52 protein-coding genes and 1 other RNA gene (1 of these 53 running past the window's edge) are annotated in these 56,029 nt (G+C 65.9%); 27 read left to right on the top strand and 26 right to left on the bottom strand.

Features of this window, described 5'->3' with window-relative positions:
* Positions 1-1,780, top strand: a 1,780-nt coding sequence (locus tag LDO54_RS00800) for a YadA family autotransporter adhesin (protein WP_224004683.1), incomplete at its 5' end; no start/stop codon positions are given.
* A 181-nt stretch (positions 1,781-1,961) separates the two neighbouring features.
* Here the strand turns inward: LDO54_RS00800 and LDO54_RS00805 are convergent.
* Positions 1,962-2,819 carry a MurR/RpiR family transcriptional regulator gene (locus tag LDO54_RS00805; RefSeq protein ID WP_065065146.1) on the bottom strand — a complete coding sequence of 286 codons (858 nt, stop codon included), beginning with the start codon at positions 2,817-2,819 and terminating at the stop codon, positions 1,962-1,964.
* Positions 2,820-3,096: 277 nt separating this feature from the next.
* On the opposite strand from LDO54_RS00805, the gene edd reads away from it, so the two are divergent.
* The 4 genes from edd to LDO54_RS00825 all read left to right on the top strand — a co-directional run bounded on the left by edd (position 3,097) and on the right by LDO54_RS00825 (position 8,143).
* Entirely contained in the window at positions 3,097-4,989 is a 1,893-nt protein-coding gene (gene edd, locus LDO54_RS00810) for a phosphogluconate dehydratase (RefSeq protein ID WP_224004686.1), read from the top strand.
* Positions 4,990-5,057: 68 nt separating this feature from the next.
* Positions 5,058-5,699, top strand: coding sequence for a bifunctional 4-hydroxy-2-oxoglutarate aldolase/2-dehydro-3-deoxy-phosphogluconate aldolase (gene eda / locus LDO54_RS00815; protein WP_224004689.1), 642 nt, complete (start codon positions 5,058-5,060; stop codon positions 5,697-5,699).
* Positions 5,700-6,210: 511 nt separating this feature from the next.
* Positions 6,211-7,572 (top strand): GntP family permease, encoded by a 1,362-nt coding sequence (locus LDO54_RS00820; RefSeq protein ID WP_224004692.1) that lies wholly within the window; start codon positions 6,211-6,213, stop codon positions 7,570-7,572.
* Between the two features lie 67 nt (positions 7,573-7,639).
* Positions 7,640-8,143: a gluconokinase gene (locus tag LDO54_RS00825; protein WP_224004694.1), complete on the top strand. Its 504-nt coding sequence runs from the start codon at positions 7,640-7,642 to the stop codon at positions 8,141-8,143.
* A 114-nt stretch (positions 8,144-8,257) separates the two neighbouring features.
* On the opposite strand, the gene purB is transcribed toward LDO54_RS00825, so the two are convergent.
* Entirely contained in the window at positions 8,258-9,646 is a 1,389-nt protein-coding gene (gene purB / locus LDO54_RS00830; RefSeq protein WP_224004697.1) for an adenylosuccinate lyase, read from the bottom strand.
* Between the two features lie 274 nt (positions 9,647-9,920).
* Here purB and LDO54_RS00835 point away from each other — a divergent pair, with 274 nt between their 5' ends.
* The 7 genes from LDO54_RS00835 to LDO54_RS00865 all read left to right on the top strand — a co-directional run bounded on the left by LDO54_RS00835 (position 9,921) and on the right by LDO54_RS00865 (position 17,801).
* Positions 9,921-11,720 (top strand): tetratricopeptide repeat protein, encoded by a 1,800-nt coding sequence (locus LDO54_RS00835; protein WP_224004700.1) that lies wholly within the window; start codon positions 9,921-9,923, stop codon positions 11,718-11,720.
* A gap of 55 nt (positions 11,721-11,775) precedes the next feature.
* A complete protein-coding gene (locus LDO54_RS00840) occupies positions 11,776-12,732 on the top strand; it encodes a LysR family transcriptional regulator (protein WP_224004703.1) in 957 nt (318 codons plus the stop codon).
* Between the two features lie 324 nt (positions 12,733-13,056).
* Positions 13,057-14,358, top strand: a complete 1,302-nt coding sequence (locus tag LDO54_RS00845) for a Glu/Leu/Phe/Val family dehydrogenase (protein ID WP_224004706.1) — start codon at positions 13,057-13,059, stop codon at positions 14,356-14,358.
* Positions 14,359-14,686: 328 nt separating this feature from the next.
* Positions 14,687-15,580: a glutamate/aspartate ABC transporter substrate-binding protein gene (locus tag LDO54_RS00850; RefSeq protein WP_224004709.1), complete on the top strand. Its 894-nt coding sequence runs from the start codon at positions 14,687-14,689 to the stop codon at positions 15,578-15,580.
* An 81-nt stretch (positions 15,581-15,661) separates the two neighbouring features.
* Positions 15,662-16,402, top strand: a complete 741-nt coding sequence (locus tag LDO54_RS00855) for an amino acid ABC transporter permease (RefSeq protein WP_224004712.1) — start codon at positions 15,662-15,664, stop codon at positions 16,400-16,402.
* The gene (gene gltK / locus LDO54_RS00860; RefSeq protein ID WP_224004715.1) at positions 16,402-17,079 is read left to right on the top strand and encodes a glutamate/aspartate ABC transporter permease GltK; all 678 of its coding nucleotides are present in this window, start codon (positions 16,402-16,404) and stop codon (positions 17,077-17,079) included. Before LDO54_RS00855 ends, gltK begins: the two co-directional genes overlap by 1 nt.
* A complete protein-coding gene (locus tag LDO54_RS00865) occupies positions 17,076-17,801 on the top strand; it encodes an amino acid ABC transporter ATP-binding protein (protein WP_224004718.1) in 726 nt (241 codons plus the stop codon). The genes gltK and LDO54_RS00865 overlap by 4 nt, the downstream gene beginning before the upstream one ends.
* A 152-nt stretch (positions 17,802-17,953) precedes the next feature.
* On the opposite strand, the gene LDO54_RS00870 is transcribed toward LDO54_RS00865, so the two are convergent.
* Positions 17,954-18,874, bottom strand: a complete 921-nt coding sequence (locus LDO54_RS00870) for a class II glutamine amidotransferase (protein ID WP_224004720.1) — start codon at positions 18,872-18,874, stop codon at positions 17,954-17,956.
* Positions 18,875-19,209: 335 nt separating this feature from the next.
* On the opposite strand from LDO54_RS00870, the gene pyrC reads away from it, so the two are divergent.
* The 3 genes from pyrC to rnpB all read left to right on the top strand — a co-directional run bounded on the left by pyrC (position 19,210) and on the right by rnpB (position 21,697).
* Complete coding sequence (gene pyrC / locus LDO54_RS00875) at positions 19,210-20,265, top strand: dihydroorotase (protein ID WP_224004723.1); 1,056 nt, start codon at positions 19,210-19,212, stop codon at positions 20,263-20,265.
* Positions 20,262-21,209 carry a DUF3025 domain-containing protein gene (locus LDO54_RS00880; RefSeq protein WP_436975459.1) on the top strand — a complete coding sequence of 316 codons (948 nt, stop codon included), beginning with the start codon at positions 20,262-20,264 and terminating at the stop codon, positions 21,207-21,209. The genes pyrC and LDO54_RS00880 overlap by 4 nt, the downstream gene beginning before the upstream one ends.
* A 77-nt stretch (positions 21,210-21,286) precedes the next feature.
* Positions 21,287-21,697: RNase P RNA component class A (gene rnpB, locus LDO54_RS00885), an RNA gene on the top strand.
* A 109-nt stretch (positions 21,698-21,806) separates the two neighbouring features.
* On the opposite strand, the gene LDO54_RS00890 is transcribed toward rnpB, so the two are convergent.
* Entirely contained in the window at positions 21,807-22,229 is a 423-nt protein-coding gene (locus LDO54_RS00890) for an OsmC family protein (RefSeq protein ID WP_224004726.1), read from the bottom strand.
* Positions 22,230-22,903: 674 nt separating this feature from the next.
* Here LDO54_RS00890 and rplM point away from each other — a divergent pair.
* The 3 genes from rplM (at position 22,904) to erpA (ending at position 24,315) form a co-directional block, all read left to right on the top strand.
* A complete protein-coding gene (rplM, locus tag LDO54_RS00895) occupies positions 22,904-23,332 on the top strand; it encodes a 50S ribosomal protein L13 (RefSeq protein WP_065065130.1) in 429 nt (142 codons plus the stop codon).
* 11 nt (positions 23,333-23,343) lie between these two features.
* A complete protein-coding gene (gene rpsI / locus LDO54_RS00900; protein WP_065065129.1) occupies positions 23,344-23,736 on the top strand; it encodes a 30S ribosomal protein S9 in 393 nt (130 codons plus the stop codon).
* A 213-nt stretch (positions 23,737-23,949) separates the two neighbouring features.
* Positions 23,950-24,315: an iron-sulfur cluster insertion protein ErpA gene (erpA, locus tag LDO54_RS00905; RefSeq protein ID WP_065065128.1), complete on the top strand. Its 366-nt coding sequence runs from the start codon at positions 23,950-23,952 to the stop codon at positions 24,313-24,315.
* Positions 24,316-24,416: 101 nt separating this feature from the next.
* Here erpA and LDO54_RS00910 read toward each other — a convergent pair whose 3' ends face one another.
* Positions 24,417-25,634, bottom strand: a complete 1,218-nt coding sequence (locus LDO54_RS00910) for an anhydro-N-acetylmuramic acid kinase (protein WP_436975460.1) — start codon at positions 25,632-25,634, stop codon at positions 24,417-24,419.
* 193 nt (positions 25,635-25,827) lie between these two features.
* Between LDO54_RS00910 and tyrS the strand changes: the two genes are divergently transcribed.
* The 4 genes from tyrS to LDO54_RS00930 all read left to right on the top strand — a co-directional run bounded on the left by tyrS (position 25,828) and on the right by LDO54_RS00930 (position 29,811).
* Positions 25,828-27,081, top strand: a complete 1,254-nt coding sequence (gene tyrS, locus LDO54_RS00915) for a tyrosine--tRNA ligase (RefSeq protein ID WP_224004732.1) — start codon at positions 25,828-25,830, stop codon at positions 27,079-27,081.
* A gap of 49 nt (positions 27,082-27,130) precedes the next feature.
* Positions 27,131-27,595, top strand: a complete 465-nt coding sequence (dtd, locus tag LDO54_RS00920) for a D-aminoacyl-tRNA deacylase (RefSeq protein WP_224004735.1) — start codon at positions 27,131-27,133, stop codon at positions 27,593-27,595.
* 64 nt (positions 27,596-27,659) lie between these two features.
* Entirely contained in the window at positions 27,660-28,331 is a 672-nt protein-coding gene (locus LDO54_RS00925) for a histidine phosphatase family protein (protein ID WP_224004751.1), read from the top strand.
* 334 nt (positions 28,332-28,665) lie between these two features.
* Positions 28,666-29,811, top strand: coding sequence for a branched-chain amino acid ABC transporter substrate-binding protein (locus tag LDO54_RS00930; protein ID WP_224004754.1), 1,146 nt, complete (start codon positions 28,666-28,668; stop codon positions 29,809-29,811).
* Positions 29,812-29,913: 102 nt separating this feature from the next.
* On the opposite strand, the gene LDO54_RS00935 is transcribed toward LDO54_RS00930, so the two are convergent.
* From LDO54_RS00935 to LDO54_RS00985, 11 genes are all read right to left on the bottom strand, one after another.
* A complete protein-coding gene (locus LDO54_RS00935) occupies positions 29,914-30,873 on the bottom strand; it encodes an oxygenase MpaB family protein (protein WP_436975462.1) in 960 nt (319 codons plus the stop codon).
* A 28-nt stretch (positions 30,874-30,901) separates the two neighbouring features.
* Positions 30,902-31,990 carry a Holliday junction branch migration DNA helicase RuvB gene (ruvB, locus tag LDO54_RS00940; RefSeq protein ID WP_224004757.1) on the bottom strand — a complete coding sequence of 363 codons (1,089 nt, stop codon included), beginning with the start codon at positions 31,988-31,990 and terminating at the stop codon, positions 30,902-30,904.
* A 327-nt stretch (positions 31,991-32,317) separates the two neighbouring features.
* Complete coding sequence (gene ruvA / locus LDO54_RS00945; RefSeq protein ID WP_224004760.1) at positions 32,318-32,899, bottom strand: Holliday junction branch migration protein RuvA; 582 nt, start codon at positions 32,897-32,899, stop codon at positions 32,318-32,320.
* Positions 32,900-33,040: 141 nt separating this feature from the next.
* Positions 33,041-33,583: a crossover junction endodeoxyribonuclease RuvC gene (gene ruvC / locus LDO54_RS00950; protein ID WP_224004763.1), complete on the bottom strand. Its 543-nt coding sequence runs from the start codon at positions 33,581-33,583 to the stop codon at positions 33,041-33,043.
* Between the two features lie 149 nt (positions 33,584-33,732).
* Positions 33,733-35,298 (bottom strand): bifunctional phosphoribosylaminoimidazolecarboxamide formyltransferase/IMP cyclohydrolase, encoded by a 1,566-nt coding sequence (purH, locus tag LDO54_RS00955; RefSeq protein ID WP_224004766.1) that lies wholly within the window; start codon positions 35,296-35,298, stop codon positions 33,733-33,735.
* 64 nt (positions 35,299-35,362) lie between these two features.
* Positions 35,363-35,596, bottom strand: coding sequence for a Fis family transcriptional regulator (locus tag LDO54_RS00960; RefSeq protein WP_065065118.1), 234 nt, complete (start codon positions 35,594-35,596; stop codon positions 35,363-35,365).
* A complete protein-coding gene (gene dusB / locus LDO54_RS00965; RefSeq protein ID WP_224005182.1) occupies positions 35,593-36,717 on the bottom strand; it encodes a tRNA dihydrouridine synthase DusB in 1,125 nt (374 codons plus the stop codon). The genes LDO54_RS00960 and dusB overlap by 4 nt, the downstream gene beginning before the upstream one ends.
* 242 nt (positions 36,718-36,959) lie before the next feature.
* The gene (locus LDO54_RS00970) at positions 36,960-37,376 is read right to left on the bottom strand and encodes a type II toxin-antitoxin system VapC family toxin (RefSeq protein WP_224004769.1); all 417 of its coding nucleotides are present in this window, start codon (positions 37,374-37,376) and stop codon (positions 36,960-36,962) included.
* The gene (locus LDO54_RS00975; RefSeq protein WP_224004772.1) at positions 37,373-37,615 is read right to left on the bottom strand and encodes an antitoxin; all 243 of its coding nucleotides are present in this window, start codon (positions 37,613-37,615) and stop codon (positions 37,373-37,375) included. The genes LDO54_RS00970 and LDO54_RS00975 overlap by 4 nt, the downstream gene beginning before the upstream one ends.
* 101 nt (positions 37,616-37,716) lie before the next feature.
* Positions 37,717-39,078, bottom strand: coding sequence for a UbiH/UbiF/VisC/COQ6 family ubiquinone biosynthesis hydroxylase (locus tag LDO54_RS00980; RefSeq protein WP_224004775.1), 1,362 nt, complete (start codon positions 39,076-39,078; stop codon positions 37,717-37,719).
* 26 nt (positions 39,079-39,104) lie between these two features.
* Positions 39,105-40,556 (bottom strand): aminopeptidase P N-terminal domain-containing protein, encoded by a 1,452-nt coding sequence (locus tag LDO54_RS00985; RefSeq protein WP_224004778.1) that lies wholly within the window; start codon positions 40,554-40,556, stop codon positions 39,105-39,107.
* A 181-nt stretch (positions 40,557-40,737) separates the two neighbouring features.
* Between LDO54_RS00985 and LDO54_RS00990 the strand changes: the two genes are divergently transcribed.
* Complete coding sequence (locus LDO54_RS00990) at positions 40,738-41,349, top strand: glutathione S-transferase C-terminal domain-containing protein (protein WP_224004781.1); 612 nt, start codon at positions 40,738-40,740, stop codon at positions 41,347-41,349.
* 136 nt (positions 41,350-41,485) lie between these two features.
* Here the strand turns inward: LDO54_RS00990 and LDO54_RS00995 are convergent, their stop codons facing one another.
* From LDO54_RS00995 to LDO54_RS01005, 3 genes are all read right to left on the bottom strand, one after another.
* Positions 41,486-43,093, bottom strand: coding sequence for an FMN-binding glutamate synthase family protein (locus LDO54_RS00995; RefSeq protein ID WP_224004784.1), 1,608 nt, complete (start codon positions 43,091-43,093; stop codon positions 41,486-41,488).
* 271 nt (positions 43,094-43,364) lie between these two features.
* Positions 43,365-44,591, bottom strand: coding sequence for a tRNA 2-thiouridine(34) synthase MnmA (gene mnmA / locus LDO54_RS01000; RefSeq protein WP_224004788.1), 1,227 nt, complete (start codon positions 44,589-44,591; stop codon positions 43,365-43,367).
* A 33-nt stretch (positions 44,592-44,624) separates the two neighbouring features.
* The gene (locus LDO54_RS01005; RefSeq protein WP_224004791.1) at positions 44,625-45,149 is read right to left on the bottom strand and encodes an NUDIX hydrolase; all 525 of its coding nucleotides are present in this window, start codon (positions 45,147-45,149) and stop codon (positions 44,625-44,627) included.
* 371 nt (positions 45,150-45,520) lie between these two features.
* Between LDO54_RS01005 and LDO54_RS01010 the strand changes: the two genes are divergently transcribed.
* Genes LDO54_RS01010 through LDO54_RS01020 form a run of 3 tightly spaced genes read left to right on the top strand, consistent with a single transcriptional unit; the run spans position 45,521 to position 48,461 of the window.
* A complete protein-coding gene (locus LDO54_RS01010) occupies positions 45,521-46,672 on the top strand; it encodes a Re/Si-specific NAD(P)(+) transhydrogenase subunit alpha (protein ID WP_224004794.1) in 1,152 nt (383 codons plus the stop codon).
* Positions 46,673-46,685: 13 nt separating this feature from the next.
* Positions 46,686-47,006 (top strand): proton-translocating transhydrogenase family protein, encoded by a 321-nt coding sequence (locus tag LDO54_RS01015; RefSeq protein WP_224004797.1) that lies wholly within the window; start codon positions 46,686-46,688, stop codon positions 47,004-47,006.
* On the top strand, positions 47,007-48,461 hold the full coding sequence (locus LDO54_RS01020) for an NAD(P)(+) transhydrogenase (Re/Si-specific) subunit beta (protein WP_224004800.1): 1,455 nt from the start codon (positions 47,007-47,009) through the stop codon (positions 48,459-48,461). It abuts the gene before it with no gap.
* A gap of 114 nt (positions 48,462-48,575) precedes the next feature.
* Here the strand turns inward: LDO54_RS01020 and LDO54_RS01025 are convergent, their stop codons facing one another.
* Positions 48,576-49,262: a helix-turn-helix transcriptional regulator gene (locus tag LDO54_RS01025; protein WP_224004813.1), complete on the bottom strand. Its 687-nt coding sequence runs from the start codon at positions 49,260-49,262 to the stop codon at positions 48,576-48,578.
* Between the two features lie 184 nt (positions 49,263-49,446).
* Entirely contained in the window at positions 49,447-49,839 is a 393-nt protein-coding gene (locus tag LDO54_RS01030; protein ID WP_065065108.1) for a VOC family protein, read from the bottom strand.
* Positions 49,840-50,172: 333 nt separating this feature from the next.
* Here LDO54_RS01030 and LDO54_RS01035 point away from each other — a divergent pair, with 333 nt between their 5' ends.
* A complete protein-coding gene (locus LDO54_RS01035) occupies positions 50,173-50,967 on the top strand; it encodes a glycosyltransferase family 2 protein (protein ID WP_224004815.1) in 795 nt (264 codons plus the stop codon).
* Positions 50,968-51,032: 65 nt separating this feature from the next.
* On the opposite strand, the gene LDO54_RS01040 is transcribed toward LDO54_RS01035, so the two are convergent.
* From LDO54_RS01040 to LDO54_RS01060, 5 genes are all read right to left on the bottom strand, one after another.
* On the bottom strand, positions 51,033-52,370 hold the full coding sequence (locus LDO54_RS01040; RefSeq protein ID WP_224004818.1) for a THUMP domain-containing class I SAM-dependent RNA methyltransferase: 1,338 nt from the start codon (positions 52,368-52,370) through the stop codon (positions 51,033-51,035).
* Between the two features lie 230 nt (positions 52,371-52,600).
* Positions 52,601-52,909, bottom strand: a complete 309-nt coding sequence (locus LDO54_RS01045) for a HigA family addiction module antitoxin (protein WP_224004821.1) — start codon at positions 52,907-52,909, stop codon at positions 52,601-52,603.
* Between the two features lie 10 nt (positions 52,910-52,919).
* Positions 52,920-53,198, bottom strand: a complete 279-nt coding sequence (locus tag LDO54_RS01050; protein WP_224004824.1) for a type II toxin-antitoxin system RelE/ParE family toxin — start codon at positions 53,196-53,198, stop codon at positions 52,920-52,922.
* Between the two features lie 228 nt (positions 53,199-53,426).
* On the bottom strand, positions 53,427-55,682 hold the full coding sequence (locus LDO54_RS01055) for a site-specific recombinase (protein WP_224004827.1): 2,256 nt from the start codon (positions 55,680-55,682) through the stop codon (positions 53,427-53,429).
* Between the two features lie 229 nt (positions 55,683-55,911).
* Positions 55,912-56,029 carry the 3' end of a PqiC family protein gene (locus tag LDO54_RS01060; protein ID WP_224004830.1) on the bottom strand. 653 nt of this gene lie beyond the right edge of the window, so 118 of the gene's 771 nt are visible here — the last part of the coding sequence; its start codon lies beyond the right edge, outside the window; the stop codon is at positions 55,912-55,914.

Here is a 56,029-nt window from a genome sequence, read left to right on the forward strand (position 1 = left end):
TGCGTTCGTGGCCTACGACAACGCTTCGAAGGGCGCGGTCACGCTCGGCGGCAAGGACGCCAGCACGGCGGTATCGATCCACAACGTGGCAAACGGCATTGCAGACGCCGACGCCATCAACGTCGCGCAGTTGAAGGCGGCGGGTCTGGGCTTCGATACGTCGGGTAACGTCACGAATGCGTTTGTGGCCTACGACGACAGCACGAAGGGTTCGGTCACGCTCGGCGGCTCCGGTTCGACTAAGCCAGTGGCGCTGCATAACGTGGCCAATGCCACTTCGGACAACGACGCCATCAACATGGCACAGTTGAAGGCGGCGGGTCTGAACTTCGATACGTCGGGCAACGTGGTCAACGGCTTCGTCGCTTACGACGACGGCACGAAGAGCTCGGTGACGTTCGGCGGCGTTGGGGCAACCTCCGCGGTCGTGCTGCACAACGTGGCGAACGGCAAGCTGGACAACGACGCGATCAACGTCGCGCAGTTGAAGGCAGCAGGCCTGAACTTCGACACGTCGGGCAACGTGGTCAACGGCTTCGTCGCTTACGACGACGGTACGAAGAGCTCGGTGACGCTCGGCGGTGTCGGTTCGACCACGCCGGTCGCGCTGCATAACGTCGCAAACGCCACGCAAGCCAACGATGCGGTGAACCTCACGCAGCTTCAGGCGATGGGTGCGATCGTCGACACGTCGGGTAACGTGACGAACGCGTTCGTGGCGTACGACGATGCGTCGAAGACCTCCGTCACGCTCGGCGGCGTCGGATCGACCAAGCCGGTCGTGATCCACAATGTTGCTGCGGGAGCGGTTTCCGTGAGCAGCACCGATGCGGTGAACGGCTCGCAGGTCTACGGGCTGGCTTCGAGTGTCGCTGACGCGCTGGGTGGCGGTTCGAGCGTTGATGGGGAAGGCAAGATTAAGCCGCCGACCTACAGCATTGGCGGCAATACCTACAACAACGTCGGCGGTGCACTGACGAACATCGATACCCGTGTTTCGACGCTGGAAGGGAATGTGACGCAAGTCATGGGCCAGGCCGCCAATGCGGTGCAGTACGACAGCTCGGCGCATGACAAGGTCACGCTCGGCGGCACCGGCACCTCCACGACGGTGAAGCTGACCAACCTTGCGGATGGCGACATTTCGTCCGCATCGAGCACCGACGCGGTTACGGGCGGTCAGTTGTACGCCACGAACAAGAGCATCGCGGACCTGAACCAGGCAGTCCAGAACATCGGCGATTCGACTTCGCCGTATGTCGCGGTCAACTCGACGAGCGGTCCGGCTGCGGCAACGGGCAGCAGCTCGATCGCGATGGGCGGCGGGGCGAACGCCTCGGGCCAGAACTCGACGGCGATCGGCGACAAGGCGTCGGCCACGGCTACTAACTCGGTCGCGCTGGGTGCGAACTCGGTGGCGAATCAGGAGAACACCGTGTCGGTCGGTTCGGCGGGCAGCGAGCGCCGGATCACGAACGTCGACGATGGCAAGGCAGGCACAGACGCCGTCAACATGCGCCAGTTCCAGGCGGGTATGACGGAGATGCAGCGCAACGCCTACGGCGGTATCGCGGCGGCCTCCGCGCTGACGATGATTCCGGACGTCGATCAGGGCAAGACCATTGCAGTGGGCATCGGTACCGCCAACTACAAGGGCTACCAGGCGACGGCGCTCGGTCTCTCGGCACGCGTGACCCAGAACCTCAAGGTCAAGATGGGTGCGGGTTACAGCGCGGGCGGCGACACCACGTGGGGCGGCGGTATGTCCTACCAGTGGTAAGCGTCTGACGGTGAGAGAGGAAGCGGGGCCGCAAGCTCGCTTCTTCTCGACCCCGGTTCAGTCGGAGCGTGGGGCAGCGGATCGCCCGGCACGCCAGGCTCAAAAGCAAAGCGGACTCCCTCGGGAGTCCGCTTTTTTTATTGCGCGACGTTTCTGGACGTGACGGACTTCTGCCCGCGTTTTATCCGTTCGCGTCGAGCCTGCGCCGATCGATGATGTCCTTCGCACCAGCGAGCTTTTCCGCGAGTTCCGGGCCGCGCTGCAGCGCGACGCCCACCGCCAGGATGTCGCCGATCGCGAGGTGCGAGGTGCGCGAGGTCATCGGCGAAAAGACATCGGTGTCTTCGTCCACGTTCGCGTGCAGGCCGACGCTCGCGAGGCGCGCAAGCGGCGAGGTGCCGTGGGTGATCGCGATCACCTTCGCGCCGCGGTCGAGCGCGGTGCGGGCGGCGTCCACCACGTCGCGCGTGCGTCCCGTATTCGAAATGGCGACAACCACGTCGCCGGGCCCGAGCAAGGCCGCCGACATCAGGAACGTATGCGGGTCCGAGTAGGCCACGCTCGGCATGCCCAGACGGAAAAACTTGTGCTGCATGTCCTGCGCCGCGATGCCCGAACCGCCCGCGCCGTAGAACTCGATGCGCGCTGCTTTCGCGAGCAGGTCGATCGCGGCGCCGAGCGCGTCGGTCGAGAGATTGTTGCGTACCTGTAGCAGTGCGCCGATGGTGCGTTCGAGCACCTTGGCCGCGACGCCGGGCACGGGCTCGTCCGGGCTCACGTCGCGGTAGACGGCGGGCAGGGCGCTCGGCAGATCGCCGGCCACGGCTTGCGCGAGCCGGATCTTGAACTCGCGGAAGCCCGAGAAGCCCAGCGCGTGACAGAAACGCGCGATGGTCGGCTGGCTCACGCCGGCACGCTGGGCAACTTCGGTCATCGAAAGGTCGAGCAATTCGCGCGGCGCGTCGACGATGTAATCGGCGAGCTTGCGCTCGGAGGGTCGCAATTGCTCGCGGATAGCCTTCACCTGGGACAGCAGCATCGGGAAACTCGCACTATGCTGAAAGATCTGTGGACTATAGCGGATCATGGGTCATGTACAAAAACTACAGAATCTTGATCGAGGGCGCAATCCGGGGTTGTCCCGGATCGGATGAAATCGAGCTAAATAGCGGTTTTTACAGCGCTTGCACCATTCGATCCCAGGGCAAAACCGGGATTGCGACCGTGTAGTTTTTCTACTAACATCGCGCCATCGCTGTTTGGACCGCGTGATGTGTCCCCGAGCGCCCGCGCGAGATAACAAGGAAGGAGATTCGATGGTTTCCCCGCATTCGCAGTTGATGAAGGTCACGCAACGCGTGATCGAGCGCAGCAAGCCGACGCGCGAGGCCTATCTCGCGCGCATCACGGCGGCGCAAGACCGTTTCCCGGCACGCGGCGCGCTGTCGTGCGCGAATCTCGCCCACGGTTTCGCCGGTCTCGAAGGGCGCGACAAGTTCGCCATCAAGGCGATCCGCGAACCGAACATCGGCATCGTCTCGTCCTACAACGAGATGCTCTCGGCCCACGCGCCCTACAAGGATTTCCCCGACATCATCAAGAAGGCGGCCCGCGAAGGCGGCGGCGTCGCGCAATTCGCGGGCGGCGTGCCGGCGATGTGCGACGGCGTCACGCAGGGCAATGCCGGCATGGAGCTGTCGCTGTTCTCGCGCGAAGTGATCGCGATGAGCACGGCGGTCGCGCTCACGCACAACATGTTCGACGCGGCGCTGTGCCTCGGCGTGTGCGACAAGATCGTGCCTGGCCTCTTGATTGGCGCGCTGCAATTCGGCCATCTGCCGACGATCTTCGTGCCCGCCGGTCCGATGACGAGCGGTATCTCGAACGACGACAAGGCCAAGGTCCGCCAGAAGTTCGCGACCGGCCAGTGCGATCGCGACGCGCTGCTCGAATCCGAAGCCGCCGCGTATCACGGCCACGGCACCTGCACGTTCTACGGCACGGCCAACAGCAATCAGATGCTGATGGAAGTGATGGGCCTGCATCTGCCGGGTTCGGCGTTCATCCATCCGCATACGCCGCTGCGCGACGAGCTGACTGCTGCCGCTGCGCGCCGCGTGCTCGAACTGACGGTCGAGCGCGGCAACTACACGCCGATCGGCCATGTGGTCGACGAAAAGTCCGTGATCAACGGCATCGTCGCGCTGATGGCGACGGGCGGTTCGACCAACCACACGCTGCACCTCGTGGCGATGGCCCGCGCGGCGGGCATCCTGATCGACTGGAACGATTTCGACGAGCTGTCGGCGGCCGTGCCGCTGCTCGCGCGCGTCTATCCGAACGGCAAGGCCGACGTGAACCACTTCCACGCGGCGGGCGGCATCGCCTTCCTCGTGCGCGAACTGCTCGACGGCGGTCTGCTGCATGAAGACGTGAAGACGGTGGCGGGCGAAGGTCTGCGTCACTACACCGAGGAGCCGAAGCTGCTCGACGGCAAGCTCACGTGGGTCCCGGCGGTGGAAAAGAGCGCCGATGACGCCGTGCTGCGTCCGCTCGCCACGCCGTTCCAGCCGGACGGCGGCCTGCGTCTCATGCAAGGCAAGCTGGGCCGCGGCGTCATCAAGGTCTCGGCGGTTGCGCCGCAGCATCGCAAGCTGAGCGCGCCCGCGATCGTGTTCGATTCGCAGGAAGCGGTGCAGGAAGCGTTCGACCGCGGCGAGCTGGAGCGCGATTTCGTGGCTGTCGTGCGCTTCCAGGGCGCGCGCGCCAACGGCATGCCGGAGCTGCACCGCCTCACGCCGCTGCTCGGCGTGCTGCAGGACAAGGGTTTCCACGTCGCACTGGTGACCGACGGGCGCATGTCGGGCGCGTCGGGCAAGGTGCCGGCCGTGATCCACGTGTCGCCGGAAACGCTGCTGCACGGCCCGATCGGCAAGGTGCGCGATGGCGATACGATCGTGATCGATGCGGAACGCGGCGTGCTCGACATCGAAGTCGATGCAGCCGAATGGGACGCGCGCCCGGTCGCGCAGCCCGCGCATCAGGAAAGCAATGAAGTGGGCTTCGGCCGCGAGCTGTTCGGCGTGTTCCGCGCCGCCGCGGCCCCGGCCGAGCTGGGCGCGACGGTGTTCGGCCCGCTCGTCGGCGAAGTGCCGGCCGGCGCGGCGGCCGCGCAGCCCGCGCACGCGTCGCAGACCGCGAACGCCTGAGTGGCCCACGCAACGTCACAGCGACGCTGCAACGCAACGAACTGAATTCATCATCAAGGAGCCTGAACATGGCACAAAGCACGGTGGCCGACATTGTCCGCCTCGGCCCGGTGATTCCGGTGCTGGCCTTCGAGACGCCCGAGCAGGGCGAGCACGTTTCGCGCGCGCTGCACGCGGGCGGCGTGAAGGTGCTGGAAATCACGCTGCGCACCAAGGCCGGTCTCGAAGCGATCGAACGCGCGTCGCAGATCGCGCCAGATATCGCCGTCGGTGTCGGCACGATCACCAAGCCCGAGCATTGCGCGCTGGCGAAGAAGGCGGGCGCGACGTTCGGCGTGTCGCCGGGCCTCACGCGCGAGATCCATCAGGCGTCGCTCGACGCGGGTCTGCCGCTGCTGCCGGGCGTCATGACGCCGACCGACATCATCGTCGCGATGGAACTCGGTTACGAGATCGTCAAGTTCTTCCCGGCGGTGCCGGCGGGCGGCCTGAACATGCTGCAGGCGTTCCACGGCCCGTTCCCGACGCTCAAGTTCTGCCCGACGGGTGGCATCAGTGCCGAAACCGCGCCGAACTTCCTCGCGCTGCCCAACGTGGTCTGCGTGGGCGGCTCGTGGCTCACGCCGAAGGCCGCGCTTGCCGCGCAGGACTGGGCCGAAGTCACGCGCCTCGCGCGCGCCGCGAGCGAGCTGTCGCGTCCGGTGGCTTGAGGCGTCCGCTCGATCGACGAGGAAAGGCAACTAACTGAGAATTGATGGCGAAGGATTGAGCGTCCACGGACGACGGATGCAGCCGCCCGCCGCGCGATGGGCGTCCTGATGTGGCACCTTATAGCGTTTCGGTGCGCTAAATAAGGTGTCGATCATCAGCGACGAGCGCGATGGGCCGGGTGCGCCGCACGGCTCATCGAGCCCGGCGGTTCGGCGGCGGTTTCGACCGCGGTTTCCACCGCTGTTCCCACCACGGCCTGCGCCGCCGTCCACGCCGCGCTTTCCGTGATTTCGCATCGTGTTTTCACGAGCCGCGCAGGCCGCGCCCGGAAGGGCGTACGCCTTGCGCGGCTCGCTCGTCTTTCGAGCAGACAACCCTGAAAGTCGTTATAACCTCTACAATCCCGGCCCGGCGACGGCCGACCCCCTGCGTGTTCCGCGCGCGCGTTTTTCAAGATGCGCCAGGCGCGGCGGCGCGGGGATACCGAACAACTACCTGGAGAGGAGCCTCATGGGAGTGGCCCACGGCAGTTCGCTGCTGATTTACGCGCTCGTCGCGATTGCCGCGCTGATCCTGATGATCACGCGTTTCAAGGTGTACCCGTTTCTGGTCCTGATCATCGTTTCGCTGCTGCTCGGCCTCGCCGTCGGCATGCCGATGGATCAGATCGTCAAGTCGTTCGAAACCGGCAACGGCAATACGCTCGGCCACATCGCGATCGTGGTCGGTCTTGGCACGATGCTCGGCAAGATGATGGCCGAGTCGGGCGGCGCCGAGCGCATCGCCACCACGCTGATACGCTGGTTCGGCGAGAAGAACATCCACTGGGCGATGATGTGCGTGGCCGTGATCGTCGGCCTGCCCGTGTTCTTCGAAGTCGGTTTCGTGCTGCTGATTCCGATCGCGTTCAACGTCGCCAAGCGCACCGGCAAGTCGCTGCTGCTGATCGGCCTGCCGATGGTCGCGGGCCTGTCGGTCGTGCACGGCCTGATTCCGCCGCACCCGGCCGCGCTGCTGGCCGTGCAGGCGTATCACGCCGACATCGGCAAGACCATCGCGTACGGTCTGATCGTCGGGATTCCGACCGCGATCGTCGCCGGTCCGCTGTTCGCGTTGTTCATCCATCGCTTCATCAAGCTGCCGGAAAACAATCCGCTTTCCGCGCAGTTCGTGAGCAAGGCCGATCCGAAGCCCGATAGCGAACTGCCGAGCTTCGGCATCACGCTGTTCACGATCCTGCTGCCGGTGATCCTGATGCTGATCGGCTCGTGGGCCGACCTCGTGTTCACGCCGAAGACGGTGCCGAACAATCTGTTGCATTTCGTCGGCACCTCCGATGTCGCGCTGCTGATCGCCGTGCTGGTAAGCTTCTGGACCTTCGGTGCGCAACGCGGCTTCAATCGCGAGCAGATCCAGAAGTTCTGCGGCGACTGCCTCGCGCCGATCGCCGGCATCACGCTGATCGTGGGCGCGGGCGGCGGTTTCGGCCGCGTGCTGATGGACAGCGGCGTCTCGAAGCAGATCGTCGAACTCGCGCAGACGGCGCATCTGTCACCGCTTCTGCTCGGCTGGCTGGTCGCCGCGCTGATCCGTCTCGCGACGGGCTCGGCCACGGTCGCGATGACCACCGCGTGCGGCATCGTCGCGCCGATCGCCTCGGCGGCCGGCGTCACGGTTCAGCCGGAACTGCTCGTGCTTGCCACGGGTTCGGGCTCGCTGATCTTCTCGCACGTCAACGACGGCGGATTCTGGCTGATCAAGGAATATTTCGGCATGACCGTGGGTCAGACGTTCAAGACCTGGTCGCTGCTGGAGACCATCATTTCGCTGCTGGGCCTCGGACTGACGTTCGCGCTCTCGGCAGTGGTGTAACAGGCAATTTTGCATGAGGCGGCACGCGGCGCTTACGCCGCGGCGGCCGCCGACTGAGGAGCAGTAGATGATTCTGATTGCAATGGGCGTGTCGGGCGCCGGCAAGACGCGCATCGGCGAGATGCTGGCCGAGCGCCTCCAGTGCACCTTCACCGACGGCGACGCTTTCCACAGCGAAGCCAACAAGAAGAAGATGCACGACGGCAATCCGCTCACCGACGACGACCGCTGGCCGTGGCTGCGCACGATCCGCGCCGCCATCGAGGAAAAGCAGCGCGCGCACGAGACGGCCGTGTTCACGTGCTCGTCGCTCAAGCGCTCGTACCGCGACATCCTGCGCGGCGGCGATCATGACGTCGTGTTCGTCTATCTGCACGGCTCGTACGAGGTGCTGCACGAGCGCCTCGCCACGCGCACCGGCCACTTCTTCGATCCGTCGCTGTTGCAAAGCCAGCTCGACACGCTCGAAGTGCCGGGCGCCGACGAAGCGATCCAGGTGAGCATCGAGCTCACGCCCGAACAGATCGTCGACGACGTGCTCAAGCAGCTGGAAACGCGCCGCGCGGGTTGATTCGCGCGGTTCGTCGCCGCATGCCGATCAAGGCGTGCGGATAAAAAAAGCCCCGGCTTCGAACCGGGGCTTTTTGTTGGGCGGCGCGCAAAACGCGCTGACCCACGAATGCGCTTACGAAATGCGCTTCGCCAGTTCGGCAGCCTTGCCGATGTACGACGCGGGCGTCATTTCCAGCAGACGCTTTTTCGCGTCTTCAGGAATCGCGAGGCCCGAAACGAACGTTTGCAGCGCTTCGCGCGTGATGCCCTTGCCGCGCGTGAGTTCCTTGAGCTGCTCGTACGGATTCTCGATGCCGTAGCGGCGCATCACGGTCTGCACCGGCTCGGCCAGCACTTCCCACGTGGCGTCGAGGTCGTCGTTCAGGCGCTGCGGGTTCACTTCGAGCTTGTCGATGCCGCGGATCAGCGCGTCATAGGCGAGCAGCGAGTAGCCGAACGCGACGCCGATGTTGCGCAGCACCGTCGAGTCGGTCAGGTCGCGCTGCCAGCGCGAAACCGGCAGCTTGTCGGCGAGGTGGCGCAGCGTCGCGTTCGCGAGGCCGAGGTTGCCTTCCGAGTTTTCGAAGTCGATCGGGTTGACCTTGTGCGGCATCGTCGACGAACCGATTTCGCCGGCCTTCAGCTTCTGCTTGAAGTAGCCGAGCGAGATGTAGCCCCACACGTCGCGGTCGAGGTCGAGCAGGATCGTGTTCGCGCGCGCGACGGCGTCGAACAGTTCGGCCATGTAGTCGTGCGGCTCGATCTGGATCGTGTACGGATTGAACGTGAGCTTCAGGCGCTGCTCGACGACGTTCTTCGAGAACGCTTCCCAGTCGAATTCCGGGTACGCCGACAGGTGCGCGTTGAAGTTGCCGACCGCGCCGTTCATCTTGCCGAGCAGTTCGACCTTCTCGATGCGCGTGATCGCGCGCGCGAGGCGGGCCGCGACGTTCGCGACTTCCTTGCCGAGCGTGGTCGGGCTGGCGGGCTGACCGTGCGTGCGCGAGAGCATCGGCTGGTCGGCCTGGGCGTGCGCGAGCGCCACGAGGCGCTGATGCACCGAGCGCAGCGCCGGCAGGATCACGTGTTCACGCGCACCGGCGAGCATCAGGCCGTGCGACGTGTTGTTGATGTCTTCCGAGGTGCAGGCGAAGTGGATGAACTCGCTTGCGCGCTCCAGTTCCGGCTGGCCCTTCACCGATTCCTTGAGCCAGTACTCGACCGCCTTCACGTCGTGGTTCGTCACGCGCTCGATGTCCTTGATGCGCGCGGCGTCGTGCGCCGTGAAGTTCTCGGCAAGCTTGAGCAGGAACTGCTCCGACGCTTCCGAGAAGCGCGGCACTTCCGCGAAGCCGGCTTGCGACAGCGCGATCAGCCAGTGGATTTCCACGGTCACGCGGTTGCGCATGAAGGCGGCTTCCGAGAGCCAGTCGCGCAGGGCTTCGGTTTTCGAGGCGTAGCGGCCGTCGAGCGGGGAGAGCGCGTTGAGCGCGAAGAGGGTATCGGGACGAGTGTCGGACATGATGGGGACGTAACGTGTGGCGTTACGATCAGAAAGGAACCGGGGGGAGCCTGGTATTTTATCACCACGCTGACAGCGTCCGGTCGGGGATTCTGGACGGGTGCGGCAGGGGGCGTGTGCGGCGCGTGTGTGGCGCGTGTGTCGCTCCTGCGTAGCCCGATGGTGCGATGGTGCGCGGCGTCAGAGTTTCGGAACTGTCTGACAGACATCGGCCGGGGCGGGGCATACGGTAAGTGGGTCGGCAGCCTTCGCTGCTTCTCGATTCCCGATCCGCATGAACCGCGATTCCTTCTCCGCCTTGCCCGACGATGCCGCCGCGCTCGTCGACTCCGCTCTCACCGAACACCGCGCCGGACGGCTCGACGCCGCGCAGGCGCAATACGAGCGCGCGCTCGCGTGCGATCCGCGCTGCGCGCGCGCCTTGCACTATCTCGGCGTGCTGGCGATGGGCCGCGGCGAACTCGCGCGCGCGGGCGGGTTCATGGACCGCGCGCTGGCGCTCGACCCCCTCGACGCGGAATGCCTGAGCAATCGCGGCGTGGTCGCGGCGCGCCTGAACGATCACGTGAGCGCGGCGGCGTTCCAGCGCCAGGCGCTCGCGTTGTCGTCCGATTTCGCCAATGCGCACAACAACCTCGGCAACGCGCTGATCGAACTCGGCGATCTCGCGGGCGCGGAGCGTCATTACGGGCGCGCGCGCGAGATCGAACCGCAATCGGCGCATTTCGCCTTCAATCTCGGGCGCGCGCTCGAAAAGGCGGGCCGCACCGACACCGCCATCGCGCACTATCGCGCGTCGCGCGCGCTGGCGCCGCACGACACGGCCACGCTCATGGCGCTGGGCAAATTGCTGCGCTCGTCGGGCCAGCACGCGGAGGCGGCCGCCTGTTTCGAGCCGGTCGTCGCGCGCGAGCCGGACAATGCGCACGCGCTGTTCGAACTCGGCTACGCCTACGACGCGATGCATCGCTACGACGAGGCGATTCCGCTCTATCGGCGCGCGGCGGCGCTCAAGCCCGAGGCCGCGGGCGTCGTCAACAATCTCGCGTTCGCCTACACGGCGCTGGCGCGCTACGACGAAGCCGAAACGTACTATCGGCGCGCTCTGGAACTGAACCCCGCGTTGCCGGAATCGCGCTTCCAGCTCGGCATGCTGTTGCTGCGCCGCCAGGATTACGACGAGGGCTGGCCGCTGTTCGAGGACCGCAAGACCACGACGCTCGGCAAGCCCAACTATCGCAAGCTGCCGCTGCCTGAATGGCAGGGCGGGCAGGGCGAGCCGCTCGCGGGCAAGCGTTTCCTGATCGCGCGCGAGCAGGGCGTCGGCGATCAGATGCAGTTCGTGCGTTACGCGCAGTGGCTCGCCGAGCAAGGCGCGCAGGTCGATGCGTGGGTCGCGCCCGAACTGGCCTCGCTGGCGGCGACGGTGCCCGGCGTCGCGCGCGTGCTCGACGCCGCGCCCAGCGACGCGGCCCTGGCGCGCGACTACGACTACTGGTGCGACGTGATGAGCTTGCCGCTGAAATTCCCCGGTCAGCCGATTTACGCGCCCCCATCCTATATGCGCGCCGATCCGGCCCTCGCTGAGATGTGGCGCATGCGCGTGGCGGCGCGCTCGGCGGGCGCGCGGCGGCGCATCGGGCTCGTCTGGGCGGGCAATCCGCGCCATCATTTCGACGCCTTCCGCTCGCTGTCGCTGACCGCGCTGCTGCCGCTGGCGGCGCTCAAGGGCAATGCGTGGTTCGCGATCCAGAAGGGCGAGGGCGTCAAGCAGTTGCCCGACGTGGCAGGGCGCTGGCCGCTGCACGCGGTCGGCGACGATCTGCCCGATTTCGCCGCCACGGCCGCGCTGATCGAGGCGCTCGATCTCGTGATTACCGTCGATACCTCGGTCGCGCATCTCGCGGGGGCGCTCGGCAAGCCGGTCTGGGTGCTGCTCGCCGCGCAGCCCGACTGGCGCTGGGGCATGGGCCGCCGCGACTCGGTCTGGTATCCGTCCGCGCGGCTGTTCCGGCAGACCACGCTCGGCGACTGGCGCGGCGTGGTGGCGGAGCTGGAGGCCGCGCTGCGCTGACAGCGCCCGCGCGCGGGCCTAGAATGCGGACTTCTCATTCGCTCGCCGGTCCCGCATGGAACTCAAATGGCTCGAAGACTTCGTTTCGCTCGCGGAAACGCATAGTTTCAGCCGCTCGGCCGAGCTGCGGCACGTCACGCAGCCGGCGTTCTCGCGCCGCATCCAGGCGCTCGAAGCGTGGCTCGGCACGGAACTGATCGACCGTTCGGTTTACCCGACGCGTCTCACACCGGCGGGCCAGGTGTTCTACGAGCAGGCGCTCGCGATGCTCTCGCAGTTCCACGAGGCGCGCACCTTGTTGCGCGGGCACACGGCCACGCCCGAGGCGACCATCGAATTCGCGGTGCCGCACACGCTGTCGCTCACGTATTTCCCGCGCTGGCTGCAACGCGTCGAGGCCAAGCTCGGACGCATCCACACGCGGCTGCGCGCGCTCAACGTGCACGATGCCGTGCTCTCGCTCGTGGAAGGCGGCTGCGACCTCGTGATGGGCTACCACCATCCGAGCCACCCGGTCACGCTCGATCCGGCGCGCTACGACACGCTCACGCTCGGCATCGAATCGATCAGCCCGTACTCGGCGCCGCAGCGCGCCGGGCGCGCGCGCTACACGCTGCCGGGCACGCCGGACGCGCCCGCGCCGTATCTCTCCTACACGCCGAACGCCTATCTCGGCCGCATGACCGAGGTGATCGTGGCGAACGCGCCTGCGCGGCTCTATCTGGACCGCGTCTACGAAACCGACATGGCCGAAGGGCTCAAGGCGATGGCGCTGGCGGGCCACGGCATCGCGTTCCTGCCGCACAGCGCGGTCGAGGACGCGGTGGCGCAAGGCAAGCTGATCCGCCTCGATCGCGGCACGCGCGGCTCGCCCGAAGGCCAGTTCACGCTCGACATGGAAATCCGCCTCTATCGCGACAAGCTCGCCGCGCAAGGCAACGACGCGCGCGAAGCGCTCGTGCGCGCGGTCTGGGACGCGGTCAGCGACGAACTCGCGCGCAACGGCGCGTAACTGCGTTAATCAGCTATTCACGTAAGCGATGTGCCGCCTGACCCGCAGGCGGCACGCGCCCGCTCGCGCCCGCTCATGCGCGATCACGCATGATCGCTTGTGATCTCACGCATTCGCGTAGAAGGTCTTTTTCGCGCGCGGCAACAATGCGCGCGGCCGTCCATGCACACCGCGAAAACGCCTGTAAACAGCGGAGCCAGCGACAAGTTTTTTCGACTTTCGACACGTTATGCAAGAAAAGCATGACGCGATGACCAAACGGCATTGGCATAGACGTGGGCCTTTTCTGACAATGGCACCACTTCTTCGATCGCTGGAGCGTTCATGTCTTCCCAACAGCAGTCTGCAGTGTCTTCGTCGGTTCCGTCTTACCTTCACGCGGACGATCTCGGTCCGTGGGGCAACTATCTTCGTCAGGTCGATCGCGTCGCGCCGTATCTCGGTTCGCTGTCGCGCTGGCTCGAGACGCTCAAGCGTCCGAAGCGCATCCTGATCGTCGACTGCCCGATCGAACTCGACAACGGCACCGTGGCGCACTTCGAAGGCTATCGCGTCCAGCACAACGTTTCGCGTGGTCCCGGCAAGGGCGGCGTGCGTTATCACCAGGACGTTACGTTGTCCGAAGTGATGGCGCTGTCCGCGTGGATGTCGGTGAAGAACGCGGCCGTGAACGTGCCGTACGGCGGCGCGAAGGGCGGTATCCGCGTCGATCCGCGCACGCTGTCGCGTGGTGAGCTCGAGCGCGTGACGCGCCGCTACACCAGCGAGATCGGCATCATCATCGGACCGAACACCGACATTCCTGCGCCGGACGTCAACACGAACGAGCAGATCATGGCGTGGATGATGGACACGTACTCGATGAACCAGGGCCAGACGGCCACGGGCGTCGTGACCGGCAAGCCCATCTCGCTCGGCGGCTCGCTCGGCCGCAAGGAAGCGACGGGCCGCGGCGTGTTCGTGGTCGGCTGCGAAGCGGCGCGCCGCAAGGGTCTGTCGATCGAAGGCGCGCGCATCGCCGTGCAGGGCTTCGGCAACGTGGGCGGCATCGCGGCCCGCCTGTTCCAGGAAGCCGGCTCGAAGATCGTCGCCGTGCAGGATCACACCGGCTCGATCTACAAGTCGACGGGTCTCGACGCAGCCGCGCTGCTCGAACACGTCGCGAAGACGGGCGGCGTGGCGGGCTTCGCGGGCGCCGACATGCTCGGCAACGACGAATTCTGGACCATCGAAACCGACATCCTGATTCCGGCCGCGCTGGAAAACCAGATCACCGAGCACAACGCCGGCAAGATCCGCACGAAGATCATCGTGGAAGGCGCGAACGGCCCGACCACGACGGCCGCCGACGACATCCTGCACGACAAGGGCGTGCTCGTGATCCCGGACGTGGTGGCGAACGCGGGCGGCGTGACGGTTTCGTACTTCGAATGGGTGCAGGACTTCTCGAGCTTCTTCTGGACCGAAGGCGAGATCAACGAGCGTCTCGAACGTGTGATGCGCGAAGCGTTCACGGCGGTCTGGCAGGTGTCGAGCGAGCAGGGTGTGTCGATGCGTACCGCAGCGTTTATCGTGGCGTGCAAGCGCATCCTGATGGCACGCGAAATGCGCGGCCTGTATCCCTGATTCACGAATCTTTCCGGCTTGCCGCATGGCGCCCGTTCGGGCGGCCCATGCGAGCGGCATCGGTACAAAATACGTGCGGCCTACCCAGGCCGCGCGTCAAGGCGGACGGTCTCCACAAGAGGCCGTCCGCCTTTTCTTTTGGGGTTTCCAGACGGGTCTTACCGCGGGCCTTCCCGCGTGGTTTCCGCGAGTTTTCCCTATGGCATCCGTATGTGCGGCAAGCCCTACACGCGCGCGCGTGCGCGCTTACAACGCCAGGGTCCGTCTATATACTTTCAAAATAATTACTTTGCTACACTGGCCGCGATTCTTGCAAAGGAGATCACAGATGAAAATCAAAAAGGCCGCGCTCGTTCTCGCCACTCTCGGTTTGGTCGCCGCGAGTGCCCAGGCGCAGGACTCGGGGACGCTGAAAAAAATCAAGGACACCGGCGTCATTTCGCTGGGCCACCGCGAATCGTCGATCCCGTTTTCCTACTATGACGACAAGCAGAACGTGATCGGCTACTCGCAGGACTTCGCGATGAAAATCGTCGAAGCCGTGAAGCAGAAGCTGAACATGCCGAACCTCAAGGTCAAGATGGTTCCGATCACGTCGCAGAACCGCATTCCGCTCGTGCAGAACGGCACGGTCGACATCGAATGCGGCTCGACCACGAACAACGCGGAACGCCAGCAGCAAGCTGCGTTCACGAACACGATTTTCGTGATCGGCACGCGTCTGATGACCAAGAAGGATTCGGGCATCAAGGATTTCGCCGACCTCAAGGGCAAGACCGTCGTGACGACGGCGGGCACGACCTCCGAGCGTCTGCTGCGCAAGATGAACCAGGACAAGAGCCTGGGCATGAACATCATCAGCGCGAAGGACCATGGCGAGTCGTTCCTGACGCTCTCCACGGGCCGCGCGGTCGCGTTCATGATGGACGATGCACTGCTCGCGGGCGAGCGCGCGAAGTCGAACAATCCGGGCGATTTCGTGATCGTCGGTACGCCGCAATCGCGTGAAGCCTACGGCTGCATGCTGCGCAAGAACGACCCCGAGTTCAAGAAGGTTGCCGACGACGCGATCGCCAAGGTCGAGACCTCGGGCGAAGCCGACGCGATCTACAAGAAGTGGTTCGAGTCGCCGATTCCGCCGAAGGGTCTCAACCTGAACTTCCCGGAAAGCGAAGACATGAAGGCGCTCTACAAGAGCCCCAACGACAAGGCCATCGACTAAGTCCGGTCGCAGCTTTGACCAGCGTTTAGAACGGAACGGAAGAAGCGGCGCTTCTTCCGTTCTTTTTGTTGGAGTCTCTTCATGTCCTATCACTGGAACTGGGGCATCTTGCTCAGCCCGGTCTCGACGGGCGAACCCACGACCTACCTCGGCTGGCTCATTTCGGGTCTCTGGGTGACGGTGTCGGTTTCGCTGTGCGCGTGGGTTATCGCGCTCATCGTCGGTTCGATCTTCGGCGTGCTGCGCACGGTGCCGAACACATTCCTCGCGGGTCTCGGCACGGTCTACGTGGCGATCTTCCGCAATATTCCGCTGATCGCGCAGTTCTTTATCTGGTACTTCGTGTTGCCGGAAATCCTGCCGCCCTCGATCGGCAACGCGTTCAAGCAACTGCCGCCCGGCGTGCAGTTCTTCTCGGCGTCGGTGATCTGTCTCGGCCTGTTCACGGCCGCGCGCGTGTGCGAGCAGGTGCGCTCGGGCATCAACGCGCTGCCGCGCGGCCAGCGCGCCGCCGGTCTCGCGATGGGCTTCACGCAATGGCAGACATACCGCTACGTGCTGCTGCCGGTCGCGTACCGCATCATCGTGCCGCCGCTCACCTCCGAGTTCCTGAACATCTTCAAGAACTCGGCGGTCGCGTCGACAATCGGTCTGCTCGATCTTTCGGCGCAGGCGCGCCAGCTCGTCGACTACACGGCGCAAACCTATGAGTCGTTCATCTCGGTCACGCTCGCCTATGTGCTGATCAACCTGATCGTCATGATGCTGATGCGCTGGGTCGAAGCGAAAAGCCGGCTGCCAGGCTATATCGGAGGCAAGTGATGCATCATTTCGACTGGAGCGGTATTCCGGGCGCACTGCCTACGTTGTGGACCGGCGCCATCGTCACGTTCAAGATCACGGTCTGCGCGATCGTGGTGGGCGTTCTCTGGGGCACGCTGCTCGCGCTCATGCGGCTCTCGGGCGTGAAGCCGCTCGAGTGGTTCTCGAAGGGCTACGTCACGGTGTTCCGCTCGATTCCGCTCGTGATGGTTCTGCTGTGGTTCTTCCTGATCGTGCCGCAGGTGCTGCAGAATCTGCTGGGCCTTTCGCCCGACATCGACATTCGCCTCGCGTCCGCGATGATCGCGTTCTCGCTGTTCGAGGCCGCGTATTATTCGGAAATCATCCGCGCGGGCATTCAGGCGGTGCCGCGCGGGCAGGTGAACGCGTCGTTCGCGCTCGGCATGCGCTACGGCCAGGCGATGCGCTTCGTGGTGCTGCCGCAGGCGTTTCGCGCGATGGTGCCGCTGCTGCTCACGCAGGCCATCGTGCTCTTTCAGGACACCTCGCTCGTCTACGTGATCAGCCTCGCCGACTTCTTCCGCACGTCCGCCAATATCGGTGACCGTGACGGGACGATGGTCGAGATGGTACTGTTCGCGGGCGCATGCTATTTCGTGATCTGCGTGATCGCGTCGAGCCTTGTGAAAGGTCTTCAGAAAAAGGTCGCAAGATGATTTCAATTAAGAACGTATCGAAGTGGTACGGCCAGTTCCAGGTGCTGACCGACTGCACGACGGAAGTGAAGAAGGGCGAAGTCGTGGTCGTGTGCGGCCCGTCGGGTTCGGGCAAGTCGACGCTCATCAAGACCGTCAACGGTCTGGAGCCGTTCCAGCAGGGTGAGATCCTCGTGAACGGCCAGTCGGTGGGCGACAAGCGCACCAATCTCTCGAAGCTGCGCTCGAAGGTGGGCATGGTGTTCCAGCACTTCGAGCTGTTCCCGCATCTGTCGATCACCGAAAACCTCACGCTCGCGCAGGTCAAGGTGCTCGGCCGCAGCAAGGACGAAGCCAACGAAAAGGGCCTCAAGCTGCTCGATCGCGTGGGTCTGCGCGCTCATGCCGACAAATTCCCGGGCCAGCTTTCGGGCGGGCAGCAGCAGCGCGTGGCGATCGCGCGGGCGCTCTCGATGGACCCCATCGCGATGCTGTTCGACGAGCCCACCTCGGCGCTCGACCCCGAGATGATCAACGAAGTGCTCGACGTGATGGTCGAACTCGCCCAGGAAGGCATGACCATGATGTGCGTGACGCACGAAATGGGCTTTGCGAAGAAGGTCGCGCACCGCGTGATCTTCATGGACAAGGGCGCCATCGTCGAGGACGACCGCAAGGAAGACTTCTTCGCCAATCCGAAGTCGGATCGCGCGAAGGATTTTCTGGCGAAGATCCTGCACTGATGCGTTGGGCCCGCGCCGGTTTTATCGGCGCGGGTTCGCACTTGCAGCAGCACGGCGGTTCATGAAAAAAGCCGCGCGGCCCTTTGGGCTTGCGCGGCTTTTTTGCGTGCGTGATCGGCGATGCGCGATGTTGCGCTGACGAAATCGCGGCCTTATTCGCCCCAGCTTTGCAGCGCGGCGACCGCTTCCGGGTCGACGGCGCCGGGCTGCTGCGCGCACGGCGACACGCGCGAGGCGCTCGCCGACGCGTCCAGCGACGGATTCTTGAGCTTGTCGAGCACCTTCTGCGGCACCGGCACGCTGGTCTGCGCAACGACTTCGCCGTGCTGGAACATCAGCAGGTCGCCGGGCGCGAAACGCGTCCAGACTTCGTTGTCGGTGAGCGGCGCGGTGGCGATCACGGCCACGCGGTCCTCGGGCGTCGTGTATTTCGCGAAGTCGATCGACACGTCGGCATCGACGAGATGCGCGGTGGAGAACGGCCAGCGCCGCACCAGATAGTAAAGATGCGTGGAGCAGTGCGCGAACAGCGCCTGGCCGTTCGACATCAGAAAATTGAATACGCCGAACTGCGTGATCTCGCGCGTGAGCGATTCGAGCGTCGCGAACAGTTCTTCGAGCGGCGGCTGCGAATTCGGAAACGCCTTGCGCAGCCCTTGTAGCAGCAGGCAGAACGCGCGTTCGCTGTCGGTGGTGCCGACCGGCTGATAGACGCCCGACATCACCGGATTGAAGTCCTGCAGGTCGCCGTTGTGCGCGAAGATCCAGTGGCGGCCCCACAGCTCGCGCTGGAACGGATGGCTGTTCTCCAGCGCGCAACTGCCCTGGGTGGCCTTGCGGATATGCGCGATGGTATTGCGCGACTTGATGGGGTAGTTCTTCACCATCTCGGCGATGGGCGAGCGCGCCGATGCCTGATTGTCGATGAAGAGGCGGCAGGCCTTGTCCTCGAAGAACGCGATCCCCCAGCCGTCGGCGTGGTGATCAGTGGCGCCGCCGCGCGCCGCGAATCCTGTGAAGGAGAACGTGACGTCCGTCGGCGCGGCGCAGTTCATTCCGAGAAGTTGGCACATGGTGCTGGTGTCGTGCTGCGGGCGAAGCTGGGCGCGTGACCCGGTACAATGATGATTTTCCAAGCATATCACCGGCCCGCTGCGCGCCAATACGAAATTTGTCGGATGCTTTCCGGCCCGGCTCACAAGGCCGCCGCGCGGGCATCGGCGATGCGCGTCAGGTCGGGCGCTGTCGTGCGCACGCGACGCCTTGCGTTATCGAGGCGCGATCGAACCTCGGCGCACGCCGCCGCGCGCCGTTACGTGCCGTTACGCGCAGTTACGATATGCCTGGAAGGTACGGAAAGCCGCCGCCGGCGCTCCGATCGATCCCTAGCCGCGCCTCACATCACGCCATGAACGCTTCTTCCCCCACGACCCTCACGCTCTCCCGCCCCGACGACTGGCACCTCCACGTGCGCGACGGCGCGATGCTGGCGGCGGTCCTGCCGCACACGGCGCGCCAGTTCGGCCGCGCGATCATCATGCCGAACCTCAAGCCGCCGGTCACGACGACCGAGCTGGCCGCCGCGTATCGCGACCGCATTCTCGCGGCGCTGCCCGCGGGCATGAAGTTCGAGCCGCTGATGACGCTGTATCTGACCGACAACACGCCGCCCGAGGAAATCCGCCGCGCGAAGGCGAGCGGGTTCGTGCACGGCGTGAAGCTGTATCCGGCGGGCGCGACCACGAATTCGGACGCGGGCGTGACCGACATCCGCAAGTGCGCGAAAACGCTCGAAGCGATGCAGGAAGTGGGCATGCCGCTGCTCGTGCACGGCGAGGTGACGAGCGCCGACATCGACCTGTTCGACCGCGAGAAGGTCTTCATCGACCGCGTGATGACGCCGCTGCGCCGCGATTTCCCGGGCCTGAAGGTGGTGTTCGAGCACATCACGACGAAGGACGCCGTCGATTACATCCGCGCCGATAACGCCGCGCCCGGCCTGCTCGGCGCGACCATCACGGCGCACCATCTGCTCTACAACCGCAACGCGATTTTCCAGGGCGGCATCCGTCCGCACTATTACTGCCTGCCGGTTCTCAAGCGCGAGACGCATCGCGTGGCGCTGGTCGAAGCGGCCACGTCGGGCGACGCGCGCTTCTTCCTCGGCACCGACAGCGCGCCGCACGCGAAGGGCCTGAAGGAGCACGCCTGCGGCTGCGCGGGCTGCTACACGGCGCTCCACGCGCTGGAGCTTTACGCCGAAGCGTTCGACAACGCGGGCGCGCTCGACAAGCTCGAAGGCTTCGCGAGCTTCTTCGGCGCGGACTTCTACGGCCTGCCGCACAGCGCCGAAAAGGTCACGCTGCGTCGCGAAGACTGGACGCTGCCCGCCGAAGTGCTGGCCGGCGATGTGCCGGTCGTGCCGCTGCGCGGCGGCGAGACGATCGGCTGGAAGCTGGTTTGAGTTTGACGCCCGGCGCGACATCCGGTGTGACGCCGCAGACGCTCGATGCGCACGCATCGACCGCGGCGCGCGCCGGGTCCGCCGCATCCCAGAAGCGCCGTCTGCCCGAAGGCAGTTTCGCCGACATCGACTGGGCGCACCCGTGGTTCGCCCAGCACGAAGCGCGCGGGCGTCGCTGGCAGCAGGCCGCGCTGGCGGGCTACGCGCGCTATCTGGAAGAACTGAACGCCGATGCGCGCGCGGCCGGTCATCGCACCGGACGCGGCGAGGCGCTCGGCTTCATCGCTCAGGACGATCTGCCCGAGGGCGCATCCTACGAAGGGCATATCGCCGCGACGGGCGGCGTGCCCACGCGCCACAACCTCCACGACTTCTTCAACGCGCTGCACTGGTTCGCGTTTCCGCGCATCAAGGCGGCGCTCAACGCGCGCCAGGCGGCGGCGATCGACGTGCTCGGCGTCGGCCCGACGCGCGGCGGCGTGCGCGACGCGCTCACGCTGTTCGACGAAAACGCGGTGCTGTTCGCCTCGGCCGATCCGGCGCTCACGCAGGCCTTGCGCGGTTTCGACTGGCGCGCGCTGTTCGTGTCGGGGCGCACGCTGTGGGAACCGGCGATCGGCGAAACGCTGGACGGCGCGGCGCGCTGCGAAGTGCGCGTGTTCGGTCACGCGCTGCTCGAAAAACTCATCGCGCCGTATGCCGCGTGCACGGCGCACGCGTGGGTGGTCGAGGTGCCGCAGGCCTATTTCACGTGGCCGCGCGCCGAACGCAACGCGTTTCTCGACGCCACGGTCAGCGCCGAACTCGCCGCCGCCACGCAGTTGAGCGGGCGCAGCTTCGCGCCGCTGCCGGTGCTGGGCATTCCCGGCTGGTGGGCGCCCAACGAAGACGCCGCGTTCTACGACGACACCACCGTGTTCCGCCCCGGCCGGCGCGCGCGCTGAATCGTCCCGGGTTGGTCCCGGCATCGCCCCGGCGCGGCGGGCACAGTCGGCGCGACCGTGCTAAGATCGCGCCTCGCAAAGTAGGCCAGGCAGTCGCGGCCCCGAGGTTTCGGCCAAGGGGGCGAGGAAAGTCCGGACTCCACAGGGCAGGGTGATGGCTAACGGCCATCCGTGGCGACACGCGGAACAGGGCAACAGAGAACAGACCGCCGATGGCCCGATTTCGGTCGGGATCAGGTAAGGGTGAAACGGTGCGGTAAGAGCGCACCGCGTCTGCGGTGACGTAGACGGCACGGTAACCTCCACCCGGAGCAATTCCAAGTAGGCAGGCGCGCATCTTCGGGATGCAGGATGGGGCCCCCATTTCGTCTGCGGGTAGGAAGCTTGAGCGCGTCAGCAATGGCGCGCCTAGAGGAATGGCTGCCACGCGCGGCGCGTCTTCGGACGCGGCGCGTGCACAGAATCCGGCTTATCGGCCTGCTTTGCCGCCTCATATCGACAAAAAGCCGGCGCGGTTCATTGAGAACCGCGCCGGCTTTTTCATTTCCCGACGTCCGGATCGTGTGACTCGCCTGGATCGCGCGAGTCGTGCGTGTCTTACGCCGCGACGATCTCGAACGAGTGCGTGATCTCGGCGGTCTTGCCGATCATGATCGACGCCGAGCAGTACTTGTCGTGCGACAGGTTGATCGCGCGTTCCACGGTGGCCGGGTTCAGGTTCTTGCCGGTCACGGTGAAGTGGAAGTTGATCTTCGTGAACACCTTGGGGTCTTCGCTCGCGCGGTCGGCCTTGAGCGTGACGCTGCAGCCGCTGACTTCCTGGCGGCTTTTCTTCAGGATCAGCACCACGTCGTAGGCCGTGCAGCCGCCCGTGCCGAGCAGCACCATTTCCATCGGGCGCGGCGCGAGGTTGTGGCCGCCGCCTTCCGGTGCGCCGTCCATGTTGACGAGGTGGCCGCTGCCCGTTTCGGCGGCGAACGCCATGCCGTCCAGACCCATCCAGCTAACTTTGCATTCCATGCGCTTTGCCTCAGCTCAATATTCTTGATTCAGCCGGCATTGTAGCCCGCGCCTTACAGGTATGTCCGGGGGGACATGGCGCGTGCGGCTTATGCCCGTGACTTGAATGTTGCGGCGCGACATCTCACGAACAAGAGGGATTTCCCTGATGCAATTAGGGGATTCGTTCTAGTCGAAGCGCCCCGGTCCGCGGATGAAATTTCTCAATACATTGATTTTTATGGGAAACACCCGCGCTGCGTCGTGAATTTGCCATTTCACATTATGGTTTCGTCTTTCGCGATACGAATTTCCTTGCGCCGCACAAGGCCGATCCGTATAATTCGTCTCATTGGTTGTCGTGCTTCACGACACCTCAGCATGTCTCCTCCACCCTCCTCCAAAAGGTGGATTAAGCCCGAGCCAACAACGCTTGGGCTTTTTTTCGTCCGCGTTTTTCAGGGCGATTCCCGTGCGCCATCGCGCGCATCCGGCCCCGCATTCGGCATGGCGCCGACCGCCGTCAGCAGAAAGTCCGTACGATTTTTGACCGCTGGCCAAATTTCCCTTTATAATCCGAGGTTCCCCGCATTCATGCCCGCGGGAGAAATCAGGGAGAGCCTGCGCCGGCGCCAACGAGTGCCATTACACAAGCAGGACCGAATCAGGGCACAAGTTATTTTTTTGGATCGATCATGAAGACTTTTTCCGCCAAGGCACATGAAGTGCAGCGCGAATGGTACGTGATTGACGCGACGGATAAGGTTCTCGGCCGTGTCGCCAGCGAAGTGGCGCGCCGTCTTCGCGGCAAACACAAGCCTGAGTTCACCCCGCACGTCGACACTGGCGATTTCATCGTCATCATCAACGCCGGCAAGCTGAAGGTCACGGGCAACAAGACCACGGACAAGAAGTACTACCGTCACTCGGGCTACCCGGGCGGTATCTACGAAACGACGTTTGGCAAGATGCAAGAACGCTTCCCGGGCCGCGCGCTCGAGAAGGCTGTTAAGGGCATGCTGCCGAAGGGCCCCCTGGGCTACGCGATGATCAAGAAGCTCAAGGTCTACGCAGACGCAACGCATCCGCACTCGGCTCAACAGCCGAAGGCGCTCGAGATCTAAGGGGAGCCCACATGATCGGTAACTGGAATTACGGTACGGGCCGCCGCAAGAGCGCCGTCGCTCGCGTCTTCATCAAGTCGGGCAAGGGCGACATCATCGTCAACGGTAAGCCCATCGCTGACTACTTCTCGCGCGAAACGTCGCTGATGATCGTGCGTCAACCGCTGGAACTCACGAACCACGGCGCGACGTTCGACATCAAGGTGAACGTGAACGGCGGCGGCGAAACCGGCCAGGCCGGCGCAGTTCGCCACGGCATCACGCGCGCGCTGATGGACTACGACGCAACGCTCAAGCCGGCACTGTCGCAAGCTGGCTTCGTGACGCGTGACGCACGTGAAGTGGAACGTAAGAAGGTCGGTTTCCACAAGGCACGTCGCCGCAAGCAGTTCTCGAAGCGTTAATCGCGCTTTGGCGTGCGCTCCTCGCGGAAGCGCACGTTGCTGCAAAAACCGCCTCGCGCACTCGTGCGCCGGGCGGTTTTTTCGTTTACGGGACGAGCCCCTATTCGAGATATGCATCAAGAATGCGGCGAGAAACCCTTGATTTCCTGGGCTTAAGCACGATCTCAGGAACAGCCCTACAATAGCGGCTAGAAGCTTTTTTGGAGAGTTCGAATGAACGCTGTCACCGAGACCCCCGTGACTGAAATGCCCGGTCCCTTCGTTTTTACCGACGCAGCGGCTGACAAGGTCAAGCAACTGATCGACGAGGAAGGCAACCCGGAGCTGAAGCTGCGCGTGTTCGTGCAAGGCGGCGGCTGCTCGGGCTTCCAGTATGGATTCACGTTCGACGAGACCGTCAACGAAGACGACACCGTGATGAACAAGAACGGCGTCCAGTTGCTGATCGACTCGATGAGCTATCAGTACCTCGTCGGCGCTGAGATCGACTACAAGGACGATCTGAACGGCGCGCAATTCGTCATCAAGAATCCGAACGCCTCGACAACCTGTGGTTGCGGCTCGTCGTTCTCGGTCTGAGCGAAGCGCAGCAGGCATAAAAAAACGGGGCTTCATGCCCCGTTTTCTCGTTTACGTCCGCGATTTCATGCTGATCGCGCGCCGATTTCGCGCAACACGCCTCAGCGCGGATAAATCGCTCCCAGCACGCGCTCGCCCGCCGCGCCCGTGACCGCCGGCAGATTGCCCGGGTCGCGCGCCACGCAGCGCATCGCCAGCCACGCGAACGCGAGCGGCTCCACCTGCTGCGGCGGCACGCCGAGCGCCTCGGTCGTCATGACCGGCACGCCGGCCACGCCGCCCGTCTCCAGCGCCTTGTGCAGCGCGTCCATCAGCACCGGATTGCGCGCGCCGCCCCCGCACACGTACACGGCGCGGCAGTCGCCCGCATGGCGCTCGATCTCGCGCGCGACGCTCACGGCCGTGAGTGCGACCAGCGTCGCCTGCACGTCGGCGGGCGCGAGCGTGCTGAAATCCTTCAGTTTGGCGTCGAGCCACTGCGCGTTGAACAGATCGCGGCCCGTGCTCTTGGGCGGCTGCTGCTCGAAAAACGGCTCGTCGAGCAGGGCGTTCAGCAAGGGCTGATTCAGCGTGCCGCTGGCCGCGAACTGGCCGTTCTCGTCGTAGGGCTTGCCCAGATGCCGCTCGGACCAGAGGTCGAGCAGCGCGTTGGCCGGACCGCAGTCGAAGCCGCGCACCGAGCCCGTGGCGTCCAGAATCGTGATGTTGCTGATGCCGCCCAGATTGCAGACGACGCGCGTTTCCTCCTGCGAGCCGAACAGCGTCGCGTGGAACGCGGGCACGAGCGGCGCGCCCTGGCCGCCCGAGGCGACGTCGCGGCTGCGGAAGTCGGCGATCACGTCGATGTGCGCGAGTTCGGCGAGCAGCGCGGGATTCTGGATCTGCACCGTGAAGCCTTTTTCGGGCCGATGGCGGATGGTCTGGCCGTGCGCGCCGATCGCGCGCACCTCGCTCGCGTTCAGGTTGCCCGCGCGCAGCAGTTCGTGACAACAGACGGCGTAGCGCGCCGCGAGCGCGTTGCCCGCGAGCGACGCGCGCTCGATCTCGTTTTCGCCGGGCTGTTGCAGCGAAAAGAGCGCCTCGCGCAGCCCCTGCGCGAAGCCGACGAACGCCTCGGCCAGCACGACCGGCCGCTGACCCTGCTCGAACCGCACGGCGATGCCGTCCACGCCGTCCATGCTGGTGCCCGACATCAGGCCGAAATACACGCCGTCGGCGGGATGTGCGCTGTCTTTTCGTGCTTCGCGTGGCGCCACGTTGTGCTCCTCTCGGAAAGGCAAAGAAGGGAATCTGACGGAGATTATCGGGGCAATAGCCATTCGGCGTAAGCCGATCGGATGAATTGAGCGGATCGGCGCGATATGCGACCCTGCATGGAGTTCGCGAGTGCTGCGCAAAGCCCCGCCCGGCGTGAAAAAAGCCGCCGCGCCGCCGCAATCCTCGGCCCTGTCAGTCGAATCACGTAAAATCCCGGTCTAGACCCAGACCTAACGCAATCCAAACGATCGAAGCATGAGCACCGATTCCACTCCAAACAGCGGCGCCAAAACCGCCTTTCCGGTCACCGACGAAGTCCGTCACGCGCTCGCCGTCACGAAGCGCGGCGTCGACGAACTGCTGATCGAAGAAGAATTCGAGCAGAAGCTCGCGAAAAGCGCGGCCACCGGCAAGCCGCTGCGCATCAAGCTCGGCCTCGATCCGACCGCGCCCGACATCCACATCGGCCATACGGTCGTGCTGAACAAGATGCGCCAGCTGCAGGATCTCGGCCACAACGTGATCTTCCTGATCGGCGACTTCACCTCGTTGATCGGCGACCCGTCGGGCCGCAACGCCACGCGTCCGCCGCTCACGCGCGAGCAGATCGAGTCGAACGCCAAGACCTACTTCGAGCAGGCCGCGCTCGTGCTCGACCGCGAAAAGACCGAGATCCGCTACAACAGCGAATGGTCGATGCCGCTCGGCGCCGACGGCATGATCAAGCTCGCGTCGCGCTACACGGTCGCGCGCATTCTGGAGCGCGAGGACTTCACCAAGCGCTTCCAGAGCGGCGTGCCGATCTCGATCCACGAATTCCTGTACCCGCTGATGCAGGGTTACGACTCGGTCGCGCTCAACGCCGACCTCGAACTCGGCGGCACGGACCAGAAGTTCAACCTGCTGGTCGGCCGCGAACTGCAGAAGCAGTACGGCCAGGAACAGCAGTGCATCTTGACGATGCCGCTGCTCGAAGGCCTCGACGGCGTCGAGAAGATGTCGAAGTCGAAGAACAACTACGTCGGTATCAGCGAGAAGCCGAACGACATGTTCGGCAAGCTGATGTCGATCTCGGACACGCTGATGTGGCGTTACTTCACGCTGCTCTCGTTCCGTCCGCTGGCCGAGATCGAAGGCTTCAAGCGTGAGATCGAGGCGGGCCGCAATCCGCGCGATTTCAAGGTGCTGCTCGCGCAGGAAATCGTCGCGCGCTTCCATTCGCAGGGCGACGCCGAGCGCGCGCTCGAAGACTTCAACCACCGCGCGAAGGGCGGCGTGCCGGACGACATTCCGTCGGTCACGCTCGCGGGCGCGCCGCTGGCCATCGGCCAGCTGCTCAAGCAGGCGGGCCTCGTGCCGTCGACCAGCGAAGCGCTGCGCAATATCGAGCAGGGCGGCGTGAAGATCGACGGCGCCACCGTGTCCGACAAGGGCCTGAAGGTCGAAGCGGGCGAGTTCATCGTGCAGGTCGGCAAGCGCCGCTTCGCGCGCGTGACGCTGACCGCGTGATGGCGCGTTCGGGCTGGAACGGCGTGCGCGCGTCGAAGGCGCGCGCACGATGATCGCGCTGATTCAACGCGTGCGCCGCGCGCAGGTGGACGTCGAAGGGCGCGTGACCGGCGCGATCGGCCAGGGGCTGCTCGCGCTCGTTTGCGCGGAGCGCGGCGACACCGAGGCGAACGCCGACAAGCTGCTCGCGAAGCTGCTGGGCTACCGCGTCTTCAGCGACGCGGCGGGCAAGATGAATCTGCCGGTGCAGAACATCGACGGCAACGGCACGGCGGGCGGGCTGCTGCTGGTTTCGCAGTTCACGCTGGCCGCCGATACGAACAGCGGCCTGCGTCCGAGCTTCACGCCGGCCGCGCCGCCCGACGAGGGCCGCCGCCTGTTCGACTATTTCGTCGCGGCGGCGCGCGCGAAGCACCCCGTGGTGGAGACCGGCGAATTCGGCGCCGACATGCAGGTGTCGCTCGTCAACGACGGTCCCGTGACGTTCTGGCTTCAGGTGCCGTCAGGTGCGTAACGACGCATCCACAGGCACTCGCAACTAACAGCGGTTTTCCGCTTCGCTATTTCATCGCCGACTCATGACCACGCAGATTCTCTTCATCCGTCACGGTGAAACCGCCTGGAACCGCATCAAGCGCATCCAGGGGCATATCGACATTCCGCTCGCTGAAAGCGGTGTCGAGCAGGCACAGCGGCTCGCCGCGAAGATCGCGCAAGCTACGCAAGCGGGCGCGCGGCTCGATGCGGTCTGGTCCAGCGATCTGATGCGCGCGCAACAAACGGCGCAACCGATCGCCGACGCGCTCGGCCTGCCGCTGCAACTGACCGAAGGCGTGCGCGAGCGCAACTACGGCGCGTTCCAGGGCCACGACAGCGACGAGATCGCCGAGCGCTTTCCCGACGAATACGCGCACTGGCAAACGCGCGATCCCGGTTTCGAGCCGCCCGAGGGCGAGTCGCAGCGCGCGTTTTATCACCGCGTCCTGCATGCGCTGGAGCCGATCCTGGCGAAGCATCCCGAAGGCCGCATCGCGGTCGTCGCGCACGGCGGCGTGCTCGACTGCATCTACCGTTTCGCCAACGGCATCGAGCTTGCTGCGCCGCGCGCGTGGCCCTTGCTGAACACGAGCGTCAATGTCGTCGATTTCACGCGCGACGGCGGTGTGACGCACGCGCAAGTCGTCAATTGGGGCGATGTCTCGCATCTGCCTTCGGCCAGCGACGACGACGGCCTCAAGCGCGCGACCTGAGCGCGCTTTCTCGCACTGCTCCTCTCGTCGGGCCGGTCGGCCCGACATGCCGCTCCCGGCGATCTCCAGCGTTTGCGTCAAACGGCTTACCCACCTCTTTCACCGGCTTTCCAAAGGCCAACCGCAAAGCGGGGGCGCCTGATACCATTCATCCGACCTTTGTGCTTTGCCGCACCGGTGGGGCCTCGCCGCGATTTCCCGTGTTTCGGGCGATGGCATCGAGCGCCGGCCGCGCGTTGATGAGGGACGCGCGCGCACCACGGGCAGGCGGTGCCGACGAAGCCAGGGTTGCATACGAAAGGCTGTTCCCAGAAAAAATCGCAGGAGATTTTCAATGACGTTCAAGCTTCACAAGCTGTTGCCGGTGAGCGCCGCCGTGGTGGCGTTCGGTGCGATGTGCGCAAATGCGTCGGCGGACCAGGTCGTCAAGATCGGTCACGTCGGTCCGCTCACGGGCGGTTCCGCGCACCTCGGCAAGGACAACGAAAACGGCGCGCGCCTCGCCATCGAAGAAATCAACGCCAAGGGTCTGACGATCGGCGGCCAGAAGATCACGCTCGCGCTCGACGGTCAGGACGACGGCGCCGACCCGCGCCAGGCCACCCAGGTTGCGCAGAAGCTCGTCGACGACAAGGTCGTCGCCGTGATCGGCCATCTGAATTCGGGCGCGTCGATTCCCGCCTCGAAGATCTACAGCGACGCGGGCATCGTGCAGATCTCGCCGTCGTCGACGAATCCGTCCTACACGCAGCAGGGCTTCAAGACGACGTACCGCGTGGTCGCCACCGATGCGCAGCAAGGTCCGGCGCTCGCCGACTACGCGCTCAAGAGCCTGAACGTGAAGACCGTCGCCGTGGTCGACGACTCGACCGCCTACGGCCAGGGCCTCGCGAACGAGTTCGAGAAGACCGCGAAGTCGCTCGGCATGAAGGTCGTCTCGCACGACGCGACCAACGACAAGGCCGTCGATTTCCGCGCGATTCTCACCAAGATCAAGGGCGAGAACCCGGACGCGATCATGTACGGCGGCATGGATTCGACTGGCGGCCCGTTCGCCAAGCAGGCGCGCCAGCTCGGCCTGCGCGCGAAGGTGCTGGCGGGCGACGGCGTGTGCACGGAAAGCCTCGCGCAGCTCGCGGGCGCGGCGGCCGACAACATCGTCTGCTCGCAGGCCGGCATGGCGCTCGAACGCATGGACGGCGGCGCGGCGTTCTCGGCGAAGTATCAGAAGCGCTTCGGCCATCCGGTCGAATACGATGCGCCGTTCACCTACGACGCGGTGTACATCGTCGTCGATGCGATGAAGCGCGCGAACTCGACCGACCACGCGAAGATCCTCGCGGAAATCCCGACCACGAACTACAAGGGCGTGATTGGCGAGACGGCGTTCGATGCGAAGGGCGACCTGAAGCACGGCGTGATCTCGCTTTACAACTACAAGGCGGGCAAGAAGACGCTGCTCGACGTGGTGAAGATGTAAGCGCGCATCACGTTGCATCACGTTGCGTCACGCCGCGCGCGTGATGCGGGTGTGAAGCGAACGCGATGCAAAACGGCCAACCTGTGCGTTGGCCGTTTTCTTTTACGTGGACGAACCCGGTGATGCAGGCGGCGCCGCTGCGCGGCGGCGCGCACGCTTCGACACACCGTTGACGAGCGCCCAGCGCAGCACTGGCGCCACGGCGCGCATGCCGGGCTGCACGACGGCGCGGCGCGCGAACGCAAAGCGCTCGAAATCCAGCATGCGCAGCGCGAACGGCGGCAGCAGATCGATGCCCGCCTGACGCAGCAGCGCGCCAGCGGGCCGCATCGCCGGGCGCGGCGCGGGCGCCTCCATGAGCACGCGCACGACTTCGCGCGTGCGCTCGCTCGCGACCAGCTCGGGCTGCATCGATTCGAGGTAGGCGGCGATTTCCGCGCGCGAAGCGGGCACCTCGGTCGCGCCGAGCAACTGCGCGATGCGCGCGACTTCGGCGTAGTACTGATCCTGCTGCGCGCCCGGTAATGAGGGATTCACGTAGCGCAGATACGCCGCGAGAAAACTCGACACCTCCGCCACGTGCACCCATGTGAGCAGCGCCGGGTCGCTCGCGCGATACGGGCGGCCGTCGGGCGCGAAGCCGGTCACGTTTTCGTGGATGGTTTTCACGCGCGCGATCAGCGCGAGCGCGTCGGCGCGGCTGCCGTAGGTCGTACCCGCGATGAAGGTCGCGGTGCGGCGCAGGCGTCCGAGGATGTCGGTGCGAAACGTGGAGTGGTCCCAGACGCCCGCGAGCGCGAGCGGATGGAGCGCCTGCAGCAGCAGTGCGCTGATGCCGCCCGCCATCATGCCCGCGAAGTCGGCGTGCACTTTCCAGCAGATGGCGTCGGGGCCGAACAGGCCGGGATCGCCCGGCGGATTCGAATAGTCGAGTTTCGGGCCGCTGCCCGTGGTGAGATGCGTGACGCTTTCGGCGAGCGTCATACGCAGGCGATGCGCGAGCTGGCCGACGAAACCGCTCGGCTCGGGAGCGTCGTGACGGCGGCCGGCGTGGTCGGACATCGTGAACTCGCTCGCGGGACGGCGCGCCTTACGACGCGTCCGGCTCCCAGTCCATGCCGCGCGCGTCGCGGGCGTCGTCGGGCACGGTCAGGCCGAAATGGCGATAGGTGAGCTGCGTGGCCACACGGCCGCGCGGCGTGCGCTGCAGGAAGCCCTGCTGGATCAGATACGGCTCCAGCACGTCCTCGATCGTGTCGCGCTCCTCGCCGATCGCGGCGGCGAGATTGTCCACGCCCACCGGGCCGCCGTCGAACTTGTAGAGAATCGCTTCGAGCAGTTTGCGGTCCATCAGGTCGAAGCCCACGGGATCGACGTCGAGCATGCGCAGCGCGGCGTCGGCGACTTTCGCGGTGATCGAGCCGTCGGCCTTCACTTCGGCGTAGTCGCGCACGCGGCGCAGCAGACGATTGGCGATACGCGGCGTACCGCGCGAGCGGCGCGCGATTTCGAGCGCGCCCTCGGGATGAATCTGCGCGCCGAGCAGCGCGGCCGAGCGCTGCACGATGCGCGACAGCTCGCCCGCGTTGTAGAACTCGAGCCGCGAGACGATGCCGAAGCGGTCGCGCAGCGGGTTCGTGAGCATGCCCGCGCGCGTGGTCGCGCCGACGAGCGTGAACGGCTGGAGATCGAGCTTCACGCTGCGCGCGGCCGGACCTTCGCCGATCATGATGTCGATCTGATAGTCCTCGAGCGCCGGATACAGGATTTCCTCGACGACCGGCGAGAGCCGGTGGATTTCGTCGATGAACAGCACATCGTGCGCTTCGAGATTGGTGAGCAGCGCGGCGAGGTCGCCCGCGCGTTCGAGCACCGGTCCCGACGTCTGCCGCAGATTGACCCCCATTTCGCGCGCGATGATGTGCGCGAGCGTGGTCTTGCCGAGACCCGGCGGCCCGAACAGCAGCACGTGGTCGAGCGGCTCGGAGCGGCGCTTGGCGGCTTCGATGAAGATCTCGAGCTGGCCGCGCACCTTTTCCTGGCCGACGTATTCGTCGAGCTGGCGCGGGCGCAGCGCGCGCTCGAACGCCTCTTCGCCAGTCGAGGCGGGCGCGGCGGAAATCACGCGCTCGGGCGCGGCGCTGGCGCGGTTGGCGGCGAGTTTGTCGGTTTCGATCATGCAGCGATTGTACCGCGCGACCTGGACGCGGGCAGGGCGCTTTCAGGCGGCGCGGCGCGGGGTGCGCGCGCTGGGCGAGGCTGTGTTCTTCTTCGCAACTAACAGCCAGCGTAGTGCGCAAGACTGTGCGCCACACTGCGTGTTACGCGATGCGCCACACGCAGCGTCTGACGCGGTGCTTCGCGCGATCCGGCAGGCCGAGAGCGCTGTATTGCGCGAAGCGGAGTGGTGCGGCACCACTCCACGCCAGCCACGCCGAACCACGCGTGCCGCGCGGAGCCAAGCAGAGCGTTGCCGAACCCAACGTACTGCGCGCGCGAGCGCCGCTCAAACCTTCGACAGCACCTTGAGCGCGAGCTTGATGCCTTCGGAGACGCCCGTACCGGCCGGCACGTTCTTGATCGCCGCGACGCCTTCCTTTTCCGAATAGCCGAGCGCGAGCAGCGCGTTGAGGATGTCGCTCGCGTGATCGGACGGCGACGCCGCGGCAGCCATCGCGCCCAGGTCGGCGCCGAGCTTGCCCTTGAGTTCGAGGAGCAGACGTTCGGCCGTTTTCTTGCCGATGCCGGGCACGCGCGTGAGTCGCGCGGAATCCTGCATGGAGACCGCTTGCGCGAGGTCGTTCACGCTCATGCCCGAAAGCACTGCGAGCGCCATGCGCGCGCCGACGCCGGTGATCTTGAGCAGCTCGCGGAACGTCGAGCGTTCTTCTATCGTGGCAAAGCCGAACAGCAGATGCGCGTCTTCGCGCACGATCATCTGCGTGAGCAGCACGACTTTTTCGCCGTTGCTGGGCAGGTTGTAGAACGTGCTCATCGGCACGTCGACTTCGTAGCCGACGCCGTTGCAGTCGATGAGCAGGTGCGGCGGGTTCTTTTCCAGCAGTACGCCGGCAATGCGACCGATCATGGCGGATTCAGTGATGAGGGAAAGCGCAGAGTGTAGCGGAGCGCGGCGCGCGTGCGGCCAACCTTAGCCGTCCGGCCAGGATTTACCGGCGCGATCGGCCGATCAAGCGAGTGAACCGCTCGATCAGATCAACCGATCAGATCAACCGATCAAGCGCCCGCGCCGCACGCGCACGCCTTTTTTCGCGAGCGCGGGCGCGATGCCGCCGAGCGTCGCGAGCGTGTCGCCGCCGTGGGCGTGACAGATCGCCATGCCGAGCGCGTCGGCGGCGTCGGTGCCCGGCGTGCCGGTGAGGTTCAGCAGGCGCACGACCATCTGCTGCATCTGCTCCTTGGTCGCGCGGCCGTAGCCGACCACGGCCTGCTTCAGTTGCAGCGCGGTGTATTCGGCCACCGGCACGCCGCCCGAAACGAGCCCGCAGATGGCCGCGCCGCGCGCCTGGCCGAGCAGCAGCGTCGACTGCGGATTGACGTTGACGAAGACCTTTTCGATCGCGGCCTGATCGGGCGCATGCTGGCGGATCAGCGTCGAAACGCCTTCGAAGATGGTGCCCAGGCGCGTCGGCAGATCGGCATCGGCGGTACGGATGACGCCGCTCGCGACGTAGGAGAGCGTGTGGCCGTGACGTTCGATCACGCCGAAGCCCGTGACGCGCAAGCCGGGGTCGATGCCGAGAATTCTCATGAAATGCGGGGAAAACGAGTGTGTTTCGGATGGTACAACGAATGACGGCGATGCCGCGAGCCATGCGCGGGGCGGCCGGCTGAGGCCGCAAAGAAAAAGCCCGCTGGACGCGCAGTCCAGCGGGCTTTCGCATGTTCAATGCGTGCCGATCAGTGACGGAAGTGGCGGATGCCCGTCATCACCATGGCGATGTTGTGCTCGTCGGCGGCGGCGATCACTTCGTCGTCGCGCATCGAGCCGCCCGGCTGGATCACGCAGGTCGCGCCTGCGTTGACCACCACGTCGAGGCCGTCACGGAACGGGAAGAACGCGTCCGACGCCACAGCCGAACCCGCGAGCTTCAGGCCCGCGTTTTCCGCCTTGATGCTGGCGATGCGCGCCGAGTCCACGCGGCTCATCTGGCCCGCGCCCACGCCCATCGTCATGCCGTTCGCGCAGAACACGATGGCGTTCGACTTCACGAACTTCGCGACGCGCCAGGCGAACAGCAGATCGTCCATTTCCTTCGGCGTCGGGTGACGCTTCGTGACGACGCGCAGTTCGTGCGGCTGCACGTTCTTCGAGTCGAGCGACTGCACCAGCAGGCCGCCGCCCACGCGCTTCAGATCGAACGCGTTATGGCCTTCGCCGAGCGCGATTTCGAGCAGACGCACGTTCTGCTTCGCCGCGAACACGGCCTTGGCCGCGTCCGAGAACGACGGAGCGATCAGCACTTCGACGAACTGCTTCGACACGGCTTGCGCCGCGGCTTCGTCGACTTCGCGGTTGAAGGCGATGATGCCGCCGAACGCCGAGGTCGGATCGGTCTGGAACGCCTTCGAATAGGCTTCGAGCGCGTCGGCGCCGACAGCCACGCCGCACGGGTTCGCATGCTTGACGATCACGCAGGCGGGCGCGTCGAAGGTCTTCACGCATTCCCAGGCCGCGTCGGAGTCGGCGATGTTGTTGTACGAGAGTTCCTTGCCCTGGAGCTGCGTGTAGTTCGCGAGCGCGCCGGCGGGCGTCGCGATGTCGCGGTAGAACGCGGCGCTCTGGTGCGGGTTCTCGCCGTAGCGCAGATCCTGGACCTTGTCGAACGCGATGTTCAGCGTGGCCGGGTAGGCGTTGCGCGACTTGTGCTCCAGCGCGTCGGTCAGGCTCGTCAGGTAGTTCGTGATCGCGCCGTCGTACTGCGCCGTGTGCGCGAACACCTTGGTCGCGAGGCGGAAGTTCGTGGCGTAGCCAACGCTATTGCCGTTCGCGCGCATCTCTTCGAGCACCTTCGCGTAGTCGGTCGGATCGACCACGACGGTGACGTCGCGATGATTCTTCGCCGCCGAGCGCAGCATGGTCGGGCCGCCGATGTCGATGTTCTCGATCGCGTCTTCCAGCGAGCACTCTTCCTTCGAGATCGTCTGGACGAACGGGTAGAGGTTCACGACCAGCAGGTCGATCGTCGGGATGTCGTGCATTTCGAGCGCGGCCATGTGCTCCGGCAGGTCGCGGCGCGCGAGGATGCCGCCGTGGACCTTCGGATGCAGCGTCTTCACGCGCCCATCGAGCATTTCCGGGAAGCCGGTGTAGTCGGCGACTTCGGTCACGGGCAGGCCCGCGTCCGCGAGCAGTTTCGCGGTGCCGCCGGTCGAAAGGATCTTGACGCCGAGGTCCGACAGCGATTTCGCGAAGTCGACGATGCCTGACTTGTCGGAAACGGAGATGAGCGCTTGCTTGATCATGATGGGGGAGAGTTGCCGAGAGATCGAGGAGTGAGCGCCGGAAGCGGAATGCGGGCGACGGCCGTTACAGCAGGCCGTGCTGCTGGAGCTTCTTGCGCAGCGTATTGCGGTTGATGCCGAGGTACTCGGCGGCCAGCGACTGGTTGCCGCCGGCCTGCTCGAGCACCACCTCGAGCATCGGTTTTTCGACGCACGCCATCACCATTTCATAGACGTCGTGCGGATTGGAGCCGTCGAGGTCCTGGAAATACATGCCCAGACTCTCGCGGACGGATTGTTCGATGTTGTGCTTGCTCATGCTGCCAGTCGATCGGTTGGTTCGCGCCCGCCGTTTTGCTCGCCTTCCGCGCCGTTTTCCTCGTCGACGTAGACGAGACGGTCGGATACGGCCTTCTGCTCGTCGAAGAACTGGTTGACGGCGGCGAGTTGTTCGCGCGTGGTGTCCAGCGTATTCATGCGGTGCCGGAAGGTATTGGCGCCGCAAAGGCCGCGAGTGTACCAGCCGATATGCTTGCGCGCAGTACGCACGCCCGTAAACTCGCCATAAAACGCGTAGTGGTCCTCCAGATGCTCATTCATGATGGTCTGGATTTCGTCCACGCGCGGCGACGGCAGCAGCTCGCCGGTGGCAAGGAAATGCTCGATTTCGCGGAACAGCCACGGACGCCCCTGCGCCGCGCGGCCGATCATGATGGCGTCGGCGCCGGTGACGGCGAGCACGTGCTGCGCCTTCTGCGGCGTGCGGATGTCGCCGTTGGCGACGACCGGAATGCGCGCGGCGGCCTTCACGGCGGCGATCGTTTCGTACTCCGCGTCGCCGTGATAGAGGTCGGCGCGCGTGCGGCCGTGCACGGTCAGCATGGAGATGCCGCTTTCCTCGGCGATGCGCGCGATGGTGAGCGCGTTGCGGTTGTCGCGGTCCCAGCCCGTGCGGATCTTCAGCGTGACGGGCACGGCATCCGGCCCCACGCCCACAGCCTCGACGACGGCCTTGACGATGCGCGCGACGAGCGGCTCGTTTTGCAGCAGCGCGGAGCCCGCGGCCACGTTACAGACCTTTTTCGCCGGGCAGCCCATGTTGATGTCGATGATCTGCGCGCCGTTTGCGACGTTATACCGCGCCGCTTCGGCCATCATCTGCGGGTCGGCGCCCGCGATCTGCACGGAAATGGGTTCGACCTCGCCCGCGTGGTTGGCGCGGCGCATGGTCTTTTCGCTTTTCCAGAGCTGCGCGTTCGACGCGACCATTTCCGACACGGCGTAGCCCGCGCCGAGACGCTTGCACAACTGGCGGAACGGCCGGTCCGTGACGCCCGCCATGGGAGCGACGAACAGGTTGTTACGCAGGCTGTGACGGCCGATGGTGAGGCCGTTGTTTAGGCCGGCACTTAGGCCGATGTTGGACCCGGATGTGGACATGACGCGCGAAAATGCAGCGGCGCGCCCGGTTGGCTCCGACAGTGGTCGAAGCAGGCGGCGCGGCGGCTCAAAAGGGGAAACGCGTATTTTAGCGTTAACGAGATGCGGGGGCTCGGGTCGCGGACCCTGGTGTGGCGGGGGCGTTGATGGAAACGGGGCGGTGGCATGGCGCGCCGCGTCGAATTTATAACGCTCCGACCCTTCAGGCGCGGTGCTTGCAACGCGTCGTTGCATCGCGTGTTTTACGCCGGCAAATTTCCTTGCTCGGGCGAAAGCCAATCCTCGAATTGCAGGCCTTCCACGCGCGCGAACTCGCGCACGTTGTGCGTGATGAGCGTCAATTGGCGCGCTCGCGCCTGCCCGGCGATCAACGCATCGTAGGGGCCGATCGGCGTGCCCGTGGCGGTCAGCCGCGCACGAATGTCACCGGCGTGCTGCGCGTCTTCCGCATCGAACGACACCACCTCGAATTGCAGTGCCGCGACCCGCGCGAGGTTGTGCTCGGCGCGCTGGCTCTTGTACGCGCCGTAGTACAGCTCGTGCGCGACGATCGACGGCAAGCCGAAGTCCGAGGGCTGATGCTCGCGCAGCCGGGACAGCAGCGGTTCGGCGCCTTTCATCATGGCGATGACGGCGTTCGTGTCCAGCAGGAATTTCATTCGAAGAAGTCCAGCCCGGGCCGCTCCTGGCCGACCGGCTCGGTTGTGGCAGCCTCCTCGAAGTCAGCGTCGACCGGGCCGACGAGCGGCGTGAGCCACGCCCAGTCCTGCGGCACCGGTTCGAGGATCACGGCCGCGCCATGACGGCGGATGCGGACCTCGGCGGTCTCGAAACGGAAATCTTTCGGCAGCCGCACGGCTTGCGAGCCGCCGTGCTTGAAGATTTTGGCGATGTCCATGCGAACCTCACGTGTGTATCTACATATTGTAGATATGATATCGCAGTCCGCGCGTGCAAGCCGGTTTCCTTATCGCCGATCGACGTAAAACCCCGTCTGCCTCAACTCCGCTGCCCGAACATCATCTGCCGCGCGAGCGCCGCTTTCACGGGCGGCACGAATTCGAGCGCGGTCAGCGCGAGGCCGCGCAGCGTCGCGAGCGGCGGGAAATCGATGGTGAACAGGCGCGCGAGCGTGTCGGTGGCGCCGATCGTCAGGCGGCGGTCGAGCGCGCGGCGGCCCGGGAAATCGGCGAGCGCGTGCGGCGTGGCGCCGTGTTGCGCGAGCGCGTCGGCGAGCGCGTGGGCGTCGCGCAGACCGAGATTGAGGCCTTGTCCCGCGACCGGATGCAGCGTCTGCGCCGCGTTGCCGACTGCCGCGATGCGGCTTTGCCCCGACACCAGCGTGTCGAGCGCCGTGAGTCCGAGCGGAAACGACGCGCGTCCGTGGATCTGCGTGAAGCGGCCCATGCGCGCGCCGAACGCCGCGCCGAGTTCGGCGAGGAAATCGGCGTCGGAGAGCGCGGCGCGGCGTTCGGCTTCGGCCGGCTCGCTGCACCACACGAGCGCGTAGTCGGCGCCGCGCACGCCGCCCATCGGCAGCAGGGCGATCGGGCCTTCTTCGGTGAAGCGCTCCCAAGCCACGTGCGGCTGCGGCGCCGAGGCCGTCACCACGCCGACGAGCGCCGTCTGGCCGTAATCGCGCGTGCGTTTTTGCGTCGCGGCGCGCGGGGCTTGCTGCGGGTTTTGCGCGGCGTTAGCCGCATCGGCACCGGATTTGTCGGCATCAACTTCGCCGGTATCAACTTCGTCGGCATCGATTTCATCGGGCGTTTCCGACGCTTGCTGCTTCGCCTTGCGCTCCGATTGCGCGCGGTACAAGCCGCCTTCCGCGTTCACGAGAATGCGCGCGCGCAGCGTGCGCACGACGCCCGCGCTCTCCACCGGCAGCGTGACGCCGTCGTGATCGACCGTGGGTTCGTGCGCGTGCGTGTGATGCAGCCAGTGCACGCGCGAGCCGGGCAAGACCGCCTTGAGCGCGTGCGCGAGCGACTGCACGATCGCGCCGTAACGCGCGACGTAGCCGAGCGCGGGCAACGCGTAATCGTGACGGTCGATCAGCGTGCGGCCAAAGTGACCGCGCTGCGAGACGTGGATGCGCTCGATCGGCGTTGCGTCCTGCGGCCACGCGAGCGCCTGCAGCAGCGTGCGGCTGCCCTGCGAGACGGCGATCGCGCGCGGGTCGCCCGCGCTGTCCTCGGGTTCGCGCGCGTCGATCAGCGCGACCGAAAGCTGCGACGTCGCGCTGCGTCGGGCCAGCCAGCCCGCGAGCGCGAGCCCCACCGGCCCCGCGCCGACGATGATCACGTCGTAGTCGTAGGGCGCGCGTTCGGCGTGCGTCGGATGATCGGTCGCTGCGTTCATAGTGGTTCTGTCGGTTCTCGTCGTGCTCACGCGCCGCGGCGCGCGTCCTGCATCAGGGCTTCGATTTCGTCGGCGTTCACGGGCACGTCGCGCGTGATCAGCTCGCAGCCGGTTTCGGTGACGATCGCGTCGTCCTCGATACGGATGCCGATGTCCCAGTAGCGCTCGGGCACGTCCTCGGCCGCGCGCACGTAGAGGCCCGGCTCGATCGTCAGCGTCATGCCCGCGCGCAGCGTGCGCCACGGCGGCGGCGCGTCGGCTTGCGCGCCCGCGCTTTTCGCGCCGCGCTCGCGGTAATCGCCCACGTCGTGCACGTCCATGCCGAGCCAGTGGCCCGTGCGGTGCATGTAGAAGCGCGCGTAGGCGCGTTCGGCGATCACTTTGTCGACCGAGTCGAAACGCGTTTTGTCGAGGATGCCGGTGTCGAGCAGCCCTTGCGCGAGCACGCGCACGGCGGCGTCGTGCGGCGCCTCGAAGTTCACGCCCGCGCGCGTGGCGTCGATGGCGGCCTGCTGCGCGGCCAGCACGATGTCGTACAGCTCGCGCTGCGCGCTCGTGAAGCGCCCGCTCGCGGGAAACGTGCGCGTGATGTCGGAGGCATAGCCGTTCAGCTCGCACGCGGCGTCGATCAGGATCAGGTCGCCCTCGCGCGCCACGGCGTTGCCCGCCGGATAGTGCAGCACGCACGCGTTCGCGCCCGCGGCGACGATCGAGCCGTAGGCCGGTGCCTGCGCGCCGTGCTTGCGGAACGTGTAGAGCAGCTCGGCTTCGATCTCGTATTCGTGCATGCCGGGGCGGCACGCCTGCATCGCGCGCACGTGCGCCTGCGCGGAAATCTTCGCGGCGCGGCGCATGGTGCCGAGCTCGTGCGCGTCCTTGATGAGGCGCATGTCGTCGAGCAGCGGAATCAGGTCGTATGCGGCGGCGGGCGCGGTCGTGCCGCCACGGGCCTGCGCGCGCACGGCGTCGATCCAGCGCTTCACCTGGCCGTCGAAACGCTCCGACGCCGCGAGCGCGTAATGCAGCGCGGGCCGGTTCGCGATCAGACGCGGGATCTGGGCGTCGAGCTCGTCGACGGGCAGCGAGGCGTCGAAGCCGAACGCCTCGCGCGCGCCGTCGGGCCCGAAGCGGAAGCCTTCCCACGTCTCGTGCTCGACGTTCTTCGCGCGGCAAAAGAGGATCGACGACGGCTGGTTCTCGCCCGCGTTCGCGTCGAGCACGAGCAGCGCCTCGGGCTCCGTGAAGCCGGTGAGGTAGTAGAAATAGCTGTCGTGCCGATAGGGATAGTCGGCGTCGCGGTTGCGCAGCGCTTCGGGCGCGGTCGGCACCAGCGCCACGCCGCCGCCTTGCGCGCGTAGCGCGGCGAGTACGCGTTCGCGGCGCGCGCGGTAAAGCTCTGCGCCGCCGTCGGGGCCGCGCGGCGCATCGGCAGCGGCGCGCGAAGCGGCCGAGGCGCTTTCCGTGAGGGTCGTGTCCATCGTGCGATTGTAGCGTCTGATGGCTTTGTCCGACGGGCCGCCCGATGCTGCGGCGCGGGGCGTGCCGACGGTCGCTCGGTTGGCGCCCGTGTCGGCAAAATCCTGCACGGCCGAAGTCGATCCGTCAGAATTCGGCGAATCCAACGTATACTTCGGCCGGATTCCAGAAAAGGCAGGTGCGATGAAACTTATCGGTTCGCTCGGCAGCCCGTATGTCCGCAAGGCGCGGATCATGCTCGCTGAAAAGAAAATCGACTACAAGCTGGTGCTTGAGAACGTGTGGGGCGAGGACACCGCGATCCACGATTTCAACCCGCTCGGCAAGGTGCCGTGTCTCGTGATGGAGGACGGCGAGGCGGTGTTCGATTCGCGCGTGATCTGCGAATACGTGGACATGCGCTCGCCGGTCGGCAAGCTGATTCCGCAGAACGGGCGCGAACGCGTCGAAGTGCGGTGCTGGGAAGCGCTCGCCGACGGCATGCTCGACGCCGCCGTGATGATCCGCACGGAAAGCACGCAGCGTCCGCCCGAGCAGCGCAACGCAGCCTGGGTCGAGCGTCAGCAGCGCAAGATTCAGGAAGGCCTGAAGGCGATGGCCAAGGGGCTCGACAACAATGCGTGGTGCGCGGGCAACCGCTACACGCTCGCGGATATCGCCGTGGGCTGCGCGCTCGGCTATCTCGACTTCCGTCAGCCGGAACTCGACTGGCGCGAGCCGTATCCGAATCTCGCGCGTCACTTCGAGAAGCTGATGCTGCGTCCGTCGTTCGCGGATACGGTGCCGCAAGGCTAAGTCCCGACGCCCGCGAAGCTCACATCGCGGATGCAAAAAAAGCGCGCAGATTCGCTCTGCGCGCTTTTTTTTCGCCATGCGCACGCTACGCAGTTAACGTTGCGTGCGCATCGATCGTCGAATCGTCAGACGAACATCAGACGATCTTTTCCACTTCCGGCGCGAACGAATCGCTGCGCGCGACCGGCCACCACTTCTCGTACAACTGATAGCGATAGCGGCCTTCGAGCAGATCGCCGGGCTTCAGATACTTGAGCAGTTCCGACATCAGCTTCACTTCATACGACGACACGCGCCGCACGATGTGATGCGCGCGCAGATCGGCGGGGCTGTCGAGGCCCGCGGCCTGAATCAGTTCCTGCAGCGCGTGCAGCGTGTTGCGATGGAAGTTGTAGACGCGCTCGCCCTTGTCGGGCACGTTGAGCGCGCGCTGGCGCACGGGGTCTTGCGTGGCGACGCCGGTCGGGCAGCGGTCCGAGTGACACTTCTGCGCCTGGATGCAGCCCACCGCGAACATGAAGCCGCGGGCCGAGTTGACCCAGTCCGCGCCGATCGCGAGCGTGCGCGCCATATCGAACGCCGTGATGATCTTGCCGCTCGCGCCGATCTTGATCTTGTCGCGCAGGCCGATGCCGACGAGCGTGTTGTGCACCAGCAGCAGCCCTTCCTGAAGCGGCGTGCCGATGTGATCGGTGAACTCGATCGGCGCCGCGCCCGTGCCGCCTTCCGCGCCGTCCACGACGATGAAGTCGGGCAGGATGCCGGTTTCGAGCATCGCCTTGGCGATGCCGAAGAATTCCCACGGATGGCCGATGCAGAGCTTGAAGCCGGTCGGCTTGCCGCCCGAGAGCTTGCGCAGGCGCTCGATGAATTCGAGCAGGCCGCGCGGCGTGGAGAACTCCGAATGGCGCGACGGCGACACGCAGTCCTGGCCCATCGGAATGCCGCGCGTTTCGGCGATTTCGGGCGTGACCTTCGCGGCCAGCAGCATGCCGCCGTGGCCCGGCTTCGCGCCTTGCGAGAGCTTCACCTCGATCATCTTCACTTGCGGCTCGTGAGCGAGGCGCTGGAATTTTTCGGCGCTGAAGGTGCCGTCGTCGTTGCGGCAGCCGAAGTAGCCCGAGGCGATTTCCCAGATGATGTCGCCGCCGTGCTCGCGGTGATATTTCGAGAGCGAGCCTTCGCCCGTGTCGTGCGCGAAGCCGCCTTTTTTCGCGCCCAGGTTGAGCGCGCGGATCGCGTTCGCGGACAGCGCGCCGAAGCTCATCGCCGAGACGTTGAACAGCGACATCGAATACGGCTGCTCGCGCGTCGCGCCCACCAGTACGCGGAAGTCGCTGCTGTCGAGTTTGGTCGGCGCGAGCGAGTGGCTGATCCACTCGTGGCCGACGGCCTTCACGTCGAGTTCGGTGCCGTACGGGCGGCTGTCGACGACGTTCTTCGAGCGCTGATAGACCACGCTGCGCTGCACGAGCGAGAACGGCTTTTCGTCGGTGTCGTCTTCGACGAAATACTGGCGGATTTCAGGCCGGACGAATTCGAACAGGAAGCGCAGATGGCCCCAGAGCGGGTAATTGCGCAGGATCGCGTGGCGCTGCTGGGACATATCCCAGATGCCGAGCGCGACGATCAGCGCGGGCACCACGGCGCAGAGCCAGGACAGGTGATGGAGCGCCGATGCGATCACGCAGGCTGCGAGCAGCAGCACCGCGCACCACATGGCGAGGTAACGTCGGGAAAACATTCGGGGGACTCCTCGATCTCTTGTGTCGTCGCGCCAGGCCGGTCGGGCGGCGCGCGTTCGCCGCGCCCGGGTAACGGCGGCGGCGTGCCCGAATGATGCCGCAAGTTCGTGAAACTGGCCGTCAGGCGGGCAAATTTGTCGCATTGACAAATGCGCGCGGAAAGCTACGCGAAAGAATCGGCGGAGGCGGGCGGCAGGAGAGGGAGAGTCGGATGAAACACGCGCGGCGCAGGACGCGCCGCGCGCAGGGTGCTTGCTCGCGGGGGCGCGCTTAAGCCTGGCTGGCGGTTGTCGCGCCGGCTTTCGCGTTGGCGGCAAACTGTGCCGATTTCTTGCGCGGCGAACGCTTCTTCTTCGGCGCGACCGGCGGCAGGACCGCGGGCACATGCGGTTCGAGCGTCGTGACCGCTTCGATGATGCCGCCGCCCAGGCACACCTCGCCGTCATACAGCACGGCGGACTGGCCGGGCGTCACGGCCCATTGCGCGTCGGGGAAATGCAGCGAGAACTGGCCTTCGCCGAACTCGCTCGCGTTCGCGAACGAGCAGGGCGCGTCGGCCTGGCGATAACGCGTCTTCGCGCCGCAGGCGTGGCCCTCGGCGGGCGGCTCGCCCGCGACCCAGCTCACGTTGCCTGCACGCAGATCGTGCGCGAGCAGCCACGGATGATCGTGACCCTGCACGACATAAAGCGTGTTCGACGCGATGTCCTTGCCCGCGACGAACCACGGATCGCCGCTGCCGTCCTTGCTGCCGCCCAGACCGATGCCCTTGCGCTGCCCGAACGTGTAGAACGCGAGGCCGATATGTTCGCCGACGGTCTTGCCGTCGGGCGTCATCATCGGGCCGGGTTGGGTCGGCAGATAGCGGTTCAGGAAGTCGCGGAACGGCCGTTCGCCGATAAAGCAGATGCCGGTCGAATCCTTCTTCTTCGCGTTCGGCAGGCCGATCTGCTCGGCGATCTCGCGCACTTTCGTCTTCGGAATTTCGCCGAGCGGGAACATCGTCTTCGAAAGCTGCGCCTGATTCAGACGATGCAGGAAGTACGACTGATCCTTGGTGTGATCGAGCGCCTTCAGCAACTCGAAGCGGCCGTTGCTTTCGTTCTGGCGCACGCGCGCGTAATGACCGGTCGCGATGGTTTCCGCGCCCAGCGTCATCGCGTGATCGAGGAAGGCCTTGAACTTGATCTCGGCGTTGCAGAGCACGTCGGGGTTCGGCGTGCGGCCCGCGGAATACTCGCGCAGGAACTCCGCGAACACGCGGTCCTTGTACTCGGCGGCGAAGTTCACCGCTTCGACGTCGATGCCGATCAAGTCGGCGACCGACACCACGTCGATCCAGTCCTGACGCGTCGAGCAATACTCGCCGTCGTCGTCGTCTTCCCAGTTCTTCATGAAGAGACCGACGACGTCGTAACCCTGCTCCTTGAGCAGCCATGCGGTCACCGACGAATCCACGCCGCCCGACATGCCTACCACCACTCTACGTTTGCTCATCTTCTGCTGCCTTGTTGCGCCGGATCGCGGCGCTTAGCCTTTGGGTCCCACTGGGTTTGCCGCGCTGTTCGCCATGCTGCCTGCCTTCGGTCCGACCGCGTGCGTCTGCACGAAATCGAGCGGCGTGCGCTTGCCCGCGAGGTAATCGTCGACGCATTGCATCACGAGCGGCGTGCGATGGCGCGCGCTCGCGGCGCGCAACTCGTCGACGCTCATCCACAACGTGCGGACGATGTCCGGGTCGAGCGCGCGATTCTCCGGCTCGGCCGCGACGCTGCCGCAGTACGTGAAGCGCAGATAGGTCGTGCCGGACTCGCCCGGCTTGCCGAAGTGCGTCATGTACATGCCGACGAGCGCCTCGGGCGCGAATGCGTAGGCGGTTTCCTCCAGCGTTTCGCGCACGACCGCTTCGTGCAGCGTCTCGCCGGCCTCCAGATGGCCGGCGGGCTGGTTCAGGCGCAGGCCGTTCGCCGTGTGCTCCTCGACGAGCAGAAAACGCCCGTCGCGCTCGACGACGGCGGCCACGGTGACGTGGGGTGCCCAGGTTTCATCATTCATGGGCCGCTATTTTACCGGGACGCGCCAAACGTTGCCCGGGGCCGGATCGTCGGCGCGATGGGAGCGTTGCACGCGAGTGCCGGTGCTTCGGATGCCTTGCGATGCCGTGTGCATGGGCTCGCCGGCCGCGCCGCCAACCGTCCGGTCGGACGGCAGGGGCTTTGTGTGCAGCGCAAAAAAAAGGGATAAATCCTGCTTCAAAGTCGTCACGGCTTTCGGTTAAAGTGGTGCGTCGTTTGCCGTTGCCTTGCCCGTTTGAAAACGTTGAGAACGCTGAAAACGTAGCAATAAGTGCCGGCGCGCCTTGTCGGCCTTACTCCGCTCGATTCGAGCCAGATCAGAAAGAGAAGCAGGCCGAGGAGGAAACAACGATGCATATCGGAGTGCCCGCAGAAACCCGGGCGAACGAAAGCCGTGTGGCCGCGACGCCGGAGACCGTCAAGAAATACGTCGCGCAGGGCCATACGGTCACCATTCAGGCGGGCGCCGGTGTCGGCGCGAGCTTTCCCGACGAGACCTATACGGCCGTCGGCGCGCAGATCGCCGACGCGGCCGCCGCATTCGGCGCCGATCTCGTGCTCAAGGTCCAGTCGCCCAGCGTGAGCGAACTCGCCTTCATGAAGCGCGGCGCGACGCTGGTCGGCATGCTCGATCCCTTTAATGCAGACAACGCGCAAAAGCTCGCCGAAGCGGGCCTGACCGCGTTCGCGCTCGAAGCCGCGCCGCGCACCACGCGCGCGCAAAGCCTCGACGTGCTCTCGTCGCAGGCCAATATCGCCGGGTACAAGGCGGTGCTGGTGGCGTCGAATCTGTATCCGCGCTTCATGCCCATGCTGATGACCGCCGCCGGGACCGTGAAGGCCGCGCGCGTGCTGATTCTCGGCGCGGGCGTGGCGGGCTTGCAGGCGATCGCCACGGCGAAGCGCCTGGGCGCGGTGATCGAGGCCTCGGACGTGCGTCCCGCGGTGAAGGAGCAGATCGAATCACTCGGCGCGAAATTCCTCGACGTGCCCTACGAAACCGACGAGGAGCGCGAAGCCGCGCAAGGCGTGGGCGGCTACGCGCGGCCCATGCCGCCGTCGTGGCTCGCGCGCCAGTCGGCGCTCGTGCACGAGCGCGCGCGCCAGGCCGACATCGTCATTTCGACCGCGCTGATTCCGGGCCGCGACGCGCCCACGCTGTTGCCATCGGAAACCGTGCAGGCGATGAAACCGGGCTCGGTGGTGATCGACCTCGCGGCCGGACGCGGCCCGGTCGCCGACGCGGCCACGGGGCGGCGCGGCGGCAATTGCCCGCTCACCGTTGCGGACCAGGTGGTGACGGCGCACGGCGTGCAGATCTGCGGCTACACGAATCTCGCATCGATGGTGGCCGCCGATGCCTCGGCGCTTTACGCGCGCAATCTGCTCGACTTCCTCAAGCTGATCATCGCGAAGGAAGGCACGCTCAACATCGACCTCGCGGACGACATCGTCGCGGCCACGCTGCTGGCTCGCGACGGCGCCGTCACGCGCAAGGCATGACGAGGAGACCGAGATGGAACTCATCAACCATACCGTCATCAACCTGATCATCTTCGTGCTGGCCGTGTACGTGGGCTATCACGTGGTCTGGAACGTCACGCCCGCGCTGCATACGCCGCTCATGGCCGTGACCAATGCGATCTCCGCGATCGTGATCGTGGGCGCGATGCTCGCCACCGGCCTGACCGTCGGTTTCGCGGGCAAGTTCTTCGGCACGCTGGCCGTGCTGCTGGCTGCGGTGAACGTGTTCGGCGGCTTTCTAGTCACGCGGCGCATGCTGGAGATGTTCCGCAAGAAAGAGCCGAAGAAAATCACGAGCAAGGAGGGCGCGTAAATGAGCATGAACGTCGTTACGCTGCTTTACCTGGTGGCGTCGGTTTGCTTCATCCAGGCGCTCAAGGGCTTGTCGAATCCGCGCAGCGCGCGCGCCGGCAATCTGTTCGGCATGGTCGGCATGGCGATCGCCATCCTCACGACCCTCGCGCTGATCGTCAAGGAGTCCGCACAGTTCGGCTCGAATCTCGGGCTCGGCCTCGGGCTGCTGTTCGCGGCGCTGATCGTCGGCGGCGGGCTCGGTGCATTCGTGGCCGCGCGCGTCGAGATGACCAAGATGCCCGAACTCGTCGCGGCCATGCACTCGCTGATCGGTCTCGCGGCGGTGTGCATCGCGTATGCGGTGGTGTCGGAGCCGGCCGCGTTCGGGCTGGTCGCGGAAGACGCGCCGTATCCGGGCTTCCTGCCGTACGGCAACCGCATCGAACTGTTCATCGGCACCTTCGTGGGCGCGATTACGTTCAGCGGCTCGGTGATCGCCTTCGGCAAGCTCTCGGGCAAGTACAAGTTCCGGCTGTTTCAGGGCGCGCCCGTGGTCTATGCGGGCCAGCATCTGATCAACCTGATGCTCGCGCTCGGCATGATCGGTTTCGGCATCCTGTTCTTCGTCACGCAGTCGTGGCTGCCGTTCATCATCATGACGCTGATCGCGTTCGCGCTGGGCGTGCTCATCATCATTCCGATCGGCGGCGCGGACATGCCCGTGGTGGTCTCGATGCTCAACTCGTACTCAGGCTGGGCGGCGGCGGGCATCGGCTTCTCGCTGAACAACGCGATGCTGATCATCGCCGGTTCGCTGGTCGGTTCGTCGGGCGCGATCCTCTCGTACATCATGTGCCACGCGATGAACCGCTCGTTCTTCAACGTGCTGCTGGGCGGCTTCGGCGCCGAAGCGGGCGGGGCGGCGGCGGGCGGCGCGCAGGAACAGCGTCCGGTGAAATCCGGTTCCGCCGACGACGCCTCGTTCATGCTCGGCAATGCCGAAAGCGTGGTGATCGTGCCGGGCTACGGCCTCGCCGTGGCGCGCGCGCAGCATGCGCTGAAGGAGCTGACCGACAAGCTCGTCGAAAAAGGCGTGGACGTGCGTTACGCGATTCACCCGGTCGCGGGCCGCATGCCGGGCCACATGAACGTGCTGCTTGCCGAAGCCGAAGTACCCTACGACATGGTGTTCGAGATGGAGGACATCAACAACGAGTTCGGCCAGACCGACGTGGTGCTGGTGCTCGGCGCGAACGACGTGGTGAACCCGGCGGCGAAGAACGACCCGAAGTCGCCGATCGCGGGCATGCCGATTATCGAGGCGTACAAGGCGCGCACGATCATCGTCAACAAGCGATCGATGGCGGCCGGTTACGCAGGTCTCGACAACGAACTCTTCTACATGGACAAGACCATGATGGTGTTCGGCGATGCGAAAAAGGTGATCGAGGATATGGTGAAGGCGGTGGAGTAGGCGCGGGTTTTATCCGTCGCTTCGTCTACCTTTTCGCAGGTGGTAAAGCGCGCAGCGATGCGCGCTTTTTTATTGCGCGCGCGGCGCGGTGTAGTGTCCGAGGTGCGTCAAACGTCAGCGCGACGGCGCGTTCACGTGCCGCAGATAATCGGCGAGCCGACGTCCGCTCACGTCGGGAAACGGTTCGAGCACTTCCACACCTTCCATGCGCGCGATGTTGAAATTGCGAAAGCCCTCGCGCATTTCGCACCACGCGCCGACCGTCCACTGCGCGCCCCAATAGACGAGCCCGAGCGGCCAGACGCGCCGCTGAGTCAGCGCGCCGATGCGGTCGCAATACGCGAAACGCACCACGAGCCGCGAATCGACGGCGCGATGCAGCGCATCCACTTTCTCCGAATACGCGGGATCGACGTGATACGACGGCGCGAACACGGCGATGCGTTCGAGCACTGCGCGTTTCTCGGCGGGCATGGCCGCGGCGATCTTCGCGAGCGCGCCGCGCGCGCCGGTGCCGAGCGCCGCGCCGCCCCACGATTCGGCCATGCGCGCGCCGACGGCGAGCGCGGTGAGTTCGTCGGCGGTGAAGGTCAGCGGCGGCAGACTCGCGGTGCGCGCGAGCCGGTAGCCGATGCCCGCTTCGCCCTCGATCGGCACGCCCGAAAGTTGCAGGTCGCGCACGTCGCGATAGACGGTGCGCGGCGAGACTTCGAGCCACTCGGCAAGCTGCTGCGCCGTGGTGAGGCGGCGCCCGCGCAGCAGTTCGGCGATGCGGAAAAGTCGGTCGGCGCGGCGGGTCATGGCGGGCGGGCGCGAGAGAGTCGATGGGCGTGAATGGCGCGGCTGCGGGCTTGCGTGACGGGCGCGGCGGCGCGCGGACCGCATTGCGCAGATCGCATTGCGCTGATGATAGCGCCGTGCGCATGCCGCACCTTCCCGCGATGCCGCCTTACTTCAAGCACGAGACCGCACCGCCGCGCCGCGCTCAGCCCAGCTTGGCCGCGTGCAGCCCGACGCGGTTGCCCTCCGTATCGATGAAGAAGCCGATGTAGCCGTAATTGTTCGGCAGCTCCAGCGCCGGGCCTTCCTTCCTGCCGCCCGCTTTCTCGACGCGATCGAGCACGGCGGTGACCGAGGGCTGCGCGTTCAGATAGACGAGCACGCCCTTGGTATCGGGCCGGGCGTCGCGCGGATTGAACACGATGCAGCCGCCGGTTTCGTTGTCGGTGTGCGCGAACAGGGCCATCGGCACGCCGCCCATGACTTCGCGCTGCAAGGACGTATCGAAAGCGGTTTCGTAGAACCGCGCGGCGCGCTCCAGATCGTGCGCGGGGATTTCGAACCACGAGATGACGCGGGTGGCTTCAACGGTCGACATGATGCGCTCCTCGAATGAGCAGGTTGGACGACGTAAAGAAACTGGCAGCAGATGACGGCAAGTGGCGCGAGCCGGGCTTGCCGGGTGGTTCGCCGTGTTTTGCGGTATTGGCCGTGTTTGACGGTGCGCAGACGGCGTGGAAAGGAGTGTGCAGCCCGCCTGCTGACAGCGTCCTGTCAGTAGGCTGCGTCGATTGCGCGACGCGCTTTCGAGTTTTTCTGAGAGAGGCGCGGACGCGACTCTGTTGTAATCGATTCATCCCGATCGATTCATCCGCCTTGATCTTCGGCCGCCGCTTCACGGAACGCGGCCGCTTCTCTCATTGCCTCGTTCATGTCTCCAAACGTTTCCATCATCACGCCCACCGCGAACCGCGACGCCTTCCTGCCCGCCATCGCGCGCTGCGTGGCGCGCCAGCAGGTCGACTGGGAGTGGCTGGTATTCGACGACAGCCCCGCGCCGAGCGCCTTCATGCGCGATCTCGCGCAGCGCGACGCGCGCGTGCGCTACTTCTGGTCGGGCGAGCGTCTGACGATCGGCGCCAAGCGCAACCGGCTGGTGAGCGAGGCACGCGGCGAACTGATCGCCCATTTCGACGACGACGACCACTACGCCTCGCACTATCTCGCCGACATGACCACGATGCTGCGCGCGAACGACGCCGCGCTGATGAAGCTCTCGACGTTCTGGATGTACGCGCCGCACACGCGTTTTCTCGGCTACATGGACCTGAACGCGCGCGTCGGGCTGCACTATGAACTGAAGGGGCAGGAAGTCGGCACCGTGACCTTCCACGAGAAGATGCAGATCGGCGCCGACTTCATCCTCTTCTACGGTTTCGCCTACGTGTATCGCAAGTCGCTGTTCGAGATCGCAAGCTTCGACGATGTGAATCTCGGCGAGGACGAAAGCTTTATCCGCCGCGTGGTGAGCGCGGGCCAGAAAGTGCTCGCCGCCGAGGATGCGCGCGCGAGTTGCCTGCATCTGATCCATCCGGCTTCGACGTCGCGTTGTTTCTCGCGCTACAGCCTGCCGGACTTTCTGCTGCCGAAGTTGTTTCCCGAGTACGAAGGGTATCCGTTGCCCGTCGATGCGCGCGGTGCGGAGGTGGGGCCGTCGCGCGTGTGAGCGCGAGGTGAAGCGAGGTGGGGTGGTTCCGGCGCGGCATGGGGCCGCGCCGGTGAAGGTGCTGCTTACTCGCGCGAGTCTGCGGGTTTGTCTGCGGATTGAGTACCCGCATCGGCATTACTCGCCGCCGGACGTTGACGCACGCTGCCCGCGATCAGGTCGAAGCGGAACAGACGGCATTCGAGCGCGCCGTTGAACAGCGGCGTCTTGGCCGATTCGCGCAGGCGCAACTGGCCCGGCAGCTTGCGGTCCGAGGTGAGGATGAACGCGCGCCAGCCCGTGAAGCGCTGCTTGAGCGCGTCGCCGAACGCCTGGAAAAACTCGGCGTCGGGCGCGTCGGTGTGGACGCGGCGGAACGCTTCCGGTGCATCGTAATCGTCTTCGTTACGCGGATTACGCTCACGCAGCTCACCGCGCGCGTTGCGGCCGCGCACCTCGATACGCTCGCCATACGGCGGGTTCGCCACCAGAATGCCGTCGCCCTCGGCGGGCGGCGTCATGTTGCGGGCGTCGAGCTGCTTGAGCGGCACCTTGCCGAGCCCGGCGCGCGTGAAGTTGGCGCGCGCCTTGTCGAGCATCACGTCCGAAATGTCGCTGCCGAAGATATGCAGGTCTTTCGCGCGGCTCAGCGCCGTGTTGCGCGCCGTGTTGGCCTCGCTTTTCAGATGGCGCCAGGCGGCCGAGTCGGCCTGCTTGAGGCGCTCGAAGCCGAAGCTGCGTTCCAGACCCGGCGCGATGTCGAGCCCGACCTGCCAGGCTTCCGCGAGGAAGGTGCCGGAGCCGCACATCGGATCGTAGAGCGGCTGCTCGGGCGTCCAGCCCGTGAGGCGCAGGATGCCGGCCGCGAGATTCTCGCGCAGCGGCGCCGCCCCCTTGTCGAGACGCCAGCCGCGCTTGAACAGCGGCTCGCCCGAGGTGTCGAGATAGAGCGTGCACTCGGTGGCGGTCAGGAACGCGAAGATGCGCACGTCGGGATAGGCGGTATCGACGCTCGGACGCGAGCCGGCCTTGTCGCGCATGCGGTCGCAGATCGCATCCTTCACGCGCAGCGTGGCGAATTCGAGGCTGCGCAGCGGCGATTTGATCGCGGTGATGTCGATGCGGATCGTCTCGTTCGGCGAGAACCACTTTTCCCACTGTTGTTCGCGGGCGAGCGCGTAGATGTCCTGTTCGCCGCGATACGGACGCTGGGCGATCTTGAGGAGCACGCGGCTCGCGATGCGCGAATGCAGGTTCGCGGCCATGCCGCCGGCCCAGTTGCCGCGGAAATGCACGCCGCCGGGTACTTCGGCGCCGACCTGGAGCGCGCCGGGCGGCAGGCGCCGTTGCGCGGTTTCCGCGAGTTCGGCGGCGAGCGCGGCTTCGAGGCCACGCGGGCAGGGGGCGAAGAAATCGAAAGACATGAGAGAAGAGAGGTGACGCTGCGGGGGAAGGCGCTATTGTACGCGGGTTGTGAGGGCGCGCCGGGGCGCGTGTCCGCGCCGAACGACGACGCGGGCTGCGGACGCTCGCGCGGCGGCTGGCGGGACGGCTGCGCGGTGCCTCGCAACCGCACGCGCTGGCGCGTGGCAGAACGCCTTCGGGCGGACGTTACGCGCCCTCCGTGCGGCTTCTGCTCGCCCTCTGCGTGCCCTCAGTTCGCCGCCAGATCGGCTTGCGCCGCCACGCGCGCGAGCGGCCGGATGCGCGGGCGCGGCTGGCGGCGCGCCTGCCAGAGATCCCATTGCGCCTGCAGCCCGAGCCAGTGTTCCGGCGTGGTGCCGAGCCACGCCGAAAGCCGCAGCGCGAGATTGGCAGTCATGCCGGCCTTGCCGTTCAGCAGGTTCGACAGCGTGACGCGGTTGATGTGCAGCTCGTGCGCCGCCTGCGTGACGGTGACCGCCGCGGGAATCCAGTCCCGCAGTACCTCGCCGGGATGCGGCGGATTATGCATTCTGCTCATGCGTATGCCCTCAGTGGTAGTCCTGGTAATCGACGAGGATCGCGTCGGCGCCTTCGAACAGGAAGGTGAGGCGCCAGTTGCCGTTCACCCACACCGCCCAGTGGCCGGCGAGGCTGCCTTGCAGCGCGTGCAGACGCCAGGGCGGCGCGTTCATGTCGTGCGGCCCGCGCGCCTGATCGAGCGCGCCGAGCAGGATGCGCAGACGCGGCGCGTGATGCGCCTGGATGCCCGCCTTGCTGCCTTCCAGAAAAAACGATGCAAGACCTTTGTGCCGAAAGGTTCGAATCATGAGGACTGTAGCCCAGGTGACTACACGCGGCAACGGCTTCGAGTGACGCGCCGCGACGTAGATCAAACATAAGGGACGCCTCGCAGACGGATGAATGCGTGCCTGCTGCCAGCAGGTCGAATGCGAGGCGAATGCGTCCCTTAGCGTGGCGCTGGGGCGGCGAGCACGCGATGGCCAACGTCAACCTGGGCAGCAACGTTGGCCGAACGGCAGATCAAAACGCGGTGTTCACTCGTTGTCTTCACGCAACTGGCCGCGCCGCAGCGGCCACACCAGATCAACCGGATGGCGCGTCACGCGGCGCCAGAACGCGCGCATGAGCGGACGCACGTCCTTGCGCGCGAGGCCGCGCGAGCGCAGCGCCATCTGCAAAGCGAGCGCGAAGCTCACCGTCACGTTGAGCACCGCCATGCTCGCGACGCCCGCCACGGCCCACCAGAGTTCGCCGCTCTTGAGCGTCGCCGGGCCGAGCACGCCCAGCGCCACGCCGATCGATCCCGCCGAAAGCGTGACGTGGCGCACCTCGAAGTGAAACGCGACCGCCGAGACGATCGCCGGCACGAGGCCGAGCATCATGCCGAGCACGAGATTGCCCCACACGCCCGCCGCGTTCACACGGCAAAAGCGCGCGAGACGCGCCGCGCCGGAGACGCCGAGCGTCATGCGCAGACGGCGGTTCCACGCGAGCGCGTCCTCGACGCGATGGAGTACGAACCAGTTGTCGGCCCATCCGGCGAACAGGCTCGACGCCCACAGCAGCACGCCCGTGAGCGCCGCGTAGAACGGCGTCGGTCCGATCAGCGAGAACGATTGCAGCGTCGCGTGCGCCTTGGCGGGCGAGATCAGATCGGCATGGAACAGCCAGCCGCAGACGAGCTGGATCGCGAGGCAGGCCGGAAACACGAGCAGTACGTTGCCGAGCACGGCCGCCGCCTGGGTGCGGATCAGCGCCACGACCGACGAGACGAAGCGCACGCGTCCCGGCGCTTCGTTCGCGCCGTCGAGTTCGCGCGCGAGCGTGGGCGCGGTCATCGCGGGCTGCTTGGTCGCGAGCGAGAAGTGGCAGAAGTGCATCACGAGGAAGCTGAGCGCGTAGTTGATGCCCGCGAACAGTCCTTCGATCATCGATGGCAGATGCGCGCCCGTGATGCCGAACTTCACGTACACCGTCACCGCCGTGACGAGGCCGCCGCCCGCCGCCATTCGCAGCATCGTCAGATATTCGGCGCGGTCGCGTGCGATGTAGTGCTCGCCGGTGTCGGCGGATAGCTCGACCACCTTGCGCGAGAGCAGCGCGAAATTGCTGCGCACGAGGTGCGAGACGCTCTGGCTCTGCTGGTTCGCCTTGACGAGATCGGCGGCGAGGCGCGCCTGGGTGCGGGCGTCGTCGCTCGACATCCAGGCGTCGAGCAATTGCTCGGCGCGCACGATGCGCATGCGCATGCGTTGGACCTGAAACACCGTATCGACGCGCACGCCGTGGCGGTAGAGATGCGTGAAGACGTCGTCGGTGGCCTTGCGGCATTCGTCGAGCAGCAGGCGCAGCCACGTCACGTCCTGACGCAGCCGCGCGATGTCGCCTGAATCGCGCGCGTTTTCCACGGCGAGCATCGCGCGCGTGAGGCGGAAGAACGGCAGCTTTTCGACCGCGACGTGCGATTCGTCGCGCGACAGGCGGCTGCGCACGGTCGGCGAGAGGCCCGTCGAGCTGATCTGGCAACTGAGGTTGTGCAGCGCGGTGAGCAGGTCGAGCGTGAATTCGGTGCCTTGCGGCGCGCGCTGGGGGCGGATGTCGCCGGATGGCGCGGGTTCGGGCGCGTTGGTTTGCGCGGCGGTTTGTGCGGCGGTTCGTGCGTCGATGTGCGATTCGTCATGCGTCACGGCTTCGCCGCGCGGTTCGGCGATCAGCGCGCGCAGGCGCGCGAGCACGTCGGGCGGCAGCGTCGCAATCCACTCGGGATCGTGCGCGGCGGGGAACATCAGCGTGACAATCGCGGCGAGATCGCGGCGGTTCGGCGCGGGCGGAATCAGTAGCGCCTGGACGCGGCCGACCAGCGCGCCGAACAGGCCCGAATGCACGGGCATGCCGGCGTCGCAGAGCAGCGAGATGCTGTCGCTTTCGCGCAGCAGCTTGCGCACGATGGCGCTGACATTCGCCTTCCAGCCGGGATTGCGGTCGAGCACGTGCAGCAGGTAGCGCAGGCGGGCGTGTTCGGGCGGCGGCGGAGCATCGGCATCGGCATCGACGGCGGCATCGGCGTCATGGTTTGAGTTGGTGATGGCGTCCGGTGTGGACGCGGCCGGGCGGCTGGCGCCGTCGAGCGTGCCGCGCCGGTGAATCCAGTGGGCGAGCTCGATCAGCCAGTCGCTGCGCTCGGCGTAGGGCGCATCGGCGTCGGCGGTGGCGAGCAGGGCGTCGAGCTGCTGGCCTGCGCTGCGCGAGGCGCGCCATTTTTTCCAGAGCGTGGGGAACGAGCGAAACATAGGCAAACGGTCAAAAGCGGTGGGGCAAGCCGACATTATCGCGGGCCGCGCGCGTTTGACCGTTTTAGATGGACCGATCGGGTCTGGCCGATGTGCGCGGACGCGCCAGGCTGGAAGCCACGGAATCGAATGAGGAAGGGGGAGAGTGGCGCGCCGCATTCCGTCGGGAAGGCGGCGCGCAATCGAGAACGTAGAGGGAAAGCAGAGGGAACGCGGTGGGAAAGCGCGATTAGCCAGCCGATCCAGCCGATTGTGCGGTCGGTACGACTTGCGGGCAGGCGATGCTGACGGGCGGCTTCACCTTCACGACGGCCTTCGCGCCGCCCTTCGACGAGGCCGACGAGCCC

The sequence above is a fragment of the Paraburkholderia tropica genome, assembly GCF_914484835.1.
In the GTDB taxonomy this organism is placed as follows: domain Bacteria; phylum Pseudomonadota; class Gammaproteobacteria; order Burkholderiales; family Burkholderiaceae; genus Paraburkholderia; species Paraburkholderia tropica_A.

Coding starts and splice junctions, on each gene's coding strand:
- mnmA (WP_224004788.1), bottom strand. CDS start 44,591: ATGAGCAAACGTAGAGTGGTGGTAGGCATGTCGGGCGGCGTGGATTCG.
- LDO54_RS00985 (WP_224004778.1), bottom strand. CDS start 40,556: ATGGACACGACCCTCACGGAAAGCGCCTCGGCCGCTTCGCGCGCCGCT.
- dusB (WP_224005182.1), bottom strand. CDS start 36,717: ATGTCCACATCCGGGTCCAACATCGGCCTAAGTGCCGGCCTAAACAAC.
- LDO54_RS01040 (WP_224004818.1), bottom strand. CDS start 52,370: ATGTCTTTCGATTTCTTCGCCCCCTGCCCGCGTGGCCTCGAAGCCGCG.
- purB (WP_224004697.1), bottom strand. CDS start 9,646: ATGTCCGACACTCGTCCCGATACCCTCTTCGCGCTCAACGCGCTCTCC.
- LDO54_RS00855 (WP_224004712.1), top strand. CDS start 15,662: ATGTCCTATCACTGGAACTGGGGCATCTTGCTCAGCCCGGTCTCGACG.
- dtd (WP_224004735.1), top strand. CDS start 27,131: ATGATCGCGCTGATTCAACGCGTGCGCCGCGCGCAGGTGGACGTCGAA.
- ruvA (WP_224004760.1), bottom strand. CDS start 32,899: ATGATCGGTCGCATTGCCGGCGTACTGCTGGAAAAGAACCCGCCGCAC.
- LDO54_RS00845 (WP_224004706.1), top strand. CDS start 13,057: ATGTCTTCCCAACAGCAGTCTGCAGTGTCTTCGTCGGTTCCGTCTTAC.
- LDO54_RS00870 (WP_224004720.1), bottom strand. CDS start 18,874: ATGTGCCAACTTCTCGGAATGAACTGCGCCGCGCCGACGGACGTCACG.
- LDO54_RS00995 (WP_224004784.1), bottom strand. CDS start 43,093: ATGTTTTCCCGACGTTACCTCGCCATGTGGTGCGCGGTGCTGCTGCTC.
- erpA (WP_065065128.1), top strand. CDS start 23,950: ATGAACGCTGTCACCGAGACCCCCGTGACTGAAATGCCCGGTCCCTTC.
- LDO54_RS00960 (WP_065065118.1), bottom strand. CDS start 35,596: ATGAGCAAGCACAACATCGAACAATCCGTCCGCGAGAGTCTGGGCATG.
- LDO54_RS01015 (WP_224004797.1), top strand. CDS start 46,686: ATGGAACTCATCAACCATACCGTCATCAACCTGATCATCTTCGTGCTG.
- LDO54_RS01020 (WP_224004800.1), top strand. CDS start 47,007: ATGAGCATGAACGTCGTTACGCTGCTTTACCTGGTGGCGTCGGTTTGC.
- LDO54_RS00990 (WP_224004781.1), top strand. CDS start 40,738: ATGAAACTTATCGGTTCGCTCGGCAGCCCGTATGTCCGCAAGGCGCGG.
- LDO54_RS00975 (WP_224004772.1), bottom strand. CDS start 37,615: ATGGACATCGCCAAAATCTTCAAGCACGGCGGCTCGCAAGCCGTGCGG.
- LDO54_RS00835 (WP_224004700.1), top strand. CDS start 9,921: ATGAACCGCGATTCCTTCTCCGCCTTGCCCGACGATGCCGCCGCGCTC.
- rpsI (WP_065065129.1), top strand. CDS start 23,344: ATGATCGGTAACTGGAATTACGGTACGGGCCGCCGCAAGAGCGCCGTC.
- LDO54_RS00925 (WP_224004751.1), top strand. CDS start 27,660: ATGACCACGCAGATTCTCTTCATCCGTCACGGTGAAACCGCCTGGAAC.
- LDO54_RS00840 (WP_224004703.1), top strand. CDS start 11,776: ATGGAACTCAAATGGCTCGAAGACTTCGTTTCGCTCGCGGAAACGCAT.
- LDO54_RS01055 (WP_224004827.1), bottom strand. CDS start 55,682: ATGTTTCGCTCGTTCCCCACGCTCTGGAAAAAATGGCGCGCCTCGCGC.
- LDO54_RS01045 (WP_224004821.1), bottom strand. CDS start 52,909: ATGAGCAGAATGCATAATCCGCCGCATCCCGGCGAGGTACTGCGGGAC.
- LDO54_RS01025 (WP_224004813.1), bottom strand. CDS start 49,262: ATGACCCGCCGCGCCGACCGACTTTTCCGCATCGCCGAACTGCTGCGC.
- LDO54_RS00980 (WP_224004775.1), bottom strand. CDS start 39,078: ATGAACGCAGCGACCGATCATCCGACGCACGCCGAACGCGCGCCCTAC.
- LDO54_RS01005 (WP_224004791.1), bottom strand. CDS start 45,149: ATGAATGATGAAACCTGGGCACCCCACGTCACCGTGGCCGCCGTCGTC.
- LDO54_RS00930 (WP_224004754.1), top strand. CDS start 28,666: ATGACGTTCAAGCTTCACAAGCTGTTGCCGGTGAGCGCCGCCGTGGTG.
- LDO54_RS01035 (WP_224004815.1), top strand. CDS start 50,173: ATGTCTCCAAACGTTTCCATCATCACGCCCACCGCGAACCGCGACGCC.
- purH (WP_224004766.1), bottom strand. CDS start 35,298: ATGATCAAGCAAGCGCTCATCTCCGTTTCCGACAAGTCAGGCATCGTC.
- edd (WP_224004686.1), top strand. CDS start 3,097: ATGGTTTCCCCGCATTCGCAGTTGATGAAGGTCACGCAACGCGTGATC.
- LDO54_RS00820 (WP_224004692.1), top strand. CDS start 6,211: ATGGGAGTGGCCCACGGCAGTTCGCTGCTGATTTACGCGCTCGTCGCG.
- ruvC (WP_224004763.1), bottom strand. CDS start 33,583: ATGAGAATTCTCGGCATCGACCCCGGCTTGCGCGTCACGGGCTTCGGC.
- LDO54_RS00970 (WP_224004769.1), bottom strand. CDS start 37,376: ATGAAATTCCTGCTGGACACGAACGCCGTCATCGCCATGATGAAAGGC.
- pyrC (WP_224004723.1), top strand. CDS start 19,210: ATGAACGCTTCTTCCCCCACGACCCTCACGCTCTCCCGCCCCGACGAC.
- LDO54_RS00910 (WP_436975460.1), bottom strand. CDS start 25,634: ATGGCTATTGCCCCGATAATCTCCGTCAGATTCCCTTCTTTGCCTTTC.
- LDO54_RS01030 (WP_065065108.1), bottom strand. CDS start 49,839: ATGTCGACCGTTGAAGCCACCCGCGTCATCTCGTGGTTCGAAATCCCC.
- LDO54_RS00850 (WP_224004709.1), top strand. CDS start 14,687: ATGAAAATCAAAAAGGCCGCGCTCGTTCTCGCCACTCTCGGTTTGGTC.
- LDO54_RS00825 (WP_224004694.1), top strand. CDS start 7,640: ATGATTCTGATTGCAATGGGCGTGTCGGGCGCCGGCAAGACGCGCATC.
- ruvB (WP_224004757.1), bottom strand. CDS start 31,990: ATGATCGAAACCGACAAACTCGCCGCCAACCGCGCCAGCGCCGCGCCC.
- eda (WP_224004689.1), top strand. CDS start 5,058: ATGGCACAAAGCACGGTGGCCGACATTGTCCGCCTCGGCCCGGTGATT.
- LDO54_RS01050 (WP_224004824.1), bottom strand. CDS start 53,198: ATGATTCGAACCTTTCGGCACAAAGGTCTTGCATCGTTTTTTCTGGAA.
- tyrS (WP_224004732.1), top strand. CDS start 25,828: ATGAGCACCGATTCCACTCCAAACAGCGGCGCCAAAACCGCCTTTCCG.
- LDO54_RS00805 (WP_065065146.1), bottom strand. CDS start 2,819: ATGCTGCTGTCCCAGGTGAAGGCTATCCGCGAGCAATTGCGACCCTCC.
- rplM (WP_065065130.1), top strand. CDS start 22,904: ATGAAGACTTTTTCCGCCAAGGCACATGAAGTGCAGCGCGAATGGTAC.
- LDO54_RS00865 (WP_224004718.1), top strand. CDS start 17,076: ATGATTTCAATTAAGAACGTATCGAAGTGGTACGGCCAGTTCCAGGTG.
- LDO54_RS00935 (WP_436975462.1), bottom strand. CDS start 30,873: ATGTCCGACCACGCCGGCCGCCGTCACGACGCTCCCGAGCCGAGCGGT.
- LDO54_RS01010 (WP_224004794.1), top strand. CDS start 45,521: ATGCATATCGGAGTGCCCGCAGAAACCCGGGCGAACGAAAGCCGTGTG.
- LDO54_RS00890 (WP_224004726.1), bottom strand. CDS start 22,229: ATGGAATGCAAAGTTAGCTGGATGGGTCTGGACGGCATGGCGTTCGCC.
- gltK (WP_224004715.1), top strand. CDS start 16,402: ATGCATCATTTCGACTGGAGCGGTATTCCGGGCGCACTGCCTACGTTG.